This is a genomic window from Geovibrio sp. ADMFC3 (genome assembly GCF_054687035.1).
The window spans coordinates 2,357,012-2,414,682 of sequence record NZ_BAAFZG010000002.1; the positions used below are offsets into that span (position 1 = coordinate 2,357,012).

At 44.4% G+C, this 57,671-nt stretch carries 55 protein-coding genes and 1 tRNA gene (2 of these 56 running past the window's edge); 49 read left to right on the forward strand and 7 right to left on the reverse strand.

Annotated features, from left to right (window positions below):
• Positions 1 to 2,489, reverse strand: partial view of a tetratricopeptide repeat protein gene (locus ACYRYY_RS11555; RefSeq protein ID WP_460215763.1) — the 5' portion only. It extends 133 nt beyond the left edge of the window; only the first 2,489 of its 2,622 coding nucleotides appear in the window; its start codon is at positions 2,487 to 2,489; its stop codon lies off the left edge, out of view.
• 198 nt (positions 2,490 to 2,687) lie between these two features.
• On the opposite strand from ACYRYY_RS11555, the gene ACYRYY_RS11560 reads away from it, so the two are divergent.
• The 29 genes from ACYRYY_RS11560 (at position 2,688) to prfA (ending at position 28,866) form a co-directional block, all read left to right on the forward strand.
• The gene (locus tag ACYRYY_RS11560) at positions 2,688 to 3,575 is read left to right on the forward strand and encodes a chemotaxis protein CheW (protein WP_460215764.1); all 888 of its coding nucleotides are present in this window, start codon (positions 2,688 to 2,690) and stop codon (positions 3,573 to 3,575) included.
• 13 nt (positions 3,576 to 3,588) lie between these two features.
• Complete coding sequence (gene ybgF, locus ACYRYY_RS11565) at positions 3,589 to 4,326, forward strand: tol-pal system protein YbgF (protein ID WP_460215765.1); 738 nt, start codon at positions 3,589 to 3,591, stop codon at positions 4,324 to 4,326.
• A gap of 1 nt (position 4,327) precedes the next feature.
• On the forward strand, positions 4,328 to 5,317 hold the full coding sequence (locus ACYRYY_RS11570; protein ID WP_460215766.1) for a LysM peptidoglycan-binding domain-containing protein: 990 nt from the start codon (positions 4,328 to 4,330) through the stop codon (positions 5,315 to 5,317).
• Between the two features lie 331 nt (positions 5,318 to 5,648).
• Positions 5,649 to 6,833: a branched-chain amino acid ABC transporter substrate-binding protein gene (locus ACYRYY_RS11575; RefSeq protein WP_460215767.1), complete on the forward strand. Its 1,185-nt coding sequence runs from the start codon at positions 5,649 to 5,651 to the stop codon at positions 6,831 to 6,833.
• Positions 6,834 to 6,916: 83 nt separating this feature from the next.
• Positions 6,917 to 7,819 carry a branched-chain amino acid ABC transporter permease gene (locus tag ACYRYY_RS11580; protein WP_460215768.1) on the forward strand — a complete coding sequence of 301 codons (903 nt, stop codon included), beginning with the start codon at positions 6,917 to 6,919 and terminating at the stop codon, positions 7,817 to 7,819.
• Position 7,820: 1 nt separating this feature from the next.
• Positions 7,821 to 9,050 carry a high-affinity branched-chain amino acid ABC transporter permease LivM gene (gene livM / locus ACYRYY_RS11585; RefSeq protein ID WP_460215769.1) on the forward strand — a complete coding sequence of 410 codons (1,230 nt, stop codon included), beginning with the start codon at positions 7,821 to 7,823 and terminating at the stop codon, positions 9,048 to 9,050.
• Positions 9,037 to 9,840, forward strand: a complete 804-nt coding sequence (locus ACYRYY_RS11590; RefSeq protein ID WP_460215770.1) for an ABC transporter ATP-binding protein — start codon at positions 9,037 to 9,039, stop codon at positions 9,838 to 9,840. The genes livM and ACYRYY_RS11590 overlap by 14 nt, the downstream gene beginning before the upstream one ends.
• Positions 9,833 to 10,540 (forward strand): ABC transporter ATP-binding protein, encoded by a 708-nt coding sequence (locus ACYRYY_RS11595; RefSeq protein WP_460215771.1) that lies wholly within the window; start codon positions 9,833 to 9,835, stop codon positions 10,538 to 10,540. Before ACYRYY_RS11590 ends, ACYRYY_RS11595 begins: the two co-directional genes overlap by 8 nt.
• Positions 10,506 to 11,312, forward strand: a complete 807-nt coding sequence (locus tag ACYRYY_RS11600; RefSeq protein WP_460215772.1) for a C40 family peptidase — start codon at positions 10,506 to 10,508, stop codon at positions 11,310 to 11,312. Before ACYRYY_RS11595 ends, ACYRYY_RS11600 begins: the two co-directional genes overlap by 35 nt.
• Positions 11,313 to 11,378: 66 nt before the next feature.
• Positions 11,379 to 11,786, forward strand: a complete 408-nt coding sequence (flgB, locus tag ACYRYY_RS11605) for a flagellar basal body rod protein FlgB (RefSeq protein ID WP_460215773.1) — start codon at positions 11,379 to 11,381, stop codon at positions 11,784 to 11,786.
• A gap of 7 nt (positions 11,787 to 11,793) precedes the next feature.
• Positions 11,794 to 12,198 carry a flagellar basal body rod protein FlgC gene (gene flgC / locus ACYRYY_RS11610; RefSeq protein ID WP_460215774.1) on the forward strand — a complete coding sequence of 135 codons (405 nt, stop codon included), beginning with the start codon at positions 11,794 to 11,796 and terminating at the stop codon, positions 12,196 to 12,198.
• Positions 12,199 to 12,349: 151 nt separating this feature from the next.
• Positions 12,350 to 12,658, forward strand: coding sequence for a flagellar hook-basal body complex protein FliE (gene fliE, locus ACYRYY_RS11615; RefSeq protein WP_460215775.1), 309 nt, complete (start codon positions 12,350 to 12,352; stop codon positions 12,656 to 12,658).
• 14 nt (positions 12,659 to 12,672) lie between these two features.
• Complete coding sequence (gene fliF / locus ACYRYY_RS11620) at positions 12,673 to 14,337, forward strand: flagellar basal-body MS-ring/collar protein FliF (RefSeq protein WP_460215776.1); 1,665 nt, start codon at positions 12,673 to 12,675, stop codon at positions 14,335 to 14,337.
• 1 nt (position 14,338) lies between these two features.
• On the forward strand, positions 14,339 to 15,340 hold the full coding sequence (gene fliG, locus ACYRYY_RS11625) for a flagellar motor switch protein FliG (protein WP_460215777.1): 1,002 nt from the start codon (positions 14,339 to 14,341) through the stop codon (positions 15,338 to 15,340).
• A 21-nt stretch (positions 15,341 to 15,361) separates the two neighbouring features.
• Positions 15,362 to 16,222, forward strand: coding sequence for a FliH/SctL family protein (locus tag ACYRYY_RS11630; RefSeq protein WP_460215778.1), 861 nt, complete (start codon positions 15,362 to 15,364; stop codon positions 16,220 to 16,222).
• Positions 16,200 to 17,507: a flagellar protein export ATPase FliI gene (gene fliI / locus ACYRYY_RS11635; protein ID WP_460215779.1), complete on the forward strand. Its 1,308-nt coding sequence runs from the start codon at positions 16,200 to 16,202 to the stop codon at positions 17,505 to 17,507. Before ACYRYY_RS11630 ends, fliI begins: the two co-directional genes overlap by 23 nt.
• A gap of 4 nt (positions 17,508 to 17,511) precedes the next feature.
• Positions 17,512 to 17,949, forward strand: a complete 438-nt coding sequence (fliJ, locus tag ACYRYY_RS11640) for a flagellar export protein FliJ (protein ID WP_460215780.1) — start codon at positions 17,512 to 17,514, stop codon at positions 17,947 to 17,949.
• Positions 17,942 to 18,424 carry a MotE family protein gene (locus tag ACYRYY_RS11645; RefSeq protein ID WP_460215781.1) on the forward strand — a complete coding sequence of 161 codons (483 nt, stop codon included), beginning with the start codon at positions 17,942 to 17,944 and terminating at the stop codon, positions 18,422 to 18,424. The genes fliJ and ACYRYY_RS11645 overlap by 8 nt, the downstream gene beginning before the upstream one ends.
• Positions 18,425 to 19,051: an O-methyltransferase gene (locus ACYRYY_RS11650; RefSeq protein WP_460215782.1), complete on the forward strand. Its 627-nt coding sequence runs from the start codon at positions 18,425 to 18,427 to the stop codon at positions 19,049 to 19,051.
• A gap of 177 nt (positions 19,052 to 19,228) precedes the next feature.
• Positions 19,229 to 20,419: a peptidase U32 family protein gene (locus ACYRYY_RS11655; protein WP_460215783.1), complete on the forward strand. Its 1,191-nt coding sequence runs from the start codon at positions 19,229 to 19,231 to the stop codon at positions 20,417 to 20,419.
• Positions 20,410 to 22,377 (forward strand): NAD-dependent DNA ligase LigA, encoded by a 1,968-nt coding sequence (ligA, locus tag ACYRYY_RS11660; RefSeq protein ID WP_460215784.1) that lies wholly within the window; start codon positions 20,410 to 20,412, stop codon positions 22,375 to 22,377. The genes ACYRYY_RS11655 and ligA overlap by 10 nt, the downstream gene beginning before the upstream one ends.
• Before the next feature lie 2 nt (positions 22,378 to 22,379).
• Positions 22,380 to 23,186: a pyruvate, water dikinase regulatory protein gene (locus ACYRYY_RS11665; RefSeq protein ID WP_460215785.1), complete on the forward strand. Its 807-nt coding sequence runs from the start codon at positions 22,380 to 22,382 to the stop codon at positions 23,184 to 23,186.
• Between the two features lie 213 nt (positions 23,187 to 23,399).
• Positions 23,400 to 24,641 carry a transcription termination factor Rho gene (rho, locus tag ACYRYY_RS11670; protein WP_460215786.1) on the forward strand — a complete coding sequence of 414 codons (1,242 nt, stop codon included), beginning with the start codon at positions 23,400 to 23,402 and terminating at the stop codon, positions 24,639 to 24,641.
• Positions 24,642 to 24,657: 16 nt separating this feature from the next.
• Positions 24,658 to 24,804 carry a hypothetical protein gene (locus ACYRYY_RS11675; RefSeq protein ID WP_460215787.1) on the forward strand — a complete coding sequence of 49 codons (147 nt, stop codon included), beginning with the start codon at positions 24,658 to 24,660 and terminating at the stop codon, positions 24,802 to 24,804.
• Between the two features lie 16 nt (positions 24,805 to 24,820).
• The gene (locus ACYRYY_RS11680; RefSeq protein WP_460215788.1) at positions 24,821 to 24,967 is read left to right on the forward strand and encodes a hypothetical protein; all 147 of its coding nucleotides are present in this window, start codon (positions 24,821 to 24,823) and stop codon (positions 24,965 to 24,967) included.
• Between the two features lie 285 nt (positions 24,968 to 25,252).
• Positions 25,253 to 25,465, forward strand: a complete 213-nt coding sequence (gene rpmE / locus ACYRYY_RS11685) for a 50S ribosomal protein L31 (protein ID WP_460215789.1) — start codon at positions 25,253 to 25,255, stop codon at positions 25,463 to 25,465.
• Between the two features lie 53 nt (positions 25,466 to 25,518).
• A complete protein-coding gene (gene thyX / locus ACYRYY_RS11690) occupies positions 25,519 to 26,226 on the forward strand; it encodes an FAD-dependent thymidylate synthase (RefSeq protein WP_460216490.1) in 708 nt (235 codons plus the stop codon).
• A gap of 497 nt (positions 26,227 to 26,723) precedes the next feature.
• Positions 26,724 to 27,620: a DUF1385 domain-containing protein gene (locus ACYRYY_RS11695; protein WP_460215790.1), complete on the forward strand. Its 897-nt coding sequence runs from the start codon at positions 26,724 to 26,726 to the stop codon at positions 27,618 to 27,620.
• A 175-nt stretch (positions 27,621 to 27,795) separates the two neighbouring features.
• Positions 27,796 to 28,866 (forward strand): peptide chain release factor 1, encoded by a 1,071-nt coding sequence (gene prfA / locus ACYRYY_RS11700; protein WP_460215791.1) that lies wholly within the window; start codon positions 27,796 to 27,798, stop codon positions 28,864 to 28,866.
• 74 nt (positions 28,867 to 28,940) lie between these two features.
• Here prfA and ACYRYY_RS11705 read toward each other — a convergent pair whose 3' ends face one another.
• The 4 genes from ACYRYY_RS11705 to ACYRYY_RS11720 form a co-directional block, all read right to left on the reverse strand.
• Positions 28,941 to 31,019, reverse strand: coding sequence for a TonB-dependent receptor (locus ACYRYY_RS11705; RefSeq protein ID WP_460216491.1), 2,079 nt, complete (start codon positions 31,017 to 31,019; stop codon positions 28,941 to 28,943).
• A gap of 89 nt (positions 31,020 to 31,108) precedes the next feature.
• Entirely contained in the window at positions 31,109 to 32,119 is a 1,011-nt protein-coding gene (locus ACYRYY_RS11710; RefSeq protein WP_460215792.1) for a helix-turn-helix domain-containing protein, read from the reverse strand.
• A gap of 133 nt (positions 32,120 to 32,252) precedes the next feature.
• Positions 32,253 to 34,415, reverse strand: coding sequence for a TonB-dependent receptor (locus tag ACYRYY_RS11715; protein ID WP_460215793.1), 2,163 nt, complete (start codon positions 34,413 to 34,415; stop codon positions 32,253 to 32,255).
• Between the two features lie 142 nt (positions 34,416 to 34,557).
• Positions 34,558 to 35,568, reverse strand: coding sequence for a helix-turn-helix domain-containing protein (locus tag ACYRYY_RS11720; protein WP_460215794.1), 1,011 nt, complete (start codon positions 35,566 to 35,568; stop codon positions 34,558 to 34,560).
• 150 nt (positions 35,569 to 35,718) lie between these two features.
• Here ACYRYY_RS11720 and prmC point away from each other — a divergent pair, with 150 nt between their 5' ends.
• The 15 genes from prmC (at position 35,719) to ACYRYY_RS11795 (ending at position 49,450) form a co-directional block, all read left to right on the forward strand.
• Positions 35,719 to 36,546: a peptide chain release factor N(5)-glutamine methyltransferase gene (gene prmC, locus ACYRYY_RS11725; protein WP_460215795.1), complete on the forward strand. Its 828-nt coding sequence runs from the start codon at positions 35,719 to 35,721 to the stop codon at positions 36,544 to 36,546.
• Positions 36,528 to 37,787, forward strand: coding sequence for a UDP-N-acetylglucosamine 1-carboxyvinyltransferase (gene murA, locus ACYRYY_RS11730; protein ID WP_460215796.1), 1,260 nt, complete (start codon positions 36,528 to 36,530; stop codon positions 37,785 to 37,787). The genes prmC and murA overlap by 19 nt, the downstream gene beginning before the upstream one ends.
• Complete coding sequence (hisG, locus tag ACYRYY_RS11735) at positions 37,787 to 38,416, forward strand: ATP phosphoribosyltransferase (protein WP_460215797.1); 630 nt, start codon at positions 37,787 to 37,789, stop codon at positions 38,414 to 38,416. Before murA ends, hisG begins: the two co-directional genes overlap by 1 nt.
• Positions 38,413 to 40,668 carry an outer membrane protein assembly factor BamA gene (gene bamA, locus ACYRYY_RS11740; RefSeq protein WP_460215798.1) on the forward strand — a complete coding sequence of 752 codons (2,256 nt, stop codon included), beginning with the start codon at positions 38,413 to 38,415 and terminating at the stop codon, positions 40,666 to 40,668. Before hisG ends, bamA begins: the two co-directional genes overlap by 4 nt.
• Positions 40,669 to 40,849: 181 nt before the next feature.
• Positions 40,850 to 41,365, forward strand: coding sequence for an OmpH/Skp family outer membrane protein (locus ACYRYY_RS11745; RefSeq protein WP_460215799.1), 516 nt, complete (start codon positions 40,850 to 40,852; stop codon positions 41,363 to 41,365).
• Positions 41,347 to 42,396 carry a UDP-3-O-(3-hydroxymyristoyl)glucosamine N-acyltransferase gene (gene lpxD, locus ACYRYY_RS11750; RefSeq protein ID WP_460215800.1) on the forward strand — a complete coding sequence of 350 codons (1,050 nt, stop codon included), beginning with the start codon at positions 41,347 to 41,349 and terminating at the stop codon, positions 42,394 to 42,396. Before ACYRYY_RS11745 ends, lpxD begins: the two co-directional genes overlap by 19 nt.
• Positions 42,371 to 42,805, forward strand: a complete 435-nt coding sequence (gene fabZ / locus ACYRYY_RS11755) for a 3-hydroxyacyl-ACP dehydratase FabZ (RefSeq protein ID WP_460215801.1) — start codon at positions 42,371 to 42,373, stop codon at positions 42,803 to 42,805. The genes lpxD and fabZ overlap by 26 nt, the downstream gene beginning before the upstream one ends.
• Positions 42,802 to 43,569: an acyl-ACP--UDP-N-acetylglucosamine O-acyltransferase gene (gene lpxA, locus ACYRYY_RS11760; protein ID WP_460215802.1), complete on the forward strand. Its 768-nt coding sequence runs from the start codon at positions 42,802 to 42,804 to the stop codon at positions 43,567 to 43,569. Before fabZ ends, lpxA begins: the two co-directional genes overlap by 4 nt.
• A 5-nt stretch (positions 43,570 to 43,574) precedes the next feature.
• A complete protein-coding gene (locus ACYRYY_RS11765) occupies positions 43,575 to 44,549 on the forward strand; it encodes a Gfo/Idh/MocA family protein (RefSeq protein WP_460215803.1) in 975 nt (324 codons plus the stop codon).
• Positions 44,546 to 45,346, forward strand: a complete 801-nt coding sequence (locus tag ACYRYY_RS11770; protein WP_460215804.1) for an LpxI family protein — start codon at positions 44,546 to 44,548, stop codon at positions 45,344 to 45,346. Before ACYRYY_RS11765 ends, ACYRYY_RS11770 begins: the two co-directional genes overlap by 4 nt.
• A 41-nt stretch (positions 45,347 to 45,387) precedes the next feature.
• The gene (locus ACYRYY_RS11775) at positions 45,388 to 45,858 is read left to right on the forward strand and encodes a chemotaxis protein CheX (RefSeq protein WP_460215805.1); all 471 of its coding nucleotides are present in this window, start codon (positions 45,388 to 45,390) and stop codon (positions 45,856 to 45,858) included.
• A gap of 3 nt (positions 45,859 to 45,861) precedes the next feature.
• Positions 45,862 to 46,656 carry a prepilin peptidase gene (locus tag ACYRYY_RS11780; RefSeq protein WP_460215806.1) on the forward strand — a complete coding sequence of 265 codons (795 nt, stop codon included), beginning with the start codon at positions 45,862 to 45,864 and terminating at the stop codon, positions 46,654 to 46,656.
• Positions 46,657 to 46,810: 154 nt separating this feature from the next.
• Positions 46,811 to 47,989: a tyrosine--tRNA ligase gene (gene tyrS / locus ACYRYY_RS11785; protein ID WP_460216492.1), complete on the forward strand. Its 1,179-nt coding sequence runs from the start codon at positions 46,811 to 46,813 to the stop codon at positions 47,987 to 47,989.
• Positions 47,990 to 47,998: 9 nt separating this feature from the next.
• On the forward strand, positions 47,999 to 49,258 hold the full coding sequence (locus tag ACYRYY_RS11790; protein WP_460215807.1) for a DUF1015 domain-containing protein: 1,260 nt from the start codon (positions 47,999 to 48,001) through the stop codon (positions 49,256 to 49,258).
• Between the two features lie 120 nt (positions 49,259 to 49,378).
• Positions 49,379 to 49,450: transfer RNA gene (locus ACYRYY_RS11795), tRNA-Val, on the forward strand.
• Between the two features lie 422 nt (positions 49,451 to 49,872).
• Here ACYRYY_RS11795 and ACYRYY_RS11800 read toward each other — a convergent pair.
• A complete protein-coding gene (locus tag ACYRYY_RS11800; RefSeq protein ID WP_460215808.1) occupies positions 49,873 to 50,475 on the reverse strand; it encodes a TetR/AcrR family transcriptional regulator in 603 nt (200 codons plus the stop codon).
• Positions 50,476 to 50,644: 169 nt separating this feature from the next.
• On the opposite strand from ACYRYY_RS11800, the gene ACYRYY_RS11805 reads away from it, so the two are divergent.
• From ACYRYY_RS11805 to ACYRYY_RS11825, 5 genes are read left to right on the forward strand one after another with little or no spacing between them, the layout of a single operon-like run.
• On the forward strand, positions 50,645 to 52,081 hold the full coding sequence (locus ACYRYY_RS11805; RefSeq protein WP_460215809.1) for a hypothetical protein: 1,437 nt from the start codon (positions 50,645 to 50,647) through the stop codon (positions 52,079 to 52,081).
• A gap of 11 nt (positions 52,082 to 52,092) precedes the next feature.
• Positions 52,093 to 52,557, forward strand: a complete 465-nt coding sequence (locus tag ACYRYY_RS11810; protein WP_460213486.1) for a hypothetical protein — start codon at positions 52,093 to 52,095, stop codon at positions 52,555 to 52,557.
• 13 nt (positions 52,558 to 52,570) lie between these two features.
• Positions 52,571 to 55,630 carry a molybdopterin-dependent oxidoreductase gene (locus ACYRYY_RS11815; protein WP_460215810.1) on the forward strand — a complete coding sequence of 1,020 codons (3,060 nt, stop codon included), beginning with the start codon at positions 52,571 to 52,573 and terminating at the stop codon, positions 55,628 to 55,630.
• 11 nt (positions 55,631 to 55,641) lie between these two features.
• Positions 55,642 to 56,250: a 4Fe-4S dicluster domain-containing protein gene (locus tag ACYRYY_RS11820; protein ID WP_460215811.1), complete on the forward strand. Its 609-nt coding sequence runs from the start codon at positions 55,642 to 55,644 to the stop codon at positions 56,248 to 56,250.
• 57 nt (positions 56,251 to 56,307) lie between these two features.
• Positions 56,308 to 57,015 (forward strand): molecular chaperone TorD family protein, encoded by a 708-nt coding sequence (locus ACYRYY_RS11825; protein ID WP_460215812.1) that lies wholly within the window; start codon positions 56,308 to 56,310, stop codon positions 57,013 to 57,015.
• A gap of 87 nt (positions 57,016 to 57,102) precedes the next feature.
• Here ACYRYY_RS11825 and ACYRYY_RS11830 read toward each other — a convergent pair whose 3' ends face one another.
• On the reverse strand, positions 57,103 to 57,671 hold the 3' portion of the coding sequence (locus tag ACYRYY_RS11830) for a TetR/AcrR family transcriptional regulator (RefSeq protein ID WP_460215813.1). The gene runs 31 nt beyond the window's last position; the window shows 569 of its 600 coding nt (coding positions 32-600); its start codon lies off the right edge, out of view; its stop codon occupies positions 57,103 to 57,105.

Genomic DNA, 57,671 nt, shown 5'->3' on the forward strand with positions numbered 1-57,671 from the left:
AGGTATGACTTGCCCATATAGTAAAGCCCTTCTGCTCTTTTTTCATCCCTTTGAGCGTGGTTCTGAAGAAACGAGGACAAAGCCTCCACGGCGGGTTTGAAACTATTTTTCTTATAATAGAGTATTCCCATATCAAGGGAAACCTCTTCGTAACCGTCAAACTGCTTGCCGGGATTTTTGTTAACATCCTGATATATACTGACGAGAAGCTGCTCTCTTTTGGCGTCATCGGAAATATTTTTTGATATTTTAAATTTCTGCTTTGCCGCAAGCTTAGGGTCTTTGGTGTATTCGTTAAGAAGCTTTATGGCGGTGTCGGGATTCTTTTTTTCCGCCTCGTCAGCAAGAAAAACGAGAGTCTCTGCATCCAGCGTATTCACCTGAAAATTTATGCTGCCGTCACCGATAAGAAGGTTGGTGAGCCAGTAAACCGGAGTCTTTGTGCTGCCCACTGTCGCCAGCAGTTCTGCTGCGTTGTCAGGCATTGACATCTTATAGAGTGAAAATGCAGCGTATGCTTTTACCGTATCTTTAAAAGGCTGCTGCTTTGAGCTGTCTATAATGTTCTGGTTTTCTGAATACGCCTGAATAACGTCAAGGAATCTGTCTCCCTCAAATCTGCGGCGGATAACTGTAAGCGTGAGCCTTTCCGCCATATTTATAATATCAGCTATGTGAGCGCCGTCTGTACCGAACTGGGCAATATACTGCTTTGCGTTCATGAGCGCCTGCGGAACTCTGGAGGCATCAAAATCTGTTTTGACCATGTTGTAGTAAGCATCGTCAAGAAGCTTGCTCCACTTTACGGGCTCAATAACTTCCGTTTCATCAGTGAGAAAGTTTTCTATATAGTCAATTACGCCTTTGAAATCCCCGTTTTTGAAACGAGCCTCGGTTCTGCCGTATGATATTGACTGGCCGATAGTTTTCGCCTCTCGTCTGTAGGGCGAATCAGGAAACTCTTTCAGGAGAATGCCTACATATTCCTGCGCCTGATCGTATCTTGTTTCGTCATATGCCTGTTTAGCCTGCTGGAGCCTTATTTTCTGTTTAATATCAAACACAATGCTCATCAGAGGAGAGCTGTAGCTCCGTTTGCCGAATTTATCTATTCGCTCAAGGGTTTTATCATAGGCTTTTTCATGGAACAGAGACTTAATGACCACCACGTCAGCCTGCTCAAGTATTTCAAAATCTTTTGAATCCAGAGCGTTTGTGAGGAATTTTTCCCAGTCCGCAGTGCTTTTTTCAGATACATGCGTATCAGCGTATTTGATTGATGCCAGCATTCCGCCGGGTTTCTTGGGATATTTATTTACAGTGTCAAGCAGCAGGGTGTCTGCTGCGCTTTTGTTGCCCATCTTTTCATTCATCTGCGCTGCGCGGTACATTGCCATATCTGCTTTTTCATATGAGGGGTAGTAGCCGTATGTCCTGCGGAAGGCGTAGAGCGCTTCCTCTGTTCTGCCACGTTTATCAAATACTTCTCCCATGGCGTAGAGAGACTCGGGAGAAAATTTTGAATAGTCAACTTTTCTGCCTGTCAGCCCCTGAAAGTAGCGGAATGAGGTTTCGTAGTCTCCTTTATCCGCATAAAGCATACCTATCATTGCTGTCTGCGGGTCACGGTCATCCTTAAAGCGTTTGACGTAGTTCTCTCTCGCCTCAATTGCACGGTCCGTCTGCCCCAGTGTCTGGTATATCTCAGCTATTTTCCTGTATGAGTTCTTTTGTATATTCTCGTTCTGCACCAGACGGATAATCTTTTCGTGGGCGAATATTGCTTCATAATACATGTCTGCTTTTTCCTTTGAATCAGCAGATTTTATAAGCGCATCCCTGAAAAGATATGAATCGGGGTAAAGGTTTGTGAAATCGTCGAATATCTGTGAAGCAGTGATATAGTTCTTGTATGATTTGCTGCCCATTTCATAATAGGCGCTGCCCAGACGGAACAAGGCTTCCTGCCGGTAGTAGCTGTTTATGCCCGAAGCGAGAAGCCCTTCAAGGTTTATCGCTGCCTGTTCATAAGTACCTTTTGCCATGAGTTCATCGGCTATGCCGAGCTGTTTTTCAGCCTCGGTGTTTTCGATTATTCCGCTTCCTTTTTTAATGAGAGCGTCTTCTATGCCGTAGCCGAGCTTTATGTCGTCTGCTTTTCTTTTTCTGGAGGCAACAATTTTGGCATCCACACCTTCGGTCATGAATGTGAAATCCGTATCAGGGGCGAAATCCAGCGTTATTGTATCTCCCTGAACGGTTATTTTTGAGATGAAGCGGTCGTCCAGCTTGCCTGAAAAGCCGGCTGTGAGTTTTCCCGCAAACATAAGAGTGACAGTTCTTTCTCCCTTTTTAACATCCTTAATATTTTCCGCGGCTCCGGCTATGACCAGTTCTGTAAAAAACCTGTTCTTTTTCAGGTAGATATCCTGAGCATGTGCGGCAAAGGCAATAAAAAGAGCAAAGATAATAAAGCCGATATTTCTCATTACAGTATTTTTAGACTAACATGCGCCTAATAGCAATCCGATTTTAGAATTTATGAGGTTTCTCCGCAGTTATCGCCTTCGGACTAAAAATGGGACGCCTGATGTTTCCTTTGCGGCAATAAAATCCTGTGTTTTCAGGGGTAATATCTCTTGATGCGGATTGCAAAGCGTGTTAATTTTTAGATAACCGGAGGAAATATGGCCCTTGATCACGGTATCCTGCTTGAGACAGGAACAAACGAGTTTGAAATTGTTGAATTTATTGTCCGTGCCGAGAAGGAACACCATTTCGGCATTAACGTAGCTAAGGTTCGGGAAGTAATCAGGTTTCCCGAAATTGTCAAAGTTCCTGACGCCCACCCGGCAGTCATCGGAACCGCAAATATAAGACAAAAGCTTGTTCCGCTGATCGACCTTGGCAACTGGCTTGACCTGAAGTTTGATCAGGATTATGACGCTAAAAAAATTATCGTCACCTTTTTCAATCATCAGTACAACGGCTTCATTGTGGATGAGGTTGTGCGTATTCACAGAATTACGTGGGCTGACATTAAAGATTATTCGGCGATAACCGATTTCAGTCTTGCGGAGACAGTTCTCGGAGTTATTGACATTGGCGGGAACCTTATTCAGCTTCTCGACTTTGAAAAAATTGTTTCGGAACTTAATCCCGCAACAGCACTCAAGGAGATGGTGATCGATTACTCCCTGAGCGCAGCACGCAGCAAAAAGCTTGTTTATCTGGCGGAGGATTCCACAGTGATCAGGCGCTTTCTGGCTACCAACCTTGAAAACGCCGGTTACAGGATAAAAGCGTTTGAAAACGGGAAGCTTCTTCTTGCTGCATGCGCCCTTGAAAAACCTGATATTATAATAACCGACCTTGAAATGCCGGTTGCTGACGGTGCATTTGTTGTGCGGACTCTCCGGGGCAAACCGGAGTTTGCGAAGATGCCCATACTGGTTTTCTCATCCCTCGCCAGCGAGGAGAATGAAAGAAAGGTGCTTAATATCGGTGCGAATATGTTCGTGGGCAAGCCCGATACGGACATACTTATCAACAGCATTGATGAATACGTGTTATAGGAGTCTTAAAACGATGAAAAAAACAATGGCGGTAATCACGCTCTCTTTTCTTGCATTTGCATGCTCGGATGAAACTCAGGTAATTAAACAGAGCATCAACAACATCAAAGATGAAATGGTCAGCATGCAGTCTGAAATGGCTGAAATGAAGATATCCATAGAAGACGTTGACCGTAAAACCGAAGCAAATAAAGAAAGCATTAACGCCAACGCAGGCGCTCTGGCTGAAATACGCTCAGAACTCAGCTTCATCGGAAACGAAGTTACAGTCCTTAAAGAAGGGCAGAAAGCCCCTGCTCCCGGTGCGTCTGCTGTTCTTGAACCTGCGCAGACGGCAGACGGTGAAAACCTTATCATAATAGAAGATGCGTTTACCGATAAAAGCAGCCTCTACAGCTACGCCTATGAGCTTTACAGGAACGGGAAATATGCGGAAAGCGAAGCGAAATTCAATGAATTTCTCGCCAAATACCCGTCAGATGAACTCTCCGACAACGCTGTTTACTGGCTTGGTGAAATTCAATACTCACAGAAAAACTATGAAGGGGCAGTCACTCTCTTCAACAAGCTTGTTTCAGACTATCCCGACGGTAATAAAGTGCCCGATGGACTTCTTAAAATGGCATACTCATACGGAAATATAGGTAAAAAAGCCGAGTCTGTTGTTACATTAAAGAAAATAGTCAACGAATACCCCGGAACAAGGGCATTCAATCTGGCTAAAAAGAAACTCGCCTCAATGGGGGAATAGCTTGAAAATTACCGGGGGTATAATTCTCTCCGCTATCATGCTGACGGCTGTGGCAGCCGCTGCGGAGAACACTCATGAAGTGAGAAAAGGCGACACCCTCTGGGATATCTCCCGTCAATACTACGGAGATAACTGGAAGTGGCCTATAATCTGGAAAGGAAATGTGTTCATTAACGATCCGGATCTCATTTATCCTAAAGAGAAACTTTATATCCCCGGTTTTCCCGAAGGCGGCGAATCGATCCGCATGGGTGAAGGCGGCTTGTTTAAAATCGAAGCTGACAAAAACGGAATGACCGCAAACTCTGCCGTGTCCGGCATGGAAGCGGCAGACAGTGTTAACAGTTTCACCGCTGATAAGCTGAACGGCTTTGACTCTGTTCTGGATGACGAACCGGAGTTTACAGTAATTTCTACTGAAAAAATGCGTGAAATGGTTTCAACCGGAGACTACATCACCCTTGATGCCGGTACGGAGAAAGGTCTCAACACGGGCGATACTGTGGTGCTTTACGAAAAAAGAAGCAGGATTGAAAAGGGCAGGTCGGTGTATACCTGTGTGGGATACGCAAAGATCGAAAAAGCCGGAGATGAAACATCAAGGGCAAAAATATACAGAGCCTTCAGCTCTGTGAGCAATGGTTTTAAAGCTGCTAAAAGTGAAGAAATAACAGTTAAGCGCCCGAGAGGCTTCAGAAGTATTGATTCTGATATTGCCGGAGAGGTCGTATACCTTGCGGAAAACCACAGGTTTTCGGCAGAGGGCTACTCTGTTATAATAAATATCGGTCATCCTCTTCCTGTTAAAGAAGGCGATAAATTCCTTGTTTTCCGCAGGCATGAGGAGAACGGAGTGATTAAAACAGAAACGATAGGCGAGGGTCAGCTTCTGCGTGTAAACGGAAGCTACTCCACAATGTACCTTGTGAATTCATCCATGGAAATAATGAAAGGCGATATAGTCCGCCTCAGTAAAGTAGCTGTTTACTGATTCTCAGCATTAAGGAAAACACAATCCGGATGATGTGTTTTCCCATGTGCTGAACAGCCTTTTTGTCGTTTTACTTACAAAATCCTTGCTTAAAATGTTCTTTTTCTCTAGGTTAAATATTGTAAGTTTTTTTACAAGAATTTACTTCAAAAAACCTGCTAATGTTTAGTGGTACTTGATTTTATTTAGTTTCCCGATCGCTGTTAACTCCTGATTTCCTTTTATCTTGACTAAGCCCTGGTCCTTAGTTAGTATTTACATTTATTCGGGAATAGACATGCGTCCTTTTCCGGATAAATTAACAAGAAAATTTTTTAAACGGAGAGGGTTTATGAAGAAGTTCCTTACGTTCCTGCTTGTCATGGTCTCCGCAGTCTTCCTTATGACCGCTTGCAGCCAGAAAGCTGAAGAAAAAGCGGCGGAAGCTCCCGCGGAAAATACTGAAGCTGCAGCACCTGCTGCTTCCACAGAACCAATCAAAATCGGTGTTGCCGGCGCACATTCCGGTGATCTTGCTTCTTATGGTCTTCCCACTGTAAATGCTGTTAAGCTTTATGTTGATGAAGTTAACAAAAACGGCGGTATTGACGGAAGAATGGTTGAGCTTTACATCGAAGACGATGTTTGCAAACCTGAAGTCGCAACAAACACGGCAAGCAAGCTTGTTTCTGAAAAAGTTGTGGCTGTTGTTGGTCACATATGCTCCGGCGCCACAAAGGCTGCGCTCGGTATATACAAAGATGCAGGTATTCTTGTTATCTCACCTTCAGCTACAAACCCTGAACTTACTCAGAGCGGCGAATACCCCAACTTCCTCCGCACTATCGCTCCTGACGATGCTCAGGCGAGACTCGAAGTTGACTTCGCTCTCAATACCCTTAACATCAAAAAATTTGCAGTTCTCCATGATAAAGGCGACTACGGCAAGGGTCTTGCTGAATTCGCAAAATCTTTTCTTGAGGCTACTGGTAACGGTGTAGAAGTTGTTCTTTATGAAGGCGTTACTCCAGGTGCTGTTGATTACTCCGCAGTTGTTCAGAAGATCGGACGTTCCGGCGCTGAAGCGGTTATATTCGGCGGATACCACCCCGAAGCTTCCAAAATCGTTACTCAGATGCGTAAAAAACAGATCAACATCCCCTTCATCTCCGATGACGGTGTAAAGGACGATACTTTCATAAAAGTTGCCGGCGAATTTGCTGAAGGCGTTTATGCTACCGGTCCTGTGGACACTTCTTCAAACCCTATCAACATCAAAGCAGTTGAAGACCACAAGGCTGCGTATCAGGCTGACCCCGGCGCATTCTTCATCAATGGCTATGCTGCAACTATGGCACTTCTTAATGCTATAGACAAAGCAGACTCAACTGATTATGACGCTGTGAGCAAGGCTCTCAGAACCGAATATGTTGAAACTCCCCTCGGAAATATAAGCTTTGACGAAAAAGGCGATGCTATCGGCGTGGGCTTCTCTATGTATCAGGTTCAGAACGGCGCATACGCCGAACTTAAATAATTTTCCAGATACAACTCAGGGGGTGCTTTCTTTCCTGCGCCCCCTTTCCATTTCAGGGCAAATAACAGGAGCAGTCACAGATAATGGATTATTTTCTTCAACTATTTTTAAGCGGCCTCACAAAAGGCAGCATATATGCGCTTATCGCTTTGGGCTACACCATGGTTTACGGCATTATTCAGCTTATAAACTTTGCCCACGGGGAAATTTATATGATAGGCGCATTTACGGCACTTATTGTCGCCAGTGTTCTGACGATTCTGGGCTTCAGCGGTCTCAGCATCCTTATTCTGGCGGGAATAGCGGCGGTGATTTACTCATCCGCCTATGGTTACACTATGGAAAAAATCGCTTACAGACCTTTGAGAAACGCCCCCAGGCTTTCACCTCTCATAAGTGCGATAGGAATGTCAATATTCCTTCAAAACTACGTACTTCTCGCACAGACATCCGACTTCCTCCCTTTTCCGGCGCTTATTCCGGAGTTTGAGTTTTTAAAACCTGTATCGCATATAATGAGTTCTGCGGAGCTTGTTATCATCCTTAGCAGTGCGGTGATAATGGTTCTGCTGACCTTTTTCATAAAGTTTACCAGAATGGGCAAAGCAATGAGGGCAACAGCACAGGACAAGAAGATGGCTCGTCTTGTGGGTATTGATGTTGATAAAGTTATATCACTCACATTTATAGTGGGTTCATCACTTGCTGCCCTCGGCGGAATACTTATCGCTTCACACATCGGTCAGATAAACTTTTATATAGGGTTTATAGCAGGGATAAAGGCATTCACTGCGGCTGTCCTCGGCGGAATAGGCAGTATTCCCGGTGCTGTTCTCGGCGCTCTTATACTCGGATGGACAGAGAGCTTTGCCACAGGATATGTGTCCAGCGACTATGAAGATGTTTTCGCTTTTGCCCTTCTTGTTCTGATACTTATCTTCAGACCTGCGGGAATCCTCGGCAAATCTTCGGCTCAGAAGGTGTAACATGCTGAATGAGCTTAAAAAATCACTAATTACAGCCGTATGGTTTATGTTTCTTACATTTCCCATTATGGTTATTAAGGTAAACACTGTTTATAACACCATAGTATGGCGCTGGCACAACCTTATATACATAGGCGTTGGGGCTTTTTTCGGTTCTATGATCTGGCGCTGGCTTCATTATAAAAAAACACACATCAGTGAAAGAAACATAAGGGAAAGGCTTAAAAACGGTCTTCAGAACGCCATAGTTGACAACAAAAAGGTGCTTTACACACTTATTGCAGTGGCAGTTGCATTCACCTTTGCGTTCCCTCATATGTCAAACGCATATCAGATCAATATTATGACCACAGCGCTTATGTACGTGGTGCTTGGGCTTGGTCTTAATATTGTTGTGGGGCTGGCGGGGCTTCTTGATCTTGGTTATGTTGCTTTTTATGCAGTGGGCGCTTACAGCTATGCTCTTCTGAACCATCATTTCGGTTTAGGGTTCTGGGCTGTTCTTCCCATAGGCGGCGCACTCGCCATGATGTTCGGTATAATTCTCGGCTTCCCCGTACTTAGGCTCCGTGGTGATTATCTTGCCATTGTAACACTCGGTTTCGGAGAGATTATCCGCCTCGTGCTTGAAAACTGGAACGCCTTTTCCTTCGGTCCCAGCGGTATTTCGGGCATAGACAGACCTTCTTTCTTCGGGCTTACGCTCAACCTATCACAGTCTATGACTGCGCTTTACTATCTTGTTCTCGGTTTTGCAGTAATTACGATATTCTGCGTGAACAGGCTTCAGAACTCCCGAATCGGAAGGGCGTGGCTTGCTCTGAGGGAAGATGAGATAGCGTGTCAGGCTATGGGTATTGATAAAACAAAGACAAAGCTCACGGCTTTTGCCCTTGGTGCAACATGGGCCGGATTCATGGGTGTTGTATTCGCAGCGAAGACAACTTTTGTCAATCCTGCGAGTTTCACATTCCTCGAATCTGCAATCATTCTTGCCATAGTTGTTCTCGGCGGTATGGGGTCAATTCTCGGTGTTATTCTTGCAGCGCTGATACTTATACTTCTGCCGGAATATCTCAGAGCTTTTTCTGAACTGCGCATGCTTATTTTCGGCGGTTCGATGGTTCTTATGATGGTTTTCAGACCGCAGGGACTTATCAGCAATGTGCGGCGAAAATACTTATTTGATAAGATGAATTTCGGCGGGGAGAAAACAAATGAAGCAAAATGATCAGACGCTTCCCGTTCTTGAGGTAAAAGGTCTTACAATGGATTTCGGCGGTCTCCGTGCCGTTGACCATGTGGATATGGAAATACAGAACGGTGAGATTGTGGCTCTTATCGGTCCCAACGGAGCGGGGAAAACCACATTTTTTAACTGCATTACAGGCATATACACGCCAACTTCGGGGGACATAATCGTCCATACCAAGTTCGGTGAAAAAAGAATAAACGGCAAGAAGCCCAATCAGGTAACAGAACTTGGACTTGCCAGAACTTTTCAGAATATCAGACTTTTCCCTAACATGACTGTTCTTGAAAATGTAATGATAGGAAGACATTGCCGTACCAAAGCAAAGGTAATCGGCGCACTTCTCCGTGACCCCGGAACCAGAAAAGAAGAGAAAGACGCAGCAGCGGTGAGCTATGGTATTCTGGAAAAAATCGGTCTGACTCATCTTGCCAATGAAATGGCAAGCAACCTCCCATACGGCGCACAGCGAAAGCTTGAGATAGCCCGTGCCCTTGCTACGGAACCTGTACTTCTTCTTCTTGATGAACCCGCAGCGGGCATGAACCCTCAGGAAACAGAAGAGCTTACAGGACTTATCAGGGAAATCAGAGATCAGGATAAAATCGCCATTCTGCTGATTGAGCATGATATGAAACTTGTGATGAACCTTTCCGACAGGATTTATGTCATGGATCACGGACAGCGGATAGCAGCGGGTACTCCCATGGAGATAAAGAACAATCCCGAAGTTATCAAAGCTTATCTTGGGGAGGAAGCCGATGCTTGAGATTAACAATATAAGCACATTCTACGGCAATATTCAGGCGCTTCACGATGTTTCCCTCAAGATAAACGAAGGTGAGATAATCACCCTTATCGGTGCGAACGGGGCTGGTAAAACCACCACTCTTCTTTCCGTAAGCGGGATTGTTCAGCCTAAGTCCGGAGAGATACTGTTCAAGGGTGAACCGATCCACAGGATGAAGCCTGACAAAATAGTTCAGATGGGTATCTGTCAGGTTCCTGAAGGGAGACACATTTTCCCTTATCTCACAGTGTCCGAAAATCTTGATATGGGCGCATTTCTCCGCAAGGACAGAGAAGGTATAAAAAAAGACCTTGAGCAGATATATGATCTCTTCCCCAGACTGGCAGAAAGAAGACATCAGCAGGGCGGAACTCTCAGCGGCGGGGAGCAGCAGATGCTTGCCATATCCCGTGCGCTTATGGCCAGACCCCGCCTTCTGCTTCTGGATGAACCTTCACTTGGGCTTGCACCTCTGATTGTGCAGCAGATTTTCGAGATTATTAAGAAAATCAAAGAAGAGAGCGGAACAACTATTTTCCTTGTTGAGCAGAACGCAAACCTTGCCCTTAAGGTGGCCGACAGAGGCTACGTTATGGAAACAGGCAGAGTGACTATGGAAGACAAGGCTTCAAGCCTGCTTTCCAATGAGGATGTTAAAAAAGCTTATCTGGGAATATAAGAATAAGGTGATGATGAAGAAAAAGCATTTACTTCTGATTGTTATTCTGTTTGCAATAACGGGGTGTCTTGGCGGACGCCCCGCACCGTACAGCGGTGGCGGACGTATTGAAGCATCTGATATTGAGAGAATGAAATACTCCATTCAGGTCGGTGCCTTCGGCAACGTAAGCAATGCTGCAAACTATACTGACAAACTGAACGCCGCAGGGGTGGATGCTTACTTTTTCCTTGATGATTCTGGTCTGTATAAGGTCCGCATAGGAGATTTCCCATCCTATGACAGAGCAGTTAGATACGCTGTCAACCTGCGGACCAGAAACCAGATAGATGATTATTTTATCATTCGTCCAGAAGATTATGACTATAACTTCCGCCCGGAAGACCTTGACCGTAAAGGCATAAGGACAAACCTTGTAAAAACGGCGCATAAGTATATCGGTGTCCCGTACCGATGGGGCGGTGAAAGCGCATCCGGCGGGTTTGACTGTTCCGGTCTCACAATGGTTGTCTATAAGCTTAACGGGCTGAACCTGCCCCGAAACTCCAGAGCCCAGTTTGATCACGGCAAATTCGTTCTTAAAAGCGAACTGAAGCCCGGTGATCTGGTCTTTTTTGCCACCGGCAGAGCCAAAAGAGTTTCTCATGTGGGAATATACATAGGCTCAGGCAAATTTATCCACGCTCCCCGCAGGGGACGCAATGTCACAATAGCGAACCTTAACGACTCTTATTTTGTGCGGACCTACATGGGCGCACGCAAATACATTTAGCTTTCTGCAAAAACTTCCCCTCATAACTGGCATCATCTTTGTTATTAGTAATGCAAGAGGTGTTGCATGAGAAATATTTTCAGCATGTCGAACATTGACAAACTTTCCTATGGTATGGACACCGCATCCGTTAAAAACAACGTGATAGCGGAAAACATCGCTAATAACGATACTCCGACATACAAGGCAAGCAAGCTGGAATTTGATGAGGTTATGGGTGATTTTCTCGGAACAGGGAAAAAACTTCCTCTCGCACAGACTCATGCAAAGCATTTTTCCACAGGCGGCTTCAGCGGAGTTCCTGCGGATTATGTCCGGTTTCAGAACAACCCCTCTCTCCGCAATGACGGAAACGATGTAAACCTTGACTACGAAATGAGTGAAATGGCTGCAAACTCAGTTCTTTTTCAGGAATTAAGCCAGCTTACAGCCGGAGCATTCACAAAACTTAAAACAGCTATTCAGGGGAGGTAAGGTATAAATGAGCTTTATGCACGTAATGGATGTCTCTGCAACCGGGCTTTCTGCGCAGAGAATAAGAATTGGAGCAATATCCTCAAACCTCGCCAACGCTCAGACCACAAGAACAGCCGAAGGCGGACCTTACCAAAGAAAAGACGTGCTGTTTGAGCAGGTTATGAAAGGTGAATATGCCGGAGGCGTCAGGGTTCAAAGAGTCATAGATGATGAAAAGCCTCCAACTCTTAAGTATGAGCCGGATCATCCGGATGCAAACGAGGAAGGCTATGTCGCCTATCCCAATGTGAACCCCATTGAAGAAATGGTAAATATGCTTGAAGCTTCAAAAAGCTACGAGGCAAACGCCACAGTGTTTGAAACAGCGAAACAGCTTGCTTTGAGAGCATTGGAAATAGGCAGAGCCTGATACCGAAACTTTAGAATCTTTAAAGCTCCGCAGTGCGGGGAGCTGGCTTTGAAAAGAGCCCGAAAACGGTTAAAAAAGTAGTAAAATGAAATATATAAAGGTTGTAAAATACCCCTGATATACTATATATTCAGTTAGGGAGATACTGAACATGGCAGAGATCAATAACATTAACTTCCTTTTGCCGAATAAGCTTGACGATACAGCGTCAAAACCTGCGGAAGCCAAAGAAGAGTCCGGTGCGGATTTTTCTGTTCTTCTTAAGGATGCTTTAAGCAGTGTAAATGATGCACAGCTTGAAGCCAGTGAAGCTGTGCAGAAAGTCTTAAGCGGTGAGACAAAGGATATTCATTCCACAATGATCGCTCTCCAGAAAGCAGATGTTTCCCTCAAACTCATGCTTGAGGTTAAGAATAAAATCGTTGAAGCTTACCAAGAGGTTATGAGAACTCAGGTATAGTATTACAGGGGCAAATGGCACTTCAAGACGTCGTAACTCAGTTTAAAGATATTTTTGAGAAACTGACTCTTGTTCAGAAAATTTCCATCGGTGCAGCTTTAGGCGCTGTACTTGTTACTCTGGGTGTCCTTCTTATTTGGGCAAACAGACCTGTCTATAAAACCCTTTATGCCAATATGAACGCTGACGATGCCCCTTTGGTTATTGAAAAACTCAAAGAAGGCAATGTTCCGTACAGGCTTAAGGAAGGCGGAGGAACGGTGGAAGTTCCGCAGGAGCTGGTTTATGACATGAGGCTGGAACTCGCCCGTGAAGGTCTGCCCAGAGGCGGCGGAGCAGGGTTTGAGCTTTTCGATAAATCATCATACGGAATGACGGAATTCCTTCAGGATGTCAATTATCAACGTGCCCTTCAGGGTGAGCTTGCCAGAACCATAAGCAGTCTCAATGAAGTTGAAGAGGCGAGGGTTCATCTTACCATTCCCAAAAACAGACTTTTCATCTCCGAAGAGGAGGCTGCAAAAGCCGCTGTTGTTATAAAGCTCAGAAGAGGGGCAAACCTCAACCAGGAGCAGGTTAAAGCGATAAGCTCACTGGTTTCGGGCGCTGTCAAAGGGCTGACCACAGACAGCGTGCAGATTGTGGATACCACAGGCAGACTCTTGAGCGAATTTCTCGATGAAGAACATTCCCCCGTAATGATGACCCAGACGCAGCTTGAATACCAGAGGCGCATTGAACGTGAGCTTGAATCAAAGCTATACGGCATACTCGGCAGAACTCTCGGCGAAACCGGAGCTGTGGCGAAGGTTACTGCGGAGATAGATTTTTCCAAGAGAGAAACCAGCAGAGAAGAGTTCGGGCGTGAGCCTGTAATCCGGTCATCGGAAAATATAGAAACCATCAGCTCTAACGCTCCCGGAGGTCCGCAGGGCGTCCCCGGAGTTGAATCCAACCTTGCAGAGCCGCAGGTACTGGGCGGCAACACAAACTCATCCTATGAACACACAGAAGAACGTTCAAACTTTGAAATAGACAAAACCGTCACCAGAGAAGTGAAAGCATTTGGGACAATAAAGAAAATATCCGTTGCAGTTGTTGTGGATAATAAGAATGTTTTCCGCACTGATAATACAACAGGAAATCAGATAACAGAAAGTGTTCCAAGAACACAGGATGAACTTAACTCCATCCGTGCCCTTGTTGCCACAGCGGTCGGTTTTGACCAGGCAAGAGGCGATCAGGTGGAGGTGACAAATATCTCATTCGATACCTCCGAACAGCAGCAGGAACAGCTTCTGCTCAAGAGAGAAAAAACAGTGGAACTCATAACCATAGCATCCAAATATGCCCTTGCAGTTATTATTCTGCTTCTGTTTTATTTTGCCGTGGTCAGGCGTATTCTCAAAAAACTCGACAAGACCGTCACCTACAACGACGACGGGACCATTACAGTATCCTCTGCGCTCGATTCTGTGGATGTCACCCTGAAAGACAGCGCCGGCTTCCCCAAAACCCTCGAAGAACTTGAAAGAGAGGTTGAGCAGGAGCTTGATGAAAGCATACCGATGAACACAGACGCCGTTAAGTCTAAGGTAATGCTGAAGAAGATAGAGGAATTCTGCGAAGAGGATCCCGAAGGTGCGGCAAATATTATAAAATCAATGTTGAAAGGTTGACATGAGTCTTTCCGGTTCAGGTATCAGAAAAGCCGCAGCGGTATTAATCGCCCTCGGTGAAGAAATTTCTTCATCTATTTTCGCTCATCTTGATGATGACGAGGTGCAGGAGATCTCAAAAGAGATCGCCATGACCAAGATCATCCCCCCTGAGGAGATGGACGAAACAATAGAAGAATTTTACAACATGATGCTTGCCAAGAAGTTCATCGCCAAGGGCGGTCTTGAGTACGCTAAAAGCGTTCTTGTTAAATCTCTTGGCCCTGAACGTGCAAGGAAGATTATCGACCGCCTTACCAAGATGATGGAACAGTCAAGCGGCTTTGAGTTCCTTACTAAGATTGATCCTAAGCAGCTTGCTAAATTCATACAGACAGAACACCCGCAGACAATCGCACTGATACTCGCCCACCTTGACCCCAGCCATGCGGCGGAGTCACTGGCGCAGCTTCCGGAAGAGCTTAAGGCCGAGATAACACTTAGAATCGCAAACCTGCAGGATATATCGCCTACGGTTGTAAAAACCCTTTCCAGAGTGCTTGAGGAAAGGTTTGAGTCTCTTTCTTCATACAATGTTGAGGTCGGCGGCGTAAAATCCGTTGCAGAAATTTTCAACCGTATGGACAGGGTAACAAGCAAGGCAACTCTGGAAAAACTGGAGAAGGAAGCACCGGAACTGGTTGCAGCAATACGGGATATGATGTTCGTATTCGAGGATATCAGAGAGCTGAACGATGTGGCTATTCAGGAAATCCTCAAAAAAGCAGACAAAAAAGCGCTCACCCTTGCCCTCAAGGGAGCAGACGACGATACCAAAGAACGCTTTTTCAGAAATATGTCCAAACGTGCAGTGGAAACTATGCGTGAGGAAATGGATTACATGGGTCCCGTCAAGCTCAAAGAGGTGGAAAAAGCCCAGCACGAGATTGTCGCCATTGTACGTGAACTCGACGAGGAAGGGGTTATTAACCTCGGCGGCGGAGAGGAAGAACAGTACGTTTAACTATTCCCACCGGATTGAATTATGTCCAGAAAAATTTACGGCAAAAACAGACAGAAACAGCTTACTGAAATGGATATCACCAGTTTCGGGGATGTGGAGCGTGGAGAAAAAGTCTTTGCGCTTGAAAAACTTAAAGATACCAATGCCGTCAATGGAGAGATCCCTTTTCTTTTTGCTAATTTCGATACAGCCGTAAACCTCGGTAAGGCGAGGATAGTCGGCGAATCTTCCGTTTTTCTTGAAAATTTTGATAAAAAGCAGGAGCCCGAACCTGAACCCGTGAAGGAGGAACAGAAAGAGTTTTCCGAAGCGGTATTTGAAGAGGCTGTAATTAAAGAGGAACCTCCTGCATTTGATGAGGAGAAGATACAGGAACTGCTGAAGGCTGAATATGAAAAAGCCTTTAATGACGGATATAAAAAAGGGATGCTTGAGGCGGCGGATAACGCCCGCAGTAAGTATAATAAAGAAAAAGACGATTACATCCAGATGCTTCAGGGAACTTACAAGGAAGTTATCTCCAAGGCGGGAGCGTTTGATTCTGCCGTAAAGGAGCTTGACAGTGCCCTGCCTGAAATGCTCACACACTTTCTGGAAACGCTAATAGGTGCAGAAAGAAAAACGAACGGGCGTCTGATTGTTTCTGTCATAAAAAAGAGCCTCTCAAGCCTTCATGAACTGAGCCGTGTTGTTTTCAGGGTGAATCCTGACGATCTTAATACTGTGCTTAAAGCTTTTCCCGATTATGAGGCGGTGTCCGACCCGGCAATTACGCAGGGCGGGCTGAAAATAGACACCAGCATAGGGGAAATGGACTACACCATAGAAACCATGCTGGAAAATTTTAAGAAGCTGATTTATGAAGAACTTGAATCGACTTAGACACATAAACGCAAGGGAAGAGATTGTAATATCCGGCAGGGTGACGAAGATAATCGGGCTCACCATCGAGGCAGATGGTCCTCTTCTCGGCATAGGAACAAGATGCGCCATAGAAGGCAGCGGGGGCGACACTGTTCTTGCTGAAATAATCGGCTTTAATGACAATAGAATAATCCTGATGCCCTACGGCGACAGCGAAGGAATCGCTCCGGGGAGTAGAGTGCATAACACTGCTCTTGGCAACACCGTGCGGGTATCTGAAAATATGCTGGGGCGTATTCTTAACGGTCTCGGCGAGCCTATTGACGGAAAAGGACCGGTTCAGGACTACGAACTGACTAAGGTGTATTCCCAGCCGCCTTTGCCTCTTGAGAGGGAAATAATCCGTGAATCAATATCCACCGGAGTAAAAGCCATAGATGCTCTCATGACCTGCGGTTCAGGACAGAGGGTTGGTATTTTCGCAGGTTCCGGCGTTGGTAAGTCGGTGCTTTTAGGCATGATAGCCCGAAATACAGAAGCGGATGTAAACGTTATTGCTCTCATTGGTGAACGAGGCAGAGAGGTGCGTGAGTTCGTTGAAAGAGATCTTGGTCCTGAAGGTCTGGCACGGAGCGTAGTCGTAGTCGCCACCAGTGATCAATCCGCCCTTGTAAGAAAACTCGGCGCTTTTGTTGCCACGGCAGTTGCCGAGTATTTCAGGGCAAAGGGCAAAAACGTGATGTTTATGATGGACTCTGTGACAAGGTTCGCCATGGCGCAGAGGGAAATAGGACTTACGGTGGGTGAACCGCCCACATCAAAGGGTTATACTCCGTCTGTATTTGCACTTCTGCCCAAGCTTCTGGAAAGGGCTGGAACAAAAAAAGGAGAAGGCGCTATAACAGGACTCTACACTGTGCTTGTGGAGGGGGACGACATGAACGACCCCATAGCCGACTCTGTCCGTTCTATTATCGACGGACACATAGTGCTGGACAGGCTGCTTGCCGCACGCAACCATTATCCTGCTATAGATATTCTGATGAGCGCCAGCAGGTTGATGAAAGAGATTGTAACAAAAGAAGATTTCGCATCCGCAGGTAGATTCAGAGATCTGCTTAGTGCATATCGTGAGGCGGAGGATCTGATCAACATCGGCGCCTATGTCAGGGGAAGCAACCCCAGAATTGATGAGGCGATCCTTAAAATAAACCGCATAAACGATTTTCTTCGTCAGGGGATTGATGAAAACTTTACTTACGAGGAAGCCCGAAACAAGCTGAATGAGATAACGGCGGGATGATGCTATGAACGCAAAATTCAAGCTGGAAAAGGTTTTGGAGCATAGAGAGCGGATCTATGAGCTTGAAAAAAATAAGCTCGGCGAGTTTCAGAACAAACTGAAAACTCTCACTGTGCAGCTTGAAAACATGCTTGAAACAGAAAAACAGAAGAACGCCGAGAAGGAAGAAGCCAAGCTGAAAGGACAGCTTCAGTTTGTGAGGATGTATGATGAGTATATCCTCAAACTGGAAGGGCACAGGAAAACCATGGAACGCATGGTGTATGATGCCCGCATCGTTGTTGAACGGCAGAAGAAAAAAACAGTTCAGGCAATGAACAATCATAAAATTCTGATAAAGCTGAAAGAAAAGCATGTAAAAGATTATGCGGCATATCTGGATAAGGAAGAGATGAAAATGATAGATGAGCTGATAGTATCAAGGAGCGGCAGAAATGAATAAACTTAAATTTGCAGTTCTTTTTATGCTTCTCACTGTGTTTACAGCACAGGCGGAAAGCATAGTGGACATACAGAGCCTTGCCGCACGGCTTGAGGCAAAGGAACAGGAACTCAAGAAAAAGGAAATGGAACTGGCGGATAAGGAAAAACGTCTGAAAGCACTTGAGGAAGAGCTTATCGCTAAAGAGAACGAACTCAACGGGATTAAGGACACAATCACCAAAAGGCTCAACGAGGTTCAGTCCAGTGAGGATGAAAACCTTGATGCTCTCGCCAGAATATATTCATCCACCAAACCTAAGTCAGCTGCTGAAATTTTTGTTAAAATGGACACTGACAAAGCCGTTCAGCTTATCCGCAGAATTCCTCCTATGAATGCAGGAAAGATTATGGCTGCACTGGGCAAAATCGATGCTGAAAAGGCATCGCAGATAACGGAAAAACTTACTCCCGAAAAAGTTAATCTTGGTCAGTAAATGAAAAACGATATATTAATACCCGGTATCCTTGAATACATCCGCTCCACTGTCGTGGCAAAAAATGAAGATATGCACGACTATGCCAAAAAACATGATGTTCCGTCTGTTGAACCTGAAACAGGGGAGCTTCTCCGCATACTTGCTGCTGTGCTTAAACCCGCATCCGTCCTTGAGATAGGGAGCGGAATCGGCACATCTACAACTTATATAAAACAAGGGTGCCCTTCGGCAGTGATTACGGGGATAGATCATAACCCGAACCGTGTGGCGGTGGCGAAAACTCTGTGTATCGAGCTTGAAAATGTCGAATTTATCAATGAATCCGCCTTCGATTACCTTAACCGCACAACGGATACTTACGATATGGTGTTTATCGACTCTGTTAAGCGAATATACCCCCTGATGTGGCAGACTGTTAAAAACAGAGTGAACAAAGGCGGACTGGTAGTGTTCGATGATGTCCTCCTTTTCGGCATGCTTGCTATGGAAACAGCGGAAGTCCCCAAAAAATACCGCCAGGGACGTGACGAACTCCTCAACTTCATCGAAGAGATCAAGGCAGATATGCCTGCATCGTCTACCCTGCTGCCTGTTGGTTCAGGTGTTTTGCTGGTAAATTTTTGAATGGTTTTATAATTATTATTTTCATGAAGAGAGAACCCTTTCTTTATACAAATAAAGTGTTCTCTTTAGCTCTCTCCCAGAGAAACTTAATTTGAGTTTTTGAGGGGGTGCGGGGGAACTTTGTTCCAAAAAGTTCTCCCGTGAGATAAAAAACCAAAAAAAGGAAAATAAAAAATAATGTCAGTCGAACTTTTAAGCCCTGCGGGGAATTTTGAAAAATTAAAATATGCTGTCCGCTATGGTGCGGATGCGGTTTATCTTGCCGGAACGGGTTACGGTCTTCGTGCGAAGGCGGGCAATTTCGGCATGGATGATTTGGCGGAGGCTCTTTCTTATCTGCATGGTCAGGGGAAGATGGGTTATGTTACTGTTAATGCTTATCTCCGTAATGCCGAATTTGATGGTTTGAGGGAGTATCTTTACAATCTTGAGTCTGTGAAGCCGGATGCGATGATAGTTTCCGATCCGGGAGTCTTTAAAGTTATCAGGGACATGGGGTTGAAGACTCCTGTTCATATCAGCACGCAGTCAAACGTTACTAACCTTGCCGCTGTTGATTTCTGGGCGGAGCTTGGGGCGGAGAGGGTTATTCTCGCCCGTGAGCTTTCTGCGGAGGAGATAGCCTATATATGCAGGAAAGCCAAGGCAGAGATTGAGGTATTTGTCCATGGTGCGATGTGCATATCTATGTCCGGCAGGTGTCTCATAAGCAATTATATGACCGGAAGGGATGCCAATGCGGGACTCTGCACCCATCCTTGCAGGTGGAAATACTCTCTTGTTGAGGAGTCCAGACCGGGTGAATATTTTCCGGTGGTGGAAGATGAGAGAGGAACATATTTCTATAACAGCAAGGATCTGTGCCTGATAGAATATCTGGGTGAGCTTGTGAAGGCGGGCGTAAAAAGCATCAAGATAGAGGGCAGGATGAAAAGCATAATGTATGTGGCTCTTGTTACGGGTACATACAGAACCGCACTTGACTGGGCTATGGCGGATGCGGACGGGTATGAAGTGAAGGAAGAGTGGATGAAAATGCTGACAAGCGTTACCCACAGAAGCTACACCGCAGGTTTTTATAAAGGCGATACGGACAGCGGCTCCATGAACTATGCCAACGCCAACTACATACAGGAAAGTGAATTTCTTGGCTCTGTGGAACAGGGTGAGATGCTTGCGAAGAACAAATTCCTTGCAGGAGAGGAGCTTGAGTTTGTGACTCCGTTTCTGGAAGTGATACCGTACAAAGTGACAAATCTGACTGATGAGCAGGGTGCGCCTGTTGAAGCCACAAGACCAAACTACCGCTACAGCATGGAACTGCCTGATGAACTGCCTGACGGGAGCATATTAAGACGATGGAAATAACAAAAGACCAGTACGACAAGCTTGTAGAAGAGATAAAACAGCACGATATAAATTATTACGTCAATGACGCTCCGGTAATCACCGATTATGAGTACGACCAGCTTTACAGAAAGCTTCTGGATATTGAGGCGGAACACCCCGAACTGATTAGGGAGGATTCGCCGTCCAAACGTGTGGGCGCTCCTCCTGTTGAGGGGCTGGAGAGCATACGCCACGAAGTGAGGATGATGAGCCTCAACAACACCTATAGTGACGAGGAGCTGGACAGCTTTATCGCCACTGTTTATAAGGAAACTCTGGAAAAGCCCCCATTTGTGGTTGAGCCCAAGATAGACGGTGCATCAGTCAGCCTTACATACGAAAACGGAAGACTCATCACAGCAGCAACAAGAGGCGATGGTGCGGTCGGAGAGGATATCCTTCATAATGTTAAAACTATCAGGGCAGTGCCCCTTGTTATAGATGTGAAAGAGCGGCTGATTGTCAGGGGCGAGATATACATGCCCGTGGAGTCGTTTGATAAACTGAATGAAAAGCGTGAGGCGGAAGGTCTGCCGCTTTTTGCCAACCCGAGAAACTCTGCTGCCGGAAGCCTGAAGCTTCTGGATTCCAGAGAGTGCGCCAAGAGAAATTTGAGCATGTTTGCCTTCGGTCTGGATAAGGGGCAGGGGGAAAGCCACTTTGCTGATCTTATGCGCCTGAAAAATATGGGTTTCAGAGTGAACGATATGGTGAAATTCTGTCGGACGGCAGAAGAAGTTAAAGCCCATGTAGAATTTATCCGAACAAAGAGAGAAAGCTTAAGCTATGATATAGACGGTGCTGTGATCAAGGTGGACAACTACCGCCTTCGGGACAGGTTGGGAGTGACTATCAAGGCGCCGAAATGGGCTATTGCTTATAAATATCCTGCGGAAAAAGCAGTTACCAAGCTGCTTGATGTTGAGTTTCAGGTGGGACGAACCGGCACCGTTACCCCTGTTGCGATACTTGAACCGGTAAAGGTCAGCGGAAGTACAGTTTCCAGAGCAACTCTGCACAACATGGATGAGGTAACAAGGCTCGGCATTAAAATAGGCGATTATGTGAGCCTTGAAAAAGGCGGAGACGTGATCCCCAAGGTTACGGCAGCTCTCACAGAGAAAAGAACAGGTGAAGAGAAGGATATTCCGTTTCCTGAAAAATGTCCGGTATGTCACCATGAGCTTGTGCGTGAGGATGTGGCGTTCAGATGCGTTAATCCGGAATGTACAGGCACAGCAAGGGGAGCGTTGAGGCACTTTACCGCCCGTAATGCTATGGATATAAGAGGGTTCGGCGAATCGCTCATAGACAGGCTTATGGATCTTGGAATGCTTAAGACCCCTGCGGATATTTATACAATGAACTATGATGCACTGCGGACCATGGATGGTCTGGGTGATAAATCTGTGGATAACCTCACAGCAGCTGTTGAGGCAAGTAAAGACAAGCCCTTTGAAAAGGTTCTTTTTGCTGTGGGTCTTCCTTCTGTGGGCGTGCGCACAGCGGAGATTCTGGCGCAGGAGTTCGGCAGTATCGAAAGACTTAAAACTGCAACCCTTGATGAGCTTACTGCGGTTTACTCCATAGGCGGGCTGGTGGCAAAGGACATCACAGAAGCCTTGCAGCAGCCGAAGTACATAAATCTGATAGATGCCCTAAAAAAAGCCGGACTCAAATTCGAGGCTGAAAAAAAAGAATCTGGCGGAATTTTTGAGGGGCAGACATTTCTCATAACAGGTACACTAAGCCGTCCGAGAGCAGAGTTTGAAGAACTGATCAAAAATCTGGGCGGGAAAATAGCAAGTGGAGTAAGTAAAAATCTGTCATATCTCATTGCCGGAGAAAAAGCCGGAAGCAAGCTGGACAAGGCAAACAAGCTCGGAGTCAGAGTTTTATCAGAGGACGAGCTGCTTGATATGGCAAGACGGGGCTGATTTTGAAGCGAATTTACATACTATCGGACGGAACAGGGCAAAGCGCCCTTAACATCATGAAAGCGGCGCTTCTTCAGTTTGAAGACCCGCAGGTTAAGTTCACAATCTATTCCATGGTGGATAAGCTGGATAAGCTTAAAGCTATTCTTGAACACGCAAGGGTGGATAATGGATTTGTGGCTTTCACCACTGTTATCAGAGAGTTCCGGGATACTATCCATTCATTCTGCCATGAACACGGCATACTGCATTATGATATTCTCGGACCGCCAATTGATAAGCTTGAAGAGTTTCTGGGCAGAAAAGCCACAGAAAGTCCCGGTGTTCTTCGTAAAGTGGACGAAAAATACTTCAAGCGGATTGATGCGGTGGAGTTCACTCTCAGCCATGACGACGGTAAAATAGTCGTGGGACTTGATGATGCGGATATTATTGTTCTCGGTCTTTCCCGAACGTCAAAGACCCCCACATCATTTTTCCTTGCCCAGCAGGGGTTCAAGGTGGTGAATATACCTTTAGTACCTGAAGTGCCTATTCCTGAAGAGGTTTTTAAGGTTGATCCCAACAAAGTAGTGTGTCTCATCATGGAGCCGGAGGTGCTGCAAAAAGTCCGCACTGCAAGGCTTAAGCATTATAAAACACAGAGTAAATACAATGATATGCGCAAAATTTTTGAAGAAGTTGAGTTCGTGTATGAGCTTATCCGCAAAAACAGAAGGTGGCATATTGTTGATACTACAAATAAATCCATCGAAGAAACAGCAAGAGAAATAATACATTCCGTCTTTGGGCGGGACATGGAACTATAAGTTTTATAAACCGCCATGAGCGCACATTGTGCGGTAAAAAACTCTTGACACGGGATAAAGCTGTCTATAAAGTTTGGTGTACACAGCCATCAAGGCATGTCTCACCCTATTTAACTTAGCGGAAAAATCACACAGGAAAATCCGGGTTATTAATTTAAAAAATCAAATTATTTCAACCTGAGTATTATGTTTAAAATTATATGAGGTGAATAAGTGAACCTTAACGATTTGAAGAAAAAATCGATCGAGGATCTTGTTGCCATTGCCAACTCGGTCGAGATAGAGAACTCAGCCAGCCTGCTTAAACAGGAGCTTATATTCGAGATTCTCAAAGCCACAAGCGCAAGGAACGGACACATTTTTGGTCAGGGCGTGCTTGAAATTCTGCCCGACGGCTTCGGCTTTCTCAGATCGACTGACTACAACTACCTGCCGGGTCCCGATGATATATATGTCTCGCCTGCCCAGATAAGGAAATTCGGTCTTCGCAACGGTGACACAATAGCAGGGGAGATCAGACCCCCTAAAGATAATGAAAAATACTTTGCTCTGCTTAAGGTTGAGCAGGTAAATTTTGAAGAACCTTCCAGACAGAGAAATCTGTTTGAGAACCTTACCCCTCTTTTTCCCGAAGAGAGGCTTGAGCTTGAGGCATTTCCCACTCATTATGATACAAGGATAATGAACCTCATCTCACCTATCGGTAAAGGTCAGAGGGGTCTCATCGTTGCCCCCCCAAAAACAGGTAAAACGATGCTTCTTAAGTCAATCACAAACAGCATAACCAAAAATCATCCCGATGTTTACATGATCATCCTTCTTATAGACGAACGTCCCGAAGAAGTTACCGACATGCAGAGATCTGTCAATGCAGAGGTTATCAGCTCAACGTTTGATGAACCGGCATACAGACACGTTCAGGTATCTGAAATGGTTCTTAATAAAGCAAAAAGGCTTGTTGAACACGGACGTGATGTTTGTATCTTCCTTGACTCAATAACAAGGCTCGCAAGAGCTTACAACTCCATCGAACCCCCCAGCGGTAAGGTTCTTTCCGGTGGTGTGGACTCCAACGCTCTGCACAAGCCTAAAAGGTTTTTCGGAGCGGCAAGGAATATTGAAGAGGGCGGCAGCCTTACTATCATCGGTACTGCGCTTGTTGATACAGGCTCAAGGATGGATGAGGTTATCTTTGAGGAGTTCAAAGGTACAGGTAACATGGAGCTTCACCTTGACAGACGCCTTGTTGAGAAAAGAACCTTCCCTGCTATTGATATTAATAAATCAGGCACCAGAAGGGAGGAGCTTCTCCTTAGCGAAAACGAACTCAATAAAGTATGGATTCTCCGCCGCTTCCTCAGCAGCATGAACTCTGTGGATGCCATGGAATTCCTTTTGGATAAAATGAAGGGAACGAAGAACAATATCGGTTTCCTTGAGTCTATGGGTAAATAACGCTCTAAGCCGCAGGATGCGGCTTGCGCAGCGGAGCAAGCCCGAAGTTTCTTCGGGCGAAGCGATAAGCAAAAACAGCAGGACGCTTGTTTTTGCGACTATGTCAGATAAAATGAAGGGAACGAAGAACAATATCGGCTTCCTTGAGTCCATGGGTAAATAACGCTCTAAGCCGCAGGATGCGGCTTGCGCAGCGGAGCAAGCCCGAAGTTTCTTCGGGCGAAGCGATAAGCAAAAACAGCAGGACGCTTGTTTTTGCGACTATGCCAGATAAAATGAAGGGAACGAAGAACAATATCGGTTTCCTTGAATCTATGGGCAAATAACGCTCTAAACCGCAGGATGCGGCTTGCGCAGCGGAGTAAGCCCGAAGTTTCTTCGGGCGAAGCGATAAGCAAAAACAGCAGGACGCTTGTTTTTGCGACTATGTCAGGTGTATTTGCGCTTTTGCGAATATGATCTTGAAAAGGGTTTGCGGTTGTGGTATAAATTGCACCCTTGACCCATAAGAGCGGTTGCCCTATTTTATATAGGCTGCTCTGATAAAAGAAATATATGCAGAAAACTACTGAATGTGGCTTTTTTGCATCATAAATATAGAGGTACGTAAGATGAAAAAAGGTATCCACCCTGATTACAAAGAAGTGGTTTTTAAATGCGCATGCGGAAACGAAATTAAAACTAAATCCACAGTTAACCCCGCTAAAGCAACTGTTGCTATTTGTGCTGAATGCCACCCTTTCTTTACAGGCAAACAGAAATTCCTCGATACGGCTGGACGTGTTGAGAAATTCATGAAGAAATACGGTAAATCTCAGGGTTAATTTCACAGATGTGCGGGCAGAAAAGCGGTTCTGCTGACTTGAAGCCGGCGGAAATAAATGTCCGCCTGCTCAACTGCACCGCAAACGGTGAACTCACGGCGGCTATGGCCGCCAAGCTCTGCTACTCCGATGCAGGTATCGATGATCTTTTTGAAAAAGTTTCTTCTACAGAACAGAAGAAATTCATTGAGAAAATCGTCTCCATCGGACACCATTCAGTCCTTGAACATGTCTCATTCACCTTCGGCATTGAAGGTGTATCCAGAGCCCTGACTCATCAGCTGGTAAGGCATAGAATAGCCAGTTATTCCCAGAAATCCCAGAGATACGTAAAGCATGGCGGCGGGTTTGAATACATCATACCTGAAACCATTTCGGCAGATGAAGATTCAAAGCGCGAGTTTGAACGTATTATGGCTGAGATCGCAAAGGCTTATGATCTTCTCGCTTCAAAAGGCATTCCGGCTGAAGATGCACGTTATGTTCTGCCGAACGCATGCGAAACCAAAATTATTGTTACAATGAATGCCCGTGAGCTTATACACTTTTTCCGTATTCGTTGCTGCAACAGAGCGCAGTGGGAAATAAGAAAAATGTCCGAGCTTATGCTTGTTGAGTGCGTCCGGGTTGCTCCTTCAATATTCAAGGACTCCGGTCCCGGCTGTGTTTCCGGTGCGTGCCCCGAAGGTGCTTTCACCTGCGGAAAGGCAAAAGAAGTCAGAGCGAAGTACAAGTCCCTCCTTTCAGAAAAAGATCGCTAGCGTATTTTTTTTAAACCTTTAAGTATCTTCAAAATCGTATATATTATCCCATGATATTTTTATAAGGAAGGCGTAATGGCAAAATTCGATGTAGGCGGACAGGCGGTTATTGAGGGTGCTTAGTCACACGGATGTGACCGCGGAGTGCGTACCACAGCGGATGCGAGGAACGCATAACGTAGCGTAAGCAGCAAGGAGCTTTGCTCCGCAGGCTGCGTGCGATAAAAAACTACAGGATGTAAGTTTTTTTGAGCAGTTTGATGTTGATATAAATGAGGAAAATATAATGGCAAAATTCGATGTAGGCGGTCAGGCGGTTATTGAGGGTGCTTAGTCACACGGATGTGACCGCGGAGTGCGTACCACAGCGGATGCGAGGAACGCATAACGTAGCGTAAGCAGCAAGGAGCTTCGCTCCGCAGGCTGCGTGCGATAAAAAACTACAGGATGTAAGTTTTTTTGAGCAGTTTGATGTTGATATAAATGAGGAAAATATAATGGCAAAATTCGATGTAGGCGGTCAGGCGGTTATTGAGGGTGTTATGATGCGTGCCCCAAGCAGATTTGTGATCGCTGTCAGGAAACCTGACGACAATATAATAATTAAAAAACAGGATGTCAGTCTCGATAGGAACAAATGGCTGAAAAAACCTGTTCTCCGTGGATTGATAGCTCTTTATGACGCTTTGGTTCTCGGTATAAAAGCTCTTAACTTCAGTGCGTATCATTCCTCCGGCGAGGGTGAGGAGCAGGTCAGCAAAACAGGCATGTTTTTCAGCATGGTCGGCGGTCTCGGTCTCGGTCTACTTCTGTTTGTTTATCTTCCTCTGCTGCTGACGGATTTAAGTAGGCATATCCTTCCCGCTGTGGAAACATCGTCCCTTCTGTATAACGCCATAGACGGTGTTATCAGGGTTATTTTCTTTGTGCTGTATGTGTGGATAATCTCATTTTTCAAGGATATTCAGCGGGTTTTTCAGTATCACGGAGCGGAACACAAGGTTATATACACCTTTGAAGCCGGTCAGGATCTCACTGTTGAAAATGCCCGTAAGATGGGAAGACTCCACCCCAGATGCGGAACAAGCTTTATCATCATTGTTATGGCGGTATGCATCCTTTCTTTTTCGCTCATACCGAATGATTCGCATTTTCTTATAAAGCTCGGCGCAAGGATCGTTTTTATCCCCCTTATCGCCGGAATATCGTACGAAATACTGAAATTCAGCGGACGCCATTGCGGCAATCCGTTGCTTAAAATATTTATAACTCCCGGACTTTGGGTACAGAAAATTACCACCAGAGAACCGGACGATAAACAGCTTGAAATAGCCATCATCTCCCTCAAGGCAGCCCTTGATCAGGAGCTGCCGGAGAATGTAGAGATTGTATAACAGCCCCAATGAAGGGGCTGCGCCGTGCGAAGTGAAGCCTTGTTTTGCAAGGTGCGAACGTGTGCCTTAATCTGATAGGACGTGCAGATTAAGGCTGTAAGTTGAGGTTGTATAAGCTGCAACACATAAATTCACCGCAGAAGATGCGGGCTTAAAATATATTCAGGAATAAACAATGTTCGACAAACTGGAAGAAGTAGTCATCAGGTATGAAGATCTCACCCGTAAAGTAAATGATCCCTCTGCGGCAAAGGATCCCAAAGCGTTTCAGAAACTCGCCAAAGAGCATTCGGAGCTTAGGGGAGTTGTTGAGAAATATGAAGAGTATAAAGCTGTTAAGGCATCCATAGCCGAAGCGAAAAGCATTCTTGAAACCTCAAATGATTCTGACCTCCGTGAGCTTGCGGAGATGGAGATAGAAGAAGGCAGAGACAAACTCGAAACCTTGGGTGAAGAGCTTAAACTATTGCTGGTTAAGAAAGATCCTTACGATGAAAAGAATATATACGTGGAAGTCCGTGCAGGAACAGGCGGTGATGAGGCTTCTCTGTTTGCGGCGGCTCTTTTCCGTATGTACAGCAGATATGCCGAAAATCAGCGCTGGAAAACAGAGCTTATTGACTTCAACGAAACCGGAGTAGGCGGATACAAAGAAGTCGTTTTCATGGTTAAGGGAAAAGGCGCATACAGCCGCTTGAAATATGAATCCGGCGGTCACAGAGTACAGCGTATCCCTGAAACGGAATCCGGCGGGCGTATACACACTTCCGCCTGTACTGTTGCTGTTCTGCCGGAGGCTGAGGATGTTGAGATAGATGTTAACCCAGCCGATATTAAGGTGGATGTTTACCGTGCCAGCGGAGCGGGCGGACAGCACGTCAATACAACCGACTCCGCAGTGCGTATGACTCACGTTCCCACGGGAATTGTTGTTACCTGTCAGGATGAAAGAAGCCAGATTAAAAACCGTGAGAAGGCACTTAAGCATCTTAAGTCCAAGATACTTGAGATCGAAATCCGCAAACAGGCTGATGAACGTGCTGAAAGCAGAAAGCTTCAGGTAGGTTCCGGTGACAGAAGTGAAAGAATCAGGACATATAACTACCCCCAGAACAGAGTTACCGACCACCGTATAAATGTAACCTCATACAGCCTTGACCGCTTTATGGAAGGGGAGATGGACGACATTCTTGACGCACTCTTCTCCTTTGATCAGGCAGAGCGTTTGAAAGAGGCCGGGCTTTAGAACAACCTCAGTAATTAACTGGTTTTGAGTATAAATAAAGAAGCGGGGCTTCGATAACAGCCCCGTTTCAAATATTAAAACCTGTAGCCTACCTGAACTCCTATTGTTCTCGGTTCAGCCGCAAGAAAAAGGTTATATTCTTCTACCGTTTCGGTAAAATATTCTTTATCAAACAGATTTCTTGCGTAAACATATGCTTCAAATCCGCTTTCAGTTTCCCAACCTATTTTAGCATTTACAAGAGTAATTTCATCTCGCTTAAAATGGTCTGAATTATTTTTGCTGAAATAGGTCTTGCCGAATCTGTGAATATCTGTCATGGCAAAGATTCCTGCTTTATTACGGTACTTTATACCTAAATCTGCAGTATAAGCAGGAGTATTGGTCATGTGGTTTCCGTTATAGTTTTCCAGGCCGCTTCCCATGTTTTCTTTATAATCATCGTATTTTGCTTCTATGATTCCCAGACTTCCGAACATGTGAATTTCTCTGGTGAGTCTGGCAGCAAAATCAGCTTCAACCCCCTGAGCATGCGCTTTACCGGCATTTGAAACCACAAATTTCATTGGGGCAGCTTCTTCTGATATTTGTAAGTCTTTGTATTTGCTATAGAAAAGATTAGTATTGAACATTAGTTTGCCATCCATAGCAGTTGACTTAAAGCCAATTTCGTAGTCTATGGATTTTTGCTCATCGAATGCTGCAAATTCTTTATTTGTTTCTGTATAGTTGAAACCGCCCGGCATATAACCCTGTGAGGCAGAAAAATAAAGGAGCAGGTTTTTGCTGTATTTATATTCCAATGCCGTTTTGCCAAGTACGGCGTTCCATGAACCATCTATGTCATAATTCTCTGAGGTTGTATTACTTAAATCATGGTAGGTAACTATGTACCCATGATCCATATCACGTTTGACATATTCATATCTTGAGCCGAGTGTCAGGGTGAGTTCAGGAACAAAAAGCGGTATGCTTACCTCACCGAACGCTGAATAGATTTCACTTTCGATCGAAACAGGATAATCATAAGTTACAACACCGTAACCGTAATATGACATATCAAATGTGTAGCCTGTATTCTTGCGTTTCATGTCTTCTGTTGAAGCAAACAAACCTGTAAGCCATTTAAAGCCGTTTGAATTATCATGTGATGAAAAACGGAATTCCTGAGTGAAGACATCTTCATCAATATTGTCAAATCCTCCGTAAACAGGCTGTCCGAAATACTGCTGAGATTCACTGTGTGTACTTCTGAAAGTGGTTATTGATGTTACGTCGAATGCCGGAGCGGCATAATCAGCCTTAAAAGCAGTGTTATGGGTGTGTGCTTTGAATTCAGGGTTTTTAAAGTCTGTGGTTATATCATATGTTATATTCCTTGTGCCTGATATGTAAGGAGCATTACCGGCGTCTGAATCGCTGTATGAATACTGGAGTGATGCCTTAAATGTTGTATCCTGCCTGTAGACTGTTTTCAGTGATATGTTTTTTGTCTCCAGATTGTTCCAGTCTTTTTCACCACCGGGTGTATGATCCTTCATCCAGCCTTTTGTTTTTTCGTACGAACCTGACATACTGAAAAATAGTTTATCTTCCACCGCAGGTGTGTTTATCCGAAAACCGGCTCCGAATGTGTCATGCTCCTCTGCGTGGGCTGTTACCTTGCCGGAAAATTCGTTGGATGTGTCTTTAGTGATAATATTGAGAACACCTGCCATCGCATTTTTCCCGTACAGAGTTCCCTGTGGTCCGCGCAGAAATTCCACACGCTCAACATTTCCGAAATCAGCACTGAGACCGAAACGGGATTCCTGCGGGATTCCGTCAATATTCACTACAACCGGACTCCGCTCTGTAAGTACAGACATGCCGAACATGCCGAGCCCTCTGTAATTAAATGAACCTCCGTCCAGTCTTCCGGAGCTAAGAAACATAAGATTAGGTATGTACAGTGAAAGATCTGATATCTTGTTTATATTGTAGTCTTCAATATCTGTTTCATTGATTACAGACATTGGTATTGCTGTCTTCTGTGCATTTCCTTCGCGCTTTTCCGCTGTCACTGTCACATCATCCAGCTGATAAATTTCATTATCGGCATATACAGCTCCGGTAAAAACAAATAAAAAAGCTGCAAGGGTTAAAGCTCTCATCAAACATTACCTCCGAAAAAAAGTTAGGGAAGTATAAGATGAGAAGATGACTTAAACTACCTCGCTTCAAACTTAAAATATACGAAAAGCTATATAATTTTACTCTGAGCCTCTGAAATAAGGTTTCCGGCGTTGGCTTTATATGTTTGAGTCAGAAACTGACCGGGTGTGATGCCGTAGTGTCTGCTGAAAAGCTTTATAAAATGACTGACATTTGTATATCCGAGATCCCATGCTGTGTCACTTACGCTGTATCTGCCGCTTTTCAGCATAAGTTTTGCTTTTTCCATACGTTTTGTGTTTATGAATCCATAAACCGTTGTTCCGAACATTTCTCTGAAGCCCTTCTGAAGTTTTGAAGGATTAAGGCCTGTTGCTTTTGAGAGTTTTGCCACTGTGAGGGGGGATATGAGGTTTTCAGTAATGAGCTTTCCTGCGGTCATCACTGAACGCAGTTCATATGGGCGGAGAAATTTTTGCTGTTTGGAAGTATCACCATGTGCAATGCTTTTAAAAACCAGAGTTATTATGTCGTAAAGAATTGAAACTTTTTGGATTTTAGGTGAAGATTTTTCAGTATCAAGTTGGGTCAGTTCGTCCAATCCTGCTAACATTTCCTTTGTTAAAAATTGTTTAGCAAGAAAAAGTCTGTTCTTTGATTTGCTGATTATTCCTTCAAAAAAATGTTCAAGTTCATAGCATCCGGAAGTTAGTTCTTTGAAATAGTCAGGATCAACAAAAATATTTATAACTTTGTATCCATTTTTTTTATCAGTTACTGATACGCCTGAACAACCTGGTACGTATGCAACACTGCATTCTCCCTGATTCAAGCGGTATTCGTAGAGTTTTCCGTTTTTCTTTAAAGTTGTAACCGATGAGCCTGAAAGACAGAAAAGAAACTCAAGGGGGCAGCTTGATGTATTAAATCTGGTTTTAAGCATTTTACCTGAAGGCACATCAAGAGAACAGTAACTTATGCCTGGAACAAGAGAGTGCTGTATAATATACCCTGAAAGTTCTGAGGCTTTTATGTCAATGACTGCACTGTTTATTTCAGAACCTGACTGCCCCAGACTCACTGATATTCTGCTGCTCATTATAGACCTGCGGAAATTTAGTTTATTCTAACTATTTTAGCTATAAAAATGCAGATGTCAAATTAAAAAAAAGGGGCAGCATATAGCCGCTCCCCTTTTTATTACAGTAAAACCTGACAGGTTTTGAAAGTTATCAGAAGTAGTAGGCTGCTCCGATTCCCAGAGTGCGCCCCTTTGAAGGCATACCTATGACAACCTGATCGCCGTCAACAGCGGATACTCCGTAATACCAGCCGAAAAGGTCATAGCGTTCATCCAGAAGATTATCTCCCCATGCGTAGATCTCAAAGCCGCCGTTCATTATCCCTATGCGGGCATCAAGTTTGTGGTATGAATCAAACTCGAAATTATCGGCGGGGTCGCCTGCACGGCTGCCCACATATCTGTCTGTGACTTTTGAGAAGAACACAGGTTCTTTCATTCCGAGGAATGAGGGCAGCTCGTGAAAGTACGATACAGACAAGGTTCCATTCCATTCAGGGGTATCGGGGACTTTGTTGCCTTCTTCCGCCCCTGATGTGCTGCTTGCGGGCACTGATTTTATTTCTGTGTCAGTATATCCCAAGCCGGCATTAATGAGAAATCTGCCGAGTTTGGCATATCCTTCAAGCTCAATACCTTTTGACTCTGTATCAAAGTTTTCAACATCGCTGGCATTTATTGTATAATTGTAAACAAGAACGTGATCATCCTTGTTGTCATTATAGAATACTGAACCGTTAAGTCCGAATCTGCGGTCTGCTGATTCATATTTGAAGCCCAGCTCATAGCTATCCACTTCTGTTTCATCATAGTAGCGGTCTTCCCTTGTTCCGGTAATGAAGCCGGTTGCCCATTCGTTAAAACCCGCAGTTTTATGTCCTCTGGCGTAAACACCATATATATTGACAGTTTTTGTGAGTTCGTAACTGAGAGCCGCACGCCCTGTCATGTAGTCGTCGTCAATTTCACCCTTGTCGGAAGCTGTACGCACGGGGTTGGGGTTGGATGGATTGGCTGCCCAATCTGCATCATATTCCTTTTTCTCCCAGGTGTATCTCAAACCGCCGGTGAGTTTGAGCTTTTCAGTGACGGGGTAGGTCATCTCGCCGAAAACACCCTGACTGCGGGTTTTGAAGTTTACATCCATTTCAGCGTTAAAGGTGTACGTTGGCTGAAACGTACTCCATGCGTCTTTATTTATAAGATCTCTGTCCATATAGTAGTAGCTGAAACCCGTCACCCAGAATATTTTATCCTTTGGTTTGGAGGAAAGGCGGAATTCCTGTGTGAAGGCAGTGCTTTGGTTTACCACAGTTCTGCTGCCGTCTCCGGTTACTCCTCTCAGTTTTCTGAAGAGTATGCCGTCATAGAGAAACTGCTTCTCGTTTGATTCCACATCAGTATAGCCGGTTATTGAAGTGAATACTGCCTTGGCGAATCTATGGTTTATTTCAAGTGAATATCTGTTTGTGTCCTTATCCGCATCTGATGCGCCTTCAGGTATGTCAACTTCCTGCTTGTCGTCATAGGGCATCATGACTCTGAATTCCGGTCTGTTGTTTACCTCTTCGTAGCCTGCAATAAGCGTGACATCCGTCTTTGATGATGGCTTCCAGAGAAGGGTTCCCCGCACAGCCATATCTTCAGGTTCGCTTACAGGTTTGTTTGTGCCGTAATAATGTATCTGGTTGTCATATCCTGAGTAGCGTGCTGCGAGCCTTGCGCTTAATTTATCAGCAAGAGGGCCGCTTACTGCGCCTTCAGTGAAGAATGTATCATCCTCGCCGTATTCTCCTCGGATGTATCCTTCAAACTCTTTGGTGGGTTTTTTGCTGATTATGTTTATTGCGCCGGACTGGCTGTTGCGCCCCATAAGAGTTCCCTGCGGTCCCTTGAGAACTTCCACACGTTCAATATCCATGGTGCTTAACGTTGCTGTTCCCGCATTATTCGGAACACCGTCAATATTGATTATTACAGATGTATCATCAGGGCTGACCTGCTGGAGCGAACCAACGCCGCGCATGCGTACAATTCTTGTATTAACGCCTCCGTATGTGCTTGTTTCAACACCGGTTGTCTGTTTGAGCATGTCCTCAAAGTTTTTTATGCCTCTGTTTGTTATTTCGCTGCCGTCTATCACAGAAAGGCTGAATGGAACATCTTTTGGCGATTCTTCCGCTTTTCTTGCGGTTACTGTGACATTGTCAAGAAAGATGGAATTTTCATCATTTTTCTTTTCTGCCGCATAAACATGTGCGGGTAAAATAACCGCTGCGGCGAGTATTGTGCCTAATAATTTTTTTTTGAACATAAAATATAACCTCTCCCGAAAATTGATTTTATTTCAGTTTTGCATCTAAACTGATAGTTAATTGGTTATAATAAAGTTAGATAATTATAAGATACGGGATGTTGAGGGACTACCTGAGAAGGGATTTAAAATATACGAAAAATTAAGTCAGGCTGTGTCTGGCGTTTGCTATTAACTTCGATGCTGACAGATTTCGCTGCTCGGAAAGCATTTTTCCGGGAGTTATTCCGTGTTGTCTCCTGAAAAGCTCAATAAAATGACTGACATTTGTATATCCGAGATCCCATGCGGCGTCGCTGACGCTGTACTTGCCGTTTTCAAGCATCAGTTTTGCTTTTTCCATACGCTTTTCTGTTACAAATTTGTTGACAGTTGTACCGAAAACCTCTTTAAAACCGTTTTTCAGCTTGAACATGTTAAGCCCTGTCGCTTTTGAAAGGGAGGGCAGGGAAGGCGGACTGGAAAGGTTTTCCGCTATTATTTTTCCTGCATTAAGGATAAGTTCCACATCCTCCGGCTGAAGAATATTTTTGGGTTTATACAGTTTGCCGGAGTTCAGGTTCTCCACAGTGGACATTATTATTTCATAAAGCTTTGACATATCGAGATTTCTGTATGAAAAACCCGATGCCTTTGTATTGACAAGTTCCTGAAGAATCCTAAGAATATTCTTTGTCATGACTCCTTTATGCAGGAAGACAGTATCATTTGATAAATCAGTAAGTTCAGCCAGAAAGCGTTCTGCCTGCGGATGTCCGAAGGAGTGATTACGCAGCCTCGCTGGAACCACAAACATATTAACCGCACGGTATCTTTTCCGGGTGTCAACAGTAGAGTTTCCTGTAGCATAAGGCAGGTAAGTGATGCTGCATTCCCCCTGACTTAATTTATATTCGTAGGTCAGTCCGTTCTTTGTGATTGAAAATACCATTGAACCGCCGAGGCAGAATATGAAGCCTACAGAACTGTTAGAAGTCTGAAAACTGGTTGTGAGATTTTCCCCTGCGGGTACATCCATGGCGAAATAGCCTATTTCCGGAGTGAAGAGATACTCACCGGCATATTTCAGATAAGGCGAGGAAGCCGGACGTACAGAATTTTTATCTGTGTTATTAACAGCTTCGTTCACAGTGGTGGATATTTCATTAAGCATAGCTAATACCGTTGTTTTGCACTTCTAACTATCTTAGTATTTATTTACAAAAGAGTCAATTTGATATATTACTCATTTTTTGTAAAAGTGAATTCCTTGCTATGTACGGCTCTTTAGGGTACAAATCAGTCATTAAGCGGAGCTTTTTTGATGATTACAGTTTCAACTCTTTTAAGAGAGATTTTAAACATTATACCCAACCGTTCAGATGCGATGGATATCACGGCATTTCTTCTTGATGTGGAATACGAGCGCATTCCCCTCCTTTTATCGGAAAAAATCTGCTTCGATGAAAAGGCAGAAGCGGTTATTTCAAAGCTTAAAGACGGTGTACCGCCGGCTTACATAACAAACCGCCGGTATTTTTACGGGCGTGAGTTTTATGTGAACGAAAGTGTCCTGATTCCGAGGTTTGAAACAGAAATTCTTGTGGAAAAGGCTATTGAACTTGCGCCCAAAAAGAACCCAAGGGTACTTGATCTCTGCACTGGTTCGGGCTGTATTCTTCTTTCCGTTCTTGCGGAAATGGAGGGTGCCACGGGAACAGGTGTGGATATAAGCCCTGATGCACTTAAAGTGGCGAAGGAAAACAGCAGAAGACTTTCTCTTGAAGACAGAGCGGAGTTTATTCAGGGTGATGTATTGGGTGAACTCCCCTTGCATGGCGGGTTTGATATGGTTTTGTGCAATCCGCCGTATGTTACGGAACAGGAGTATAAAGAGCTTGAAAAAAGTGTTATGTACGAACCTTTTCAGGCTCTGGTGGCAGAAGATGAAGGGCTTGTGTTCTATAAAAAACTGATAGACATAGTGCCTGAATTATGTAATAAAAACTGGGTGGCTCTTGCCGAGATTGGTGCGGGTCAATTCAATGCTCTCAGCAGTATTTTCAGCGGTTTTTCAGCAGGTTCTGAACATCGCTTTTACTGTGATCTGAGCGGGATGAAAAGGGTGCTTTTTTGGAAAAGCTGGTCATAAACGGGGGCAAGCCCCTCAACGGTTCTGTACGCATTGGCGGTGCTAAAAATGCCTGCCTTCCTATTCTCTCCGCAGTAATCCTTGCGGAAGGCTCATACAAAATATCTAATGTTCCCGATTTGAAGGATATAAGAACAATGCTCTCTCTTCTTGGTGAAGTAGGAGTTTCGGCAGAGAGGAAAAACGGTGATATTTTTCTTACCTGCTCTGATGATATGGACAAAATTGTCGCACCCTATGAGCTTGTTAAGACTATGAGGGCGAGTGTTCTGGCGCTTGGTCCTCTCCTTGCCAGAAAAAAGAAAGCGAAAGTTTCTCTCCCCGGCGGATGCGCCATAGGTGAGCGCCCGGTGGATCAGCATATTAAAGCGCTTAAGCTTATGGGTGCTGATATAAATGTTGCCCATGGCTACATAGAAGCCGAATGCGAAAGACTGAAAGGCGCTGAAATTACTTTTGATATGGTTACTGTCACCGGAACAGAGAATATTCTCATGGCTGCCGCTCTTGCGGAAGGTGAAACTGTTCTGTATAACGCAGCACAGGAGCCGGAGGTTGTGGATCTCGCCCGTTTCCTCAAAAAAATGGGGGCGAAAATTGAGGGTGAAGGCACAACCATTATCCGTGTCAAAGGCGTGGAAAAGCTTAACAGTAATGATTATATCGTTATGCCTGACAGGATAGAGGCAGGTACATTCCTTTGTGCTGTTGCCTGCGCAGGCGGAAAAGTTACTCTGGAAAACGCCCCTGTCTCCTCAATGACTGCTATAATAGACAAGTTGGTACAGACCGGTTTAAACATAAAAGTTGTGAATGACTCCACTATAACTGTTGAAAAGAACGGACGGCTGGAGGGAACGGATATTTCCACTCAGCCATATCCGGGCTTTCCCACGGATATGCAGGCGCAGTTCATGTCTGTTATGGCGGCATCACAGGGTGTCTCCGTTATTACAGAGACCATTTTTGAAAACAGGTTTATGCATGTATCCGAACTCAAACGCATGGGGGCGGATATTAAACTCAAGGATAAATCCGCAATTATCAGAGGAGTGGAGAAATTCACCGGCGCCCCGGTTATGGCATCTGATCTCAGGGCGAGCGCAAGCCTCGTCATTGCGGCACTGATGGCGGAGGGCACAAGCGAGATCCTCCGTGTTTATCATCTGGACAGAGGGTACGAGCGTTTTGATGAAAAGCTTTCTCTTCTCGGTGCTGATATTACAAGGACGGCTGAATAATGAACAACGATATAATAACCGTTGCTCTGCCTAAGGGCAGGCTGGCGGATGAAACCATTGAACTTTTTGTGTCTAAGGGCATCACTCAGGAAGGAGTGGTGGACGAGGAGAGCAGAAAGCTTGTTTTCCTTGATGAAAAGCACGGCATGCGTTATATGCTGGTGCGCAACATGGATGTTCCCACTTATGTTGAACACGGTGCAGCGGATCTGGGCATAGTCGGTCTTGACATTGTTAAGGAAACCGCAGCGGATGTTTACGAGTTTATGGATCTCGGCTTCGGCGGGTGCAGACTTTGCGTCGCAGGAGTGAAAGACGGCAACAGCAGATACAGACATGATATGGTTGTCGCTACCAAATACCCGAGAATGACTAAGGATTTTTTTGCTAAGAAAGGCGTTTTTGTAGAAACAATAAAATTATACGGTTCAATTGAGCTTGCCCCCATCGTTGGTCTTTCAGATATGATAGTCGACCTTGTCTCCACGGGGCAGACATTGAAAAAAAACGGGCTTGAGGTCATTGAGACAATGCTTGAATCCACAGCAAGGCTAATCGGAAACAAAAGTATGACCAGACTCAAACACGAGCGCGTTAAAGAAATAATTAAGCGGCTGGGCGGGATATGAATTTTAAAAAGTTTTTTATTAATTTTTTTTTTAGTGTACTCATCTTAACCTTTGCGGCAAACTCATACGCCGCAGTAATAGACCTTGTCAAAATAGAAGGGAACAGGCGTGTTCCTTCCGAAACTTTCCTCAGATATACTGTTAAAGCCGGTGAAGAGTTCGACATGAACAAAGTCAGCGCCTCCATAAAGGAGATTTTTGCCACTGACCTTGTTGTCGATGTTCAGGTGGACATGAGGGTGGACGACGACAAGCTGACTCTTGTCTATATGGTTAAGGAAAAACCCTATGTAAAGAAGGTTTATCTTGAAGGGAACATCAATGTCAGGGAAACTTACATCACCGAAGACATGATTCCGATGGAAGGTCAGATTCTTGACAGAGCTAAGATTGAAGAAAACATAAACAAGATTATAAGCGTTTATCATGACGAAAAATACTACTCAGCCTCCGTTAAGGCTGATATAGAAGACAGAAGCAATAACTCTGTGGATGTTTTCTTCCGTATTGAAGAGGGACCCGAAGCACGAGTATACGATATAGTTTTCTCCGGCAACAGCTTCTATACAGATAAAGAACTTCTTAAGATGCTTTCCACAAAGGAAAAAGGCTTTTTTTCATGGCTCACCGGAAGCGGCAAGCTCAAGCAGGAGCTTCTTGAGGTTGATGTCGAGAAGATCCGCGGCGAATATATGAAGAAAGGCTATATCAAAGTACGTGTCGGCGAGCCTGAAATTAAAGTTAACGATGAAAAGAAGAAGAAACTTACCCTGATTTTTCCCATAGAAGAAGGGGACAGATATAAAATAGACAAAGTCGCATTTGACGGTAATAAACACCGCACAGATAAAGAACTCGAAACTGTCACAGTGCTTAAACCCGGCGAATGGTTTAATGTTGAAGAGTTTCAGAATGATATAAAACGCCTTACTGACCGTTTCACGGAAATAGGATACGCTTTTGCAAACGTTGAACCGGTTACAAAGGAAGACAGTGCCGCAAAAACAGTATCTCTGACTTATAAGGTTGAAGAAAATGTCCTTGTTAAGATCAGCCGTATCAACATAAGAGGTAACGCCGACACTAAAGACAGAGTAATCAGGCGTGAAATGGATATAGCCGAAGGTGATATCTACGACAGCCGCAAAATCAAAAGCTCTAAGAAAAATATAGAATTCACTGACTATTTTGAAGAAGTGCGGCTCGATGAAAAAAGAGTGGACGATTCCTCTGTTGATCTTAATGTCGGTGTTAAGGACAAAAGAACAGGCTTTTTCAGCATAGGTATGGGTTATTCTTCAGTGGATGAGCTGATGTTCATGCTGAGACTTCAGAAGAAAAACCTGTTCGGTTCAGGCTACACCACAGACCTCAAGGCTGAGTTTGCCAGCAAAAGAACTGACTATACCATTTCACTTACCGACCCATGGTTCCTTGACAAACCCATCACTCTGGGTGTGGATCTCTATAAACTGAAAAGAAACTATTATGAATATGATAAGCATAATGACGGTGTGGCACTCAGACTCGGTCACCCTGTAATCGGACGTAAACTTTACGCCACATATAAACTGGCATTTGAAAACGAAGAGATCTCTGATATTGATGATGACGCTTCAAGGTATATTAAGGAGCAGGAAGGAGAGTACACAACAGTAAGTATCACTCCCATACTCAACTTCAGAACAACCAACCACCCCGTTGACCCCACTGAGGGTAATATCTCCAGAATCTATTATAAATATGCCGGCGGACCCCTCGGCGGTGATAACGACTATTACAAAACAGGTGTCGAAACTACTGAATTTATCCCGCTGTGGTGGAAATTCGTAGGAATGCTGCACCTTGAGGGCGGTTATCTTGACTCAAACGGTGAAGGCAGACTTCCTGTTGATGAACGTTTCAGGCTTGGCGGTATCTACAGTGTAAGAGGTTATAAATACGGCGACATATCACCCAAGGATGAAGACGGCTATGACTACGGCGGTAATAAGATGTTCCTCTTTAATGCGGAATTTATCTTCCCCATCGCTGCTGATCAAGGTTTCAAAGGAGCTTTGTTCTATGACGCCGGGCAGGTTAACGACACAGATGAGGATTATCTCAGCGGTGATTTTTATCAGGGTGTGGGTATCGGCTTCCGCTGGTACAGCCCCATCGGACCTATCAGAATCGAATATGGTATCCCCCTTGACCGTGATGACGGCAAAAAGTCCGGCAGATGGGAATTCTCAATGGGCGGTATGTTCTAAGCTCACACAGGTGCGCTTGGGGTGTAGCATGAGTAATGTAAGCAAAGGCATATAAACATATATACAGCCACAAGGATGTGACTGCGCCGTGCGTAGCGAAGGGCAGTGGGCTGCCCGCGAGCGTGTATCACAAATTTCCAGGAGGGAAAATTTGTGATAATCAAATATGGAGGCTATTTTAATGAGTAAACTTACGGCTTTAGTTGTTGCAGCGGTTCTTATGATGTCCGGTACGGCGTTTGCCAAGATTGGTGTCGTCAACTTTCAGAAAGTGCTTAGCACTTCGGATTCGGGCAAATCCGTCTACAGTAAGCTGAAAACCAAAGCAGCAGAGTTTGACACAGAGCTTGAAAAACTCAGCAAAGAGATTACAAAGCTTCAGAACGATTTTGAAAAGCAGGCAAACCTGCTCACTCCTGAAGCCAAAGACAAAAGAACTGCGGAAATCAATAGACTTGTAAGAGAGTTTAACGGCGCTAAAAAGGACTATTCCAACCAGCTCCAGAGAATAGAGGCACGTTATCTTAAGGATATAGAGTCAGAGGTTCTTGACATCACTGAAAAACTTGGAAAAGAACTTGCTTATGAACTCATAGTCGAGTTTCAGCATGCAGGCGTTATGTATTTTTCAGACAAAGTGGATATCACCGACATAGTTATCGAAAGGTATAACAAGGAATGGAACGCAAAAAAATAAGCGGAAAGCTTAAGCTTTCGGAAATTGCCGCAAAACTCGGCGGACGGCTTGAAGGAAAGGATGCTGAAGTTACAGGCATCCGTCCTGTTGACTCTGCTGAAAGCGGATGTGTGTCCTTTCTGTTTGACAAGAAACTGGCGGAGGCTGCTCTCAAAGGGGCAGCTTCCGCTTTTATCATTCCGGAGGGCAATTCATTTGCTGCAGACAGACCGGTAATTTATGTTAAAGAAGCCCGTGCGGCTTTGGCAATTGCCATTGATCTTTTCTATCCGGTTGTGGAAAGAGCAGCAGGTATAAGTGAGAAGGCAAATATTGCCCCTTCTGCCAAGATAGCACTCTCCGCCAGCATTGATGCCGGAGCTACGGTTTCTGAAGATGCTGTAATCGGTGCGGGAACAGTGATTTACCCCAACTCATTCATCGGTTCCGGAACTGTTATAGGCGATAATTGCGTGATTTATCCCAATGTCACGGTTTATCACGGATGCCGCATCGGAAACGGTGTTGTGCTTCATTCCGGCTCTGTTATAGGTGCTGACGGTTTCGGCTATTATCAGGACAAAGGCGTTTCTGTCAAGATACCGCAGGTTGGCGGAGTTGTTCTTGGCAATAATGTGGAAGTAGGATCCAACTCCTGCGTGGACAGAGGGGCTCTTGGTGATACCGTCATCGGTGAAGGCACAAAGATAGATAATCAGGTGCAGATCGGTCATAACACCAGAATCGGCAAGCACTGCATCTTTGTGGGACAGACAGGGATTGCCGGAAGTTGCGAAATAGGTGACTATGTGGTTTTCGGAGCGAGATCAGGAACTAAGGATCATGTCAGGATCGCTTCTAAAACAATTATCGCCGCTCAAGGCGGTGTAGACAGAGATATAGATGAAAGCGGAATATACGGCGGTTTTCCTATTCAGTCGAAGATGAAATGGATGAAAAACAATGCCGCTCTGCTGGAAATATCTGATATAAGAAAGAAAGTTAATGAAATCTCAAGGAGACTTAATGATGGATCTGAGACAGATTCTTGATATTCTTCCCCACCGTTACCCATTCCTCCTTGTAGACAAGGTTCTTGAAATAAGAGAAAACGGAATAACGGCAATAAAAAATGTAACATTCAACGAACCCCACTTTCAGGGGCATTTTCCCGGTTATCCGGTTATGCCCGGAGTGCTGATAGTCGAAGCTCTGGCGCAGGCAGCAGGGATATACGCACTGAACAAACAGGGAGAAACAGGGAAAAACAAATTTTTTCTTTTCATGTCCATAGAAAACGCAAAATTCCGCAAAATCGTTCAGCCGGGCGATACATTGACTCTGAGCTGTGAAGTTCTTAAGGCGAAGAGAGATCTTCTCAAGTCACAATGTGTGGCAACCGTTGATGGTGAAGTTGCCTGCGAGGCTGTTCTTACTGCGGTTATGAGGGAAGTGCAATGATAAGTCCTTTGGCATATGTTGATTCGGGCAGTGAAGTACACGAAACAGCGGAGATTGAACGTGGAGCTTATGTCGGCAAGGGATGCCGCATCGGTGCCGGCGTAAAAATCGGCGTAAATGCTGTTGTTGAGATGCACACCGAAATAGGCGAAGGAACATTAATCTGTGCCAATGCTCATGTGGGCGGAGCGCCGCAGGACACTGGCTACAAAGGCGAAGACACCAAGCTTAAAATCGGGAAAAATTGTGTTATCAGAGAGTTTGCCACAATCCACAGAGCAACGACGAAGGAAAACTGGATCACTCTTGTTGGGGACAACTGCTATCTGATGACCGGTTCTCACATAGCGCACGACTCTGTTGTGGGCAACAACGTTATCTTCACGAACTATTCCTGCACAGCGGGGCATGTTCATGTGGGAGATTTTACGGTGTTCGGCGGTTATGCCGCAGTACATCAGTTCACCAGAATAGGTTCAATGGTTATGCTGGGCAACAGGGCAAGCGTTACTAAGGATGTGCCTCACTTCTGCCTCTTTGCAGACGGCGGAATCCCCGGACTTAATGTCGTGGGGCTGCGCAGAAGAGGAATGACTAGTGAGGCGAGACTTGAATTGAAAAAAGCTCTGCATATATACGGCAATCTTTCAAATTCATGGGAAAGTGTGCCTTCACTCCTGAAGGAACTCACCCAGTTTGATGAAATAAAAATGTTTATTGACTTTATAGAAGCGCCTTCCAAAAGGGGCTTCTCCCGGAGATAAGAACAATGCTTAAAGTTGGTTTGATAGGACTCGGAAAGATGGGTAAATACCATCTGAACATATATGATGAACTCCAGAATGTGAATATGATAGGAATGTGCGATGTATCGCAGGCTGTGCTTGATGAACTCAAGCCAAGATTCAGATACGAGGCGTTTACTGATTATCGTGATCTGCTTCCGAAAGTTGATGCTGTAACTGTTGCCGCACCCACAAAGTATCATTTTGATATAGTTAAGGAATGTCTTGAGGCAGGCAAACATGTTCTGGTGGAGAAGCCTATTACCACTAATCTGGAAGAAGCGCAGAAGCTGTTTGAAATAGCTGCAAAGAAAAACCTTGTGCTGCATATCGGGCATGTTGAGAGGTTTAACGGAGCAGTTCAGGAGCTTCGCAAAATAGCCGATAATCCCTACCTTATTGAGTCAAGAAGGGTCGGACCATTCAACCCCAATTTCGCAAAAGACAGCATCATCCTTGATCTTATGATCCATGACATAGACATAATAGTCAACATGGTCAATGCGGATGTTGTGGAAATTCAGGCTTCCGGTTCAAAGGTTTACTCTGAACTGCCAGACTATGCGGCGGTTAACATCCGCTTTGACGGCAACACAACTGCTCAGATAGTTGTAAGCCGTGTAACGCAGAAAAAAGACAGGATAATGAGCATAAGCCAGAAGGATGCGTTCATTACCCTTGATTACACCAGTCAGGACATAAATATATACAGAAACGCCCAGAGCCAGCATGTGTTCGGTAACAAAGAACTTCACTACAGAAACGAATACATCCTCGAAAGACTCTTTGTCTATAAGGACAACCCGCTTAAACAGGAGATTAAACACTTTATTGACTGCATAAACGGCACTGTTAAACGTGTGGTTACTGTGGAACATGAGCTTAAATCTCTCAAAATCGCCCTCAAGATTGACGATATGCTCACCAAGGGCATAGGTGCTGAAGAGGTCAGAATTTGAACAAAGTCGGACTGATCGCCGGAAGGGGAGAGATACCCCTTCTGGTTAAGAGGGAGCTTGAAGCCGCCGGAAAGGAGCATATCGTAATTGCACTTGCCGAAGGTGTTGCAGACTTTCTCCGCCCATACTGCGGTGATCTCCCTGTGTTCTCGCCGCTTCAGGTGGGTAAGGTCATAAAGACACTTAAAAAAGAAAAAGTGACAGATGTTGTCTTCGCCGGAAAAGTTGATAAGGATGTTCTTCTGGGCAGGCTCCGCTTTGACGCAACACTGTTTAAACTGATTTTTAAATTAAAGGATTTCCGTGACGATACAGTTATGGGCGCCATAAGGGAAGAGTTTGAGGCAAACGGGATAAATGTCCTTAAACAGACAGAAATTCTCTCCCGTTTTCTTGCCCCTAAGGGGCAGATATCCTCCCGTGTGCCTGATAAAGAAGAACAGGATGATATCGATTTCGGTTTTCCAATAGCAAAAAAAATAGGCGAACTTGACATCGGGCAGACAATTATAGTACGCAAGCGTGCTGTAATGGCTGTTGAAGCGTTGGAAGGCACAGACAAGGCTATTGAACGGGGCTGCGGGCTTGCAAAAAGCAAAGCAGTTGTAATAAAGATAAAGCGCCCGTTTCAGGATGACCGGTTTGATATTCCGACCGTTGGTGTTGACACCCTTAAACAAATAGCAGATAATAAAGGAACTGTTCTGGCAGTTGAAGCGGGCAGCACATTTATTGTCGACTATGACGGATGCAGAGCTTTTGCTGATTCCAAAGGCATTTCATTTTTGGGCATCTGAATTATAACGTTAATAAATGCGCCGGATTTTTTGAGGTCTTAATGAAAGCAGAGCATATCAACCCTTTTATAATTTCCACCAGCGAAGTTTTTAAAACAATGGTGGGAGCGGAACCCAGGAAAGAAGAAGTCTATGTCCGTGATGAAAAAGAGTTTGTGAACGAAATTTCAGGCGTAATCGGTCTTGCGGGTGATGCTAACGGGTTTGTTATCATCAGCATGCCAGAATCACTCGCCCTTAAAATATACAAAAGTTTTGCAGGCGAAGAAAAAGACGCCATCGACCCCGATGTAACAGATGCAATCGGAGAAATCCTCAACATGATCGCAGGCGGCGCTAAACAGATTTTCTCACGTCTCGGTGTGAGATTTAAAATATCCATCCCTAACGTAATTCTCGGCAAAGACCACAAAATAGCAAAACAGAGAACAACCAAAAGCCTTTGTGTTAAATTCAGCTTGGAAGGGAGCAGCTTTGTTATAGAGGCGGCTCTTCAGGAAAAGAAAGGTTAAATTTTGCCCCTATTTACTCTTCTTTCTGTATATATTTTTGTCATAGGTCTTGTATTCGGAAGTTTTCTTAATGTGCTTATCGCAAGGCTCCCCAAGGGAGTTTCAATAACATTTCCTCCTTCAAGCTGTCCTGAGTGCGGGCATCGAATCAGATTTTATCATAATATTCCTGTTATCGGCTATCTTGTGCTTAAAGGAATGTGCAGGGACTGCGGCGGGAAGATTTCTGTTAAGTATCCTCTGGTTGAGTTATTAACCGGAGTTATGTTTCTGCTGATTTTTCTCAAATTCGGTTTAAGCTGGTACACTCTTAAATACTGTGTTTTTGTATTTCTCCTTCTCGGAGCAGGACTTACGGATGTATTTACCGCAGCGGATGAAGATTTTGAATGCGGCATAATCCCGGATACATATACGTTGGGCGGAACTTTAGTCGGACTGTTGTTTTCTTTCGTCACTTACCCTGATATCCTTACAGCTTTGATAGGTGCTGTGGCGGGTTTTTTGTCCTTGTGGATACCTGCATGGCTGTATAAAAAACTACGCAGACAGGAAGGCATGGGCGGCGGAGATATAAAGCTCATGATGATGATTGGGGCATTTCTGGGTTATGTCCCGATATATTTTATAGTTTTCGGCAGCGCAGTCATAGGCTCGGCTGTGGGGATACCGCTTGTAATACTGAAAAAGAATAAAAACTACATGATTCCATTTGGTGCTTTTATAGCAGTTGCGGCGATTGTTTATATTTTCTTTGAGCCGTACCTCATCAGCCTGCTTCTCCGTGAATCGGCTTAAAACAATACTTTACTTGAACTAAGGCGATTGATCGTATATATTGACTACGAATTTGCGCTGATTTTACACAGGCGTAAATCGGCGGAAAACCGCATGGAATAAGCGGTTTATCCGTATAAATTTGGAGGGCTAAGTGCTACCCGTACATCAGCAGATGGAGCTTATCAGAAGAGGGACGGAGGAGATCATCTCCGAAGAAGAACTCTCCGCAAAGCTCGAACAATCACTCAAAACCGGTGTCCCTCTCAGGATAAAAGCAGGGTTTGACCCCACCGCACCGGATCTTCATCTCGGACACACGGTTCTTATTCAGAAACTTAAGCATTTTCAGGAACTCGGACATCAGGTAATTTTCCTTATCGGAGATTTTACCGGAATGATAGGCGATCCTTCCGGCAAATCTGAAACAAGAAAAGCTCTCACAAAGGAAGAAGTTCTCAGAAACGCTGAAACCTATAAAGAGCAGGTGTTTAAAATTCTTGATCCAGAAAAGACCGAAGTTGCCTTCAACAGCAAATGGATGGAGGCTATGACAGCGGTTGACATGATCAGGCTCTCTTCTTCCTACACTGTTGCGAGAATGCTTGAAAGAGACGATTTTTCAAAAAGATATAAAGAAAACAGACCCATCAGCATACATGAGTTTCTCTATCCGCTTGTTCAGGGGTATGACTCTGTTGCGCTCAAGGCGGATGTTGAACTCGGCGGCACAGACCAGAAGTTCAACCTTCTCGTAGGCAGAGAACTTCAGAAAGATCATAAACAGAGACCTCAGAACGCCATCACAGTACCCATTCTTGAAGGGCTTGACGGCGTTAATAAAATGTCCAAATCTCTTAATAATTATGTCGGCATCAGTGAGCAGCCTTCGGAAATGTTCGGTAAGCTCATGTCTATCACTGATGAGCTTATGATGCGTTACTACCTTCTTCTTTCTGACCTCAGCCTTGCTGAAATAGAGCAGATGAAGAAAGATATAGCCTCCGGCTCACTTCACCCAATGGAAGCAAAGAAACGCCTCGCGGTGGAAATAGTTAGCAGATACTGGGGCGAACAGGCAGGGAAAGACTCACGGGAAAACTTTGAGAAAGTTTTCTCCAACAAAGAGAACCCTGATGATATGCCGGAGTTTAGTTCAGGCACAAAAAATCTGCTCGATATAATCAGAGAACTTGATTTTGCCCCCAGCAACGGCGAAGCAAGAAGAATCGCCAAACAGGGCGGTGTATATCTCGACAATGAGCGTATCGAAAATCTTGACATAACCCCTTCTGCGGGGGAACACATACTTAAAGTCGGCAAAAGAAAATTTGCCAGAATCTTAGCAGGCTAGGAGGATCAGGTGGCTATTGTAAAACCTTTCATGGGTGTGCGCTATAATCTTGAGAAGGTGCTTCTCAAACAGGTTATCGCCCCTCCGTACGATGTAATATCGGATGAAATGAAAGAGACGCTGAAAGGCAGATGTGCTGCTAATGTGGTAAGGCTTGACCTTCCGGACGGCGAAGGCGATGTAAAATACCAGAACGCTGCACATCTTTATGAAAACTGGAAAAAAGACGGCACACTCCTTCGTGATAAGGAGCAGGGCTATTATCTCTATGAGCAGATATACAGCTTCGGCGGTAAGGAATATGTAAGAACGGGCTTCATTGGGCTTCTCAAACTCGAGGAACTGGGCAAAGGCTCTGTTTTTCCCCATGAGAAAACTCTCTCCGGTCCTAAGAAAGACCGTTTCGAGCTTATGAAAGCATGTCAGACCAACTTCAGCCAGATTTTCGGTCTGTACATGGACAAGGAAAATAAGCTTGCGTCTGCTTTCACTAATGCAAAGAAAAATATGCCTGTTGCATCCGCTGTGGATGATGAAAGTGTTAAAAACACAATCTGGCAGATTACTGATACAAAAGTAATTGAAGAGATCGAATCTTTCATGAAGGACAAGGCTATTTACATAGCGGACGGACACCACAGATACGAAACTGCTCTGGACTACAAAAAGCTTAAAAGAGAGCAGAACGGAGATCTGGAAGGCAATGTTAAACCTTATGACTTTGTTATGATGATGTTTGTGAATTTCTATGACGAAGGACTCAAGATTTTCCCCACTCACAGAGTTGTGGAAGTTCCTGCTGATTTCAGCATCGATACTTTTCTTGAGAATGTGAGCAACAGCTATGATGCTCAGGAACTTGACTCATATGAAGCGGCAGATAAATTTCTTCATGTTAAAGGACCTGTGAGGAATTTTGTTGTATTCAACGGAGAAAAGTTTATCGGGCTCTCACTCAGGGACGAAGTGCTTGAAACTCTTCACCCTATTTACAGAAAGGTAGATCCTTATGTAGTGCAGGAGACGCTTATTAAGCCCGGAACAGGCATATCCGATGAGCAGATCCTCCGTAAGGAAGGCATATACTTCCTTCAGACAATGGAGCAGATAAAGACTCTTATGTCAAAGAAACCTGCACTGGCATTTCTGATGAAGGGTGTGGATATTGACGTTGTTAGGGAAATTTCTGAAAGCGGTCTTGTTATGCCGCAGAAATCCACATATTTTTATCCGAAACTTCAGACCGGATTAGTAATTAACGATCTTTAGGGATTGATTTTTTCTTCCGGTTATGCAATAAGTTTTTTCGCACATCGGCAGGCAGTGCTGTTGAAGGCTCAAAGCAGCCGATGGGCCGAAGAGAACCCGTAAAGGGCTCTTATAAATTTTAGGCGCGTAGCTCAGCGGGAGAGCATTGCGTTGACGTCGCAAGGGTCGGCGGTTCGAAACCGCCCGTGCCTATTTAAAATCACCAAAAAAGCCAGTGGGTTAACCACTGGCTTTTTTATTCCGTGATTAAAGATGATTTGCGCTGTCTGAGTTTCGTCATAAGCGGCTACTGTCGCTTCACCGTTTTCTTCAACAGAACCTAAAAGTGAGTAAACATTACTGCCGTTTGTTACTGCTCCCGAGATTTCATAGTCCGAATTGACTGCTAAGAGCCATTTCTCACCGTTATTACAAGTCCCGGCATAGTATCCCGCATATTCTGCATCAAAGTAACGTATCAGCGGGAAAATCAATAATTCATCTTTCACTATCTTTATTCTGGCTGGAGTTTACTTTCCAATAAAGAACTGATTTATAGATAAGCTCACAAAATATTGTGAATATAAAGGTAATTTAAGAAATATATAGAATTAGACTATGAAAGAGTATATGTTTCAGCTTTTTTGATTTATTGAAGACCATAATGAATTTATAAATATATCTATCTGTTTCTCAGTTACGGTCTTCGGGAAAAATGTATGCATCACAAAGTCATAAATAGGCATATAGCAAAAAAGAGTGGCTACTACCCCAAGTTCTTTTATAGTTTCATTTTTTTCGTTTAAGCTATCCAGAAACTCACATATCCGCCAGTTGCTAGTGGTTTTATAAAGAGCATCATCCCTAAGAGCTTCAGATAAGAATAAGTGTCCGATAATTGAAAATTGTCTCATAGTGCTTGCGTGGTTTATTTTTGAGCATAAATAATCGTAAACGAAGCGCACAAGGATTTTGAATTTTTGCTCGTCACTGGTGCATGAGTCAAGATCTAAACTGACTATTGCATTCTGCATTGTATTGTTAATATACAGAAGCGTTTGGTACATGAGGTCTTCTTTATTTTTGAAATAGTAATAAAGAAGAGCAGTATCCACATTTGCAGCTTTTGAAATTTCTCGCATGCTTACAAAGGCTAGGCTTTTAGTCGCTATTAAATCTATTGTTTTTTCAATTATTTCCTGCTGAGTTACTACAAACTTATCGGATTTCTTACGCATATTTAAATTTCTAGCACAGTGTTTCTTGTTATGTCTACAAAAAAACTTAGATATCTCGTATTAATTCATTCAACGTTTGTTTGAAAATTTATTGACAGTACTCTCATGGGTAGGCTATATAAATATCAACGATCGTTGATATTTAATTTATTTCCACAAAGGAGGAAGTATGCGCTACCTGTCGGTTAGTTCTATGCTTGCGTGTCTGCTGCTTTTCATTGCAGTTGGGGCACAGGCATTTGAGAACGGCGCGTCAAACACGCCGGACAGCTGGACGCAGCAGGTCTCTCCCGGACAGTTTAAGGAGAGCTACGAAGGTATAGGTCTTACAGATGACACTAAGGTCTACCTCACGCTGACGTCACGCTACAGACTGCGTACAAACGACTACGCAGACGATCAGGACTTTTATCAGTATCTGAGAGTCCACACAGATTCAGTTAAGCTTGGAGACGGAACGGTAAGATTTGCCGCTTTCGCAAGATTTGCTGATGACATTGACGGAGACCACAAGAAGAGCTGGGGCGATGATTACTACTATTATCACCGTGACGCTCTTGATACCCAGCTCGGCTACGATGACTGGGCTCCGAGACTTTACCACGGTTATGCTCAGTTCGACGGCGTAATCAAGAACACAGTCCTCAACGTAGGACGCTTCTATCTTTCCCACCAGAACACCTTCCAGCTTGACGGAGCAGATGCTTCAGTGAAACTCGGTGATATGGTTGAGGTCTATGCCTTCGGAGGCAAGCCCGTAAGCTACTATTACGATATTGATGACGACACTGTTTTCGGCGGCGGAATCAATGTAAAGGTGATGGAAGCAACTAAGATAGGCGCCGAGTATGTCCGTCTTGATGTAACAGACATAGAAGACGACTACACTAAGCTGAGAGTTGATCAGGCTATCCCTAACGGTAATGTTGTTCTTGAGTACACGCTTCTGAACGACGCAGCCACAGTGAACGCCGAAGGCGTGTATGAAGTAGCTGCCACAGGCACTATCGTCACGCTGAAGTATGAAGGTCTTCTTGACGAGATTGACTATGAGAACTCTTACGTAGTGAACCCTCTGACGAACACGCTTCTTGCTGCAAGCAAGTACAACAAGTATGAAGCGGCAGTTTATCAGTCATTTCTTCAGAACTTCGCAGCGGGTCTGGCCTATGAGGCTAAGGCAGTGGGCGGTAAAGAGAACTTCGACAACCGTGATTATTCGAGAATCAAAGGTAAATTCGACATTTTCGGACTCCCTTCAGAGAACACTTACATATCGTTCAGTGTAGACTACTGGGACATCAAGAACACAGCGGACTCCAACGACAACGAGCGTCTTCAGTACGGTGTTCAGATAAGCCAGAAAGTAGGACGCACTATGGATGTATGGGCAGGAACCTCCTTTAACCGTTACGAGTATGACTACGTAAACGACAAGAGGAAGGACTCCGTAAGAAGCTACTATGTCGGCGGACAGTATCAGCCTGTGCAGTACTTGAGCCTTATGGCTGACTTGAGCATGGAAGACACAGAATTCTATGATGATGTTGATTCCAGCCTTGATAAGAACTACACGGCAGAGCTGTGGGCTAACATTATTTTCTAGGGAGGAGATTTATGAAAGCGAAGATAACTGTACTCTCTATGGTAATGGGTATGCTGCTTATAGCGATGTATGCCTTTGCTGTGGAATCCAATAAACCCTCCAGCCATGACATGTCCTGGATGAACAGACACGGTTCAGCGAGTAAGGTAAACAAGCAGGAATGCCTTGAATGCCATACAGATCAGGTGAGCTGTATCCAGTGTCATCAGGAGGTATCTCCGAGAAACCATACGCCTTCGTGGACGAAGAAAGGTCACGGACTTGAGGCGAGGTGGGACAGAAGTTCATGTACGACCTGCCATAAGGAAGACAGCTGTATAGAGTGTCACAGCGTAACTCCCCCTGCGGACCACAGACCCGGCTGGGGCGGTTCGGGAGCAAGCCTTCAGAGACACTGTAACAACTGCCACTACCCTGTGCAGGACAACACATGCTTTGTATGCCACAAAACGGCGCATGCGCCCAATGCATACTAGTAAGGAGGATAATATGAGTCTTAAAGATAAATTAACAGAACAGAAACTGACAAGGCGAAGCGTACTCAAGGCGATGAGCGCTACTGTTGCTGCGGCTGCACTTCAAGGCTGCGGAGGAAGTGGTGATGGAGGAGAATCGTATTTCGATGAAATCGATCCTAATTTGCAACCACCTGAAGTGGAAACAAAATATGTACTTGGCTCTACTCCTCATAACTGCGGCGGCGGATGCCTTAGCAAATATCATCTTGAAGATGGTGTTGTAAAAAGAATAGTGACAGACGAAGATACTGTCGATGGCAATGTATTTGAAGGTAAAGCCCAAATACGCTCTTGCCTGCGTTGCCGCGCTAAAGTGGATTGGTGGTACAGAAGCGATAGGCTTACGAAACCTTTGAAACAGACAAAAGAAAGAGGAGATATCACTGGTTTTGTAGAAATTTCATGGGAGCAGGCTGTCACTGAAATAGCCGCAAAGATGCAGAATATATATAATACATATGGAGGGAATTCATTCTTTAATTGTCTTGCTCCATCAGACCGTTCTGATCAAAGCAACTGTATTGCGAATCTGACTAAGCTACTTGGTCCGGACTGTAGTCCTGTTCCGTGGGTATTAGATCTTAGTTACCCGCAGCATTCATATTCATGGTTTTTTATAGATCATGGAGGACTGCTCACTGAAACTGCCACATCCGCATCCCTGAGAACTGCAAATTATAGAGCTGATATTATCAATTCAAATAATCTGGTTTTGTGGGCATTCAACCCGATGGAAGCAAGAGTGGGAGCGCAGACAGGATGGTTTGTTACTCAGGCAAAAGAAGCAGGGGTTAAAATCACCGTAATTGATCCAAGATACACCAGAACAGCAGAGATTGCGGATGAGTATATAGGAATAGCGGGAACAACCGATGCGGCTCTTATGCTCGGTATGCTGCATTATCTTATTACTGAAACATGGAATCCTGACGGAACCCTGACTGCCAGTCCTCTGCTTGACGAGGCCTTTATAAGAAAATATGTACATGGCTTTTTTGATGATACAAACCCTAAACATTATTATGCAGATATAGATGCTTTTCCCACCGCTTATCAAGTGCCTGCGGGAGCGTCACTCTCCGCTTATATAATGGGGGAAGATGACAGGCTTACGAGGGCTGTGATGTCTGCTGGAGCTGAGGAATATACCAGGATGCCTTCCGGTACTACTGTCAACCAAGGCACTTCTGTTTATCCCAAAACAATAGGTTACAATGTTCCGACTACAGATGTCCTCTATGGTAAAACATCGCCTTTATACGGTCAGACTGCAAAAACTCCTGAATGGGCTGAAAAGATTACCGGAGTTCCTGCAAATAAGATCAGAGAACTGGCAAAAATGTATGCCACTACTAAGGTCACAACGTGGGTTTCGGGAGGGCTCCAGCGGCACAGCGAAGGCGAGCAGCCTGTTAACCTTGGACCTATTCTTGCTGCTGTTACCAAAAACTTCGGCACTAACGGCAGAAGCTACGGCTTTTCTCATGAAGTTAATTATAAATATCCGGGCACAATGCTTGATAAGGTTCATGTTTGCGGACCTAATCCGGGATCTGCGGATATATCCGGCGACACATACCAGTTTTCAAAACTTACTCTTGCAGGCGGTGAATTGGGACCTTTCGTTGGGAATATGGCAAGGACAAGCCCCTTATGCAACGCAATTATGATGAATGGTCTTTCCCTTACAGCATGGGTGGATTATGTCAGATGTGCTGGAACAGCAAATACATCAAAGTGGAACTACGGAAGAGCTAATGCCTCAACCAAGCCGGTCAAAGCTCTATTCGGTTTTGGCGGTAATTTTGTTAACCAAACAGGCAATACTGAAGAAATAGTCGATCTTTGTAAATCAAAGGACGGTAGCGGCAACTACAATATTGAGCTTATCCTCACAGGGGATCTCTTTTTTACAGCGAGTTCTCTTATATCAGATTATGTTCTTCCATGCGCCGGACCGGGAGAAAAGTGGGGAGAAACATGCGGATGGCTTACCGCAGAGGCAATGGTTATGCCGAAATTCACCGAAGCACCGGGTGAGGCACTGAATGAATTTGAAATTGCCAGAAGAATTGCTGCGAAGCTTGGCAAGGAAGAAGAGTTTAAAACCATGGCAGATGGTTCCGGTCTTGTAGTTGAGACAGACTATGAATGGTCTGAATACAACTGGAATAAGGGTTATAACGAAGGACAGATCGACCAAAACTGGGATGAAATTCAGAAAATCGGCGGCGTATTCATGATGGATCAACGTCCCGAAAAAGTGAAGTTTATTCCGAAGAAAAACTTTCGTGAAGATCCTGCCGTTAATCCTCTCAATACTATGTCAGGTAAAATAGAGGCATATTACCAGGGAATGCTTGAGGATTATGAGGCAGGTTCAATGGACAGCATAGACAGAGTTACTACCGATCCTGATGGTACTGATACTCTCTACGGCGGAAGTATTTTTACAGCTTCAACATCAGCCGAAGCTGCAAGAAGGAGATTCGTCTACCCAGTAGCAATGTATATTCCTGCTCTTGAGGGGCGCCATGCGGACGATTCTCATCCGGATCTTTTCGGGAGAGACGCTGCGGGCTTTAAGTTCAGAAAACAGGTTGGGCATTATAATTACCGTGCCCATTCAACTCTCGGAAATGTTGCTGTTCTCAATGAGCTTTATAAAAAAGATATAAACGGCAATAAGGCACATCTTTCCGAAGGCAGAAAATATTCCGACGGTGTATGGGATGACAATGTTTATGAGCCAATTTATATCAACCCTACCCATGCTTCAGAAATAGGAGTTTTAGATGGAGACAGGGTTCTTGTTTCAAGTAACAGCGGTTCTATGTACTGCACGGTAAGGCTTACAGGAAGGATTGCTCCTTATGATGCAAGCTTGGGAGACGGCGGCTGGTTCAGCCTTAATTCAAGCGGAAAGGACATAGGCGGTTCTTCAAATTCACTTTCATCCGGCAGACCGTCGCGTATCGCTTTTGGTATGACATTCAGCAGTGATGACCGTCTGAAAATTGTGAAAGCATAGGGAGGTATGATATGTCACAGAAAGGATTTTACTTCGATCAGACCAGATGCGTTGCCTGCGATACATGCCTTGTCGCCTGCAAAAGCTGGAATCTTCTTAATGCCGGACCTGCTTCATGGCGTAAAAGAGTAGAAAATGAAATAGGCGGTTATCCTGATCTGAAAATTTATCAGCTTACGATGAGCTGCAATCATTGTGCCGAGCCTTCATGTGTAAAGGTTTGTCCTATGGGAGCAATATATAAAAGAAAGTCGGATGGGGTTGTCATTGTTGACAGAGCTTCTTGCATTGCTTGCAAATCTTGCCTCGCAGCATGTCCATTTGGTGCGCCTCAATTTGCTGACGATGATCAGGAGCCTGTTAAAAAAGCTGAATGGAATGTAAAGCATCCGATGCAGAAATGCACAGCGTGTTGGGACAGAACAGCAATAGATAAACAACCGGCCTGTGTCGGAGCCTGCCCTCACAGAGCTATAGATTTCGGAGAGCTTACTGATCTTAACACAAAGTATCCTGATGCTGTGGAGGCTGTTATCAGTTTTCCGGATCCTGCTTATGGAGCTAACGGTAATAAACTGGATAAGTCCACAGGACCATCAATAATTTTTAAACGTAAATAATAACAATGTACAGGCGGGCCGCAATGCCCGCCTGTTTTGTCAAACTGGTAAGTAAACATGAATTTTGAAGATTTTAATTTTGATAGTTATTTAACTGACAGAGCAACGCTCTATGCTTTTATGTCGGGCTTGTTCAGCGAATGCCTTCGTTATGACGTTATACAGGTCATCCCGCATATTCTAAAGGGGTTTGAAGGTATATCAAAAAATATTGAACATAAGAAAGCTCTTATTGAGTCAGCAGAAAATGTTGATAAATGGCTGGTTGGCAAGCTTTCACAAAAGGACAGTGAAGAGTTGTGTCTTGAGCTTGCCAGAGAACATACCTCATATTTTGTTTTAGGCAGATTTAATATTCCTGATAATGCGTCCGCAACATTATCAATAAAAAAACTTATTAAAAGAGATGAATGGAAAAACTGCAAAAAGTTTTATCACCAACACGGCTACATCCTTAAAAAGAATAGCGGTAAACTGGAAGACTCTTTTGAGGTGCAGTGCCGTTTTATGGAGATGCTCATTCGTAAGGCTCAAAATGTAAAAGAAATACCAGAGTTTCTTACACTGATGGAAACCCAGCTTGAGTTTCTAAATATGCACATGCTCAACTGGGTAAGGCTATTTGGCAAAAAACTTAAGGATAGTACAGAGAAAGAGAGTATTTATAATTATTTGTCTGTATTTCCGGCTCTTATTATTGATTTAGATAAACAAGGTATTTCTGAATTGCTGGAAGAATTTTGGATTGAAGAAACAGCTGAATAAGATATAACCGACAGCCATCCTCCGGCTGTTGAACCCCGCAGGCACGGTAGGCGGAGATTTTTTGTGGTCTCTGTCTGCCGTGTTTTTCTAATCTTTAATTGCTTTCCATAGTGCATCTATGTAGGTATCAATCTGTTCTTTGCTTGTACTTATGTTGCGGATTGCATTGTTGATAGCAAAATCTGCTATTGTTCTTGTAATAAATGAAACATTTTCGAACCCAAGAATTTGGATTGTTTTGCTTGATTTACTCATGGATATAATAAGGTCAGTATAAAGGAAATTTGAATATATAGTGTCAAAAGTTTTATTAAAAATTTCCTTTGATATATGGTTGTCAGGCAGAAAGCAAAAAGATCTGTAAGCCATTGTAGGCTTAGGATTCTTATATGAATAGTCATAAAAAACATTCATAATGGCTTTAAACAATTCTTCATCGTTTTTTATATTATAGATATCCCTTGAAATTAACTCATTCTTAAAAAGGTCTGTAATATAGACCATAACATTGAAAATTAGATCATCTTTGTTCTTAAAATAATAGTAAATGCGTGAATGCTCCACGCCTACATGTTTAGCAATTGCCCGAATGCTGAGTCCTTCAATACCATTTGCAGCTATAATATCTATAGTACCTTCAATAATGTTTTGACGGC

Excerpts from the sequence above, each read along its gene's own strand:
- ACYRYY_RS11560 (WP_460215764.1), top strand. The coding sequence starts at position 2,688 with ATGGCCCTTGATCACGGTATCCTGCTTGAGACAGGAACAAACGAGTTT.
- ybgF (WP_460215765.1), top strand. The coding sequence starts at position 3,589 with ATGAAAAAAACAATGGCGGTAATCACGCTCTCTTTTCTTGCATTTGCA.
- ACYRYY_RS11575 (WP_460215767.1), top strand. The coding sequence starts at position 5,649 with ATGAAGAAGTTCCTTACGTTCCTGCTTGTCATGGTCTCCGCAGTCTTC.
- ACYRYY_RS11580 (WP_460215768.1), top strand. The coding sequence starts at position 6,917 with ATGGATTATTTTCTTCAACTATTTTTAAGCGGCCTCACAAAAGGCAGC.
- livM (WP_460215769.1), top strand. The coding sequence starts at position 7,821 with ATGCTGAATGAGCTTAAAAAATCACTAATTACAGCCGTATGGTTTATG.
- ACYRYY_RS11590 (WP_460215770.1), top strand. The coding sequence starts at position 9,037 with ATGAAGCAAAATGATCAGACGCTTCCCGTTCTTGAGGTAAAAGGTCTT.
- ACYRYY_RS11595 (WP_460215771.1), top strand. The coding sequence starts at position 9,833 with ATGCTTGAGATTAACAATATAAGCACATTCTACGGCAATATTCAGGCG.
- ACYRYY_RS11600 (WP_460215772.1), top strand. The coding sequence starts at position 10,506 with ATGAGGATGTTAAAAAAGCTTATCTGGGAATATAAGAATAAGGTGATG.
- flgB (WP_460215773.1), top strand. The coding sequence starts at position 11,379 with ATGAGAAATATTTTCAGCATGTCGAACATTGACAAACTTTCCTATGGT.
- flgC (WP_460215774.1), top strand. The coding sequence starts at position 11,794 with ATGAGCTTTATGCACGTAATGGATGTCTCTGCAACCGGGCTTTCTGCG.
- fliE (WP_460215775.1), top strand. The coding sequence starts at position 12,350 with ATGGCAGAGATCAATAACATTAACTTCCTTTTGCCGAATAAGCTTGAC.
- fliF (WP_460215776.1), top strand. The coding sequence starts at position 12,673 with ATGGCACTTCAAGACGTCGTAACTCAGTTTAAAGATATTTTTGAGAAA.
- fliG (WP_460215777.1), top strand. The coding sequence starts at position 14,339 with ATGAGTCTTTCCGGTTCAGGTATCAGAAAAGCCGCAGCGGTATTAATC.
- ACYRYY_RS11630 (WP_460215778.1), top strand. The coding sequence starts at position 15,362 with ATGTCCAGAAAAATTTACGGCAAAAACAGACAGAAACAGCTTACTGAA.
- fliI (WP_460215779.1), top strand. The coding sequence starts at position 16,200 with ATGAAGAACTTGAATCGACTTAGACACATAAACGCAAGGGAAGAGATT.
- fliJ (WP_460215780.1), top strand. The coding sequence starts at position 17,512 with ATGAACGCAAAATTCAAGCTGGAAAAGGTTTTGGAGCATAGAGAGCGG.
- ACYRYY_RS11645 (WP_460215781.1), top strand. The coding sequence starts at position 17,942 with ATGAATAAACTTAAATTTGCAGTTCTTTTTATGCTTCTCACTGTGTTT.
- ACYRYY_RS11650 (WP_460215782.1), top strand. The coding sequence starts at position 18,425 with ATGAAAAACGATATATTAATACCCGGTATCCTTGAATACATCCGCTCC.
- ACYRYY_RS11655 (WP_460215783.1), top strand. The coding sequence starts at position 19,229 with ATGTCAGTCGAACTTTTAAGCCCTGCGGGGAATTTTGAAAAATTAAAA.
- ligA (WP_460215784.1), top strand. The coding sequence starts at position 20,410 with ATGGAAATAACAAAAGACCAGTACGACAAGCTTGTAGAAGAGATAAAA.
- ACYRYY_RS11675 (WP_460215787.1), top strand. The coding sequence starts at position 24,658 with ATGCGGCTTGCGCAGCGGAGCAAGCCCGAAGTTTCTTCGGGCGAAGCG.
- ACYRYY_RS11680 (WP_460215788.1), top strand. The coding sequence starts at position 24,821 with ATGCGGCTTGCGCAGCGGAGCAAGCCCGAAGTTTCTTCGGGCGAAGCG.
- rpmE (WP_460215789.1), top strand. The coding sequence starts at position 25,253 with ATGAAAAAAGGTATCCACCCTGATTACAAAGAAGTGGTTTTTAAATGC.
- ACYRYY_RS11695 (WP_460215790.1), top strand. The coding sequence starts at position 26,724 with ATGGCAAAATTCGATGTAGGCGGTCAGGCGGTTATTGAGGGTGTTATG.
- prfA (WP_460215791.1), top strand. The coding sequence starts at position 27,796 with ATGTTCGACAAACTGGAAGAAGTAGTCATCAGGTATGAAGATCTCACC.
- ACYRYY_RS11705 (WP_460216491.1), bottom strand. The coding sequence starts at position 31,019 with ATGAGAGCTTTAACCCTTGCAGCTTTTTTATTTGTTTTTACCGGAGCT.
- ACYRYY_RS11710 (WP_460215792.1), bottom strand. The coding sequence starts at position 32,119 with ATGAGCAGCAGAATATCAGTGAGTCTGGGGCAGTCAGGTTCTGAAATA.
- ACYRYY_RS11715 (WP_460215793.1), bottom strand. The coding sequence starts at position 34,415 with ATGTTCAAAAAAAAATTATTAGGCACAATACTCGCCGCAGCGGTTATT.
- ACYRYY_RS11720 (WP_460215794.1), bottom strand. The coding sequence starts at position 35,568 with ATGCTTAATGAAATATCCACCACTGTGAACGAAGCTGTTAATAACACA.
- prmC (WP_460215795.1), top strand. The coding sequence starts at position 35,719 with ATGATTACAGTTTCAACTCTTTTAAGAGAGATTTTAAACATTATACCC.
- hisG (WP_460215797.1), top strand. The coding sequence starts at position 37,787 with ATGAACAACGATATAATAACCGTTGCTCTGCCTAAGGGCAGGCTGGCG.
- bamA (WP_460215798.1), top strand. The coding sequence starts at position 38,413 with ATGAATTTTAAAAAGTTTTTTATTAATTTTTTTTTTAGTGTACTCATC.
- ACYRYY_RS11745 (WP_460215799.1), top strand. The coding sequence starts at position 40,850 with ATGAGTAAACTTACGGCTTTAGTTGTTGCAGCGGTTCTTATGATGTCC.
- lpxD (WP_460215800.1), top strand. The coding sequence starts at position 41,347 with ATGGAACGCAAAAAAATAAGCGGAAAGCTTAAGCTTTCGGAAATTGCC.
- fabZ (WP_460215801.1), top strand. The coding sequence starts at position 42,371 with ATGATGGATCTGAGACAGATTCTTGATATTCTTCCCCACCGTTACCCA.
- lpxA (WP_460215802.1), top strand. The coding sequence starts at position 42,802 with ATGATAAGTCCTTTGGCATATGTTGATTCGGGCAGTGAAGTACACGAA.
- ACYRYY_RS11765 (WP_460215803.1), top strand. The coding sequence starts at position 43,575 with ATGCTTAAAGTTGGTTTGATAGGACTCGGAAAGATGGGTAAATACCAT.
- ACYRYY_RS11775 (WP_460215805.1), top strand. The coding sequence starts at position 45,388 with ATGAAAGCAGAGCATATCAACCCTTTTATAATTTCCACCAGCGAAGTT.
- tyrS (WP_460216492.1), top strand. The coding sequence starts at position 46,811 with ATGGAGCTTATCAGAAGAGGGACGGAGGAGATCATCTCCGAAGAAGAA.
- ACYRYY_RS11800 (WP_460215808.1), bottom strand. The coding sequence starts at position 50,475 with ATGCGTAAGAAATCCGATAAGTTTGTAGTAACTCAGCAGGAAATAATT.
- ACYRYY_RS11805 (WP_460215809.1), top strand. The coding sequence starts at position 50,645 with ATGCGCTACCTGTCGGTTAGTTCTATGCTTGCGTGTCTGCTGCTTTTC.
- ACYRYY_RS11810 (WP_460213486.1), top strand. The coding sequence starts at position 52,093 with ATGAAAGCGAAGATAACTGTACTCTCTATGGTAATGGGTATGCTGCTT.
- ACYRYY_RS11815 (WP_460215810.1), top strand. The coding sequence starts at position 52,571 with ATGAGTCTTAAAGATAAATTAACAGAACAGAAACTGACAAGGCGAAGC.
- ACYRYY_RS11820 (WP_460215811.1), top strand. The coding sequence starts at position 55,642 with ATGTCACAGAAAGGATTTTACTTCGATCAGACCAGATGCGTTGCCTGC.
- ACYRYY_RS11825 (WP_460215812.1), top strand. The coding sequence starts at position 56,308 with ATGAATTTTGAAGATTTTAATTTTGATAGTTATTTAACTGACAGAGCA.